Origin of the sequence: Serratia sp. CY76391 (genome assembly GCF_052166695.1) — a bacterium.
GTDB classification, from domain to species: Bacteria; Pseudomonadota; Gammaproteobacteria; order Enterobacterales; family Enterobacteriaceae; genus Serratia; species Serratia nematodiphila.
In genome coordinates, this window is record NZ_JBJNOJ010000016.1 from 1 (window position 1) to 56995 (window position 56995).

General features: G+C 52.8%; 54 protein-coding genes and 2 pseudogenes (1 of these 56 cut by a window edge). 23 read left to right on the plus strand and 33 right to left on the minus strand.

Features of this window, described 5'->3' with window-relative positions; genetic code table 11:
* Window positions 1-739: pseudogene (locus ACJ8PN_RS23475) on the minus strand (IS3 family transposase); the annotation flags it as partial.
* 997 nt (window positions 740-1736) lie between these two features.
* Here ACJ8PN_RS23475 and ACJ8PN_RS23480 point away from each other — a divergent pair.
* From ACJ8PN_RS23480 to ACJ8PN_RS23490, 3 genes and pseudogenes are all read left to right on the plus strand, one after another.
* Window positions 1737-2183: a hypothetical protein gene (locus ACJ8PN_RS23480; protein ID WP_420277275.1), complete on the plus strand. Its 447-nt coding sequence runs from the start codon at window positions 1737-1739 to the stop codon at window positions 2181-2183.
* Entirely contained in the window at window positions 2176-2484 is a 309-nt protein-coding gene (locus tag ACJ8PN_RS23485) for a hypothetical protein (protein WP_442535247.1), read from the plus strand. The genes ACJ8PN_RS23480 and ACJ8PN_RS23485 overlap by 8 nt, the downstream gene beginning before the upstream one ends.
* 135 nt (window positions 2485-2619) lie before the next feature.
* Window positions 2620-3415: pseudogene (locus tag ACJ8PN_RS23490) on the plus strand (IS3 family transposase); the annotation flags it as partial.
* Here the strand turns inward: ACJ8PN_RS23490 and ACJ8PN_RS23495 are convergent.
* From ACJ8PN_RS23495 to ACJ8PN_RS23535, 9 genes are all read right to left on the minus strand, one after another.
* Window positions 3404-3757 (minus strand): alpha/beta hydrolase-fold protein, encoded by a 354-nt coding sequence (locus tag ACJ8PN_RS23495; RefSeq protein WP_442535288.1) that lies wholly within the window; start codon window positions 3755-3757, stop codon window positions 3404-3406. The pseudogene ACJ8PN_RS23490 and the gene ACJ8PN_RS23495 overlap by 12 nt on opposite strands.
* Window positions 3758-3782: 25 nt before the next feature.
* Window positions 3783-4124: a DUF5983 family protein gene (locus tag ACJ8PN_RS23500; RefSeq protein WP_420277273.1), complete on the minus strand. Its 342-nt coding sequence runs from the start codon at window positions 4122-4124 to the stop codon at window positions 3783-3785.
* A gap of 27 nt (window positions 4125-4151) precedes the next feature.
* Window positions 4152-4643: a DUF5983 family protein gene (locus ACJ8PN_RS23505; RefSeq protein WP_420277272.1), complete on the minus strand. Its 492-nt coding sequence runs from the start codon at window positions 4641-4643 to the stop codon at window positions 4152-4154.
* The gene (locus ACJ8PN_RS23510) at window positions 4643-5017 is read right to left on the minus strand and encodes a TA system toxin CbtA family protein (RefSeq protein ID WP_420277484.1); all 375 of its coding nucleotides are present in this window, start codon (window positions 5015-5017) and stop codon (window positions 4643-4645) included. Before ACJ8PN_RS23510 ends, ACJ8PN_RS23505 begins: the two co-directional genes overlap by 1 nt.
* Window positions 5018-5293: 276 nt before the next feature.
* Window positions 5294-5461, minus strand: a complete 168-nt coding sequence (locus tag ACJ8PN_RS23515) for a TA system toxin CbtA family protein (RefSeq protein ID WP_420277271.1) — start codon at window positions 5459-5461, stop codon at window positions 5294-5296.
* Between the two features lie 41 nt (window positions 5462-5502).
* Window positions 5503-5859 (minus strand): type IV toxin-antitoxin system YeeU family antitoxin, encoded by a 357-nt coding sequence (locus tag ACJ8PN_RS23520; RefSeq protein ID WP_420277270.1) that lies wholly within the window; start codon window positions 5857-5859, stop codon window positions 5503-5505.
* Between the two features lie 50 nt (window positions 5860-5909).
* Window positions 5910-6122 carry an antitoxin of the YeeV-YeeU toxin-antitoxin system gene (locus ACJ8PN_RS23525; RefSeq protein ID WP_420277269.1) on the minus strand — a complete coding sequence of 71 codons (213 nt, stop codon included), beginning with the start codon at window positions 6120-6122 and terminating at the stop codon, window positions 5910-5912.
* Window positions 6123-6675: 553 nt separating this feature from the next.
* Entirely contained in the window at window positions 6676-7770 is a 1095-nt protein-coding gene (locus ACJ8PN_RS23530; protein WP_420277268.1) for a YncE family protein, read from the minus strand.
* Between the two features lie 468 nt (window positions 7771-8238).
* Window positions 8239-8439, minus strand: a complete 201-nt coding sequence (locus ACJ8PN_RS23535; protein WP_420277267.1) for a hypothetical protein — start codon at window positions 8437-8439, stop codon at window positions 8239-8241.
* 846 nt (window positions 8440-9285) lie between these two features.
* On the opposite strand from ACJ8PN_RS23535, the gene ACJ8PN_RS23540 reads away from it, so the two are divergent.
* The 17 genes from ACJ8PN_RS23540 to ACJ8PN_RS23620 all read left to right on the plus strand — a co-directional run bounded on the left by ACJ8PN_RS23540 (window position 9286) and on the right by ACJ8PN_RS23620 (window position 33515).
* A complete protein-coding gene (locus ACJ8PN_RS23540; protein ID WP_420277266.1) occupies window positions 9286-9735 on the plus strand; it encodes a phage tail protein in 450 nt (149 codons plus the stop codon).
* A 130-nt stretch (window positions 9736-9865) separates the two neighbouring features.
* Complete coding sequence (locus tag ACJ8PN_RS23545; RefSeq protein WP_442535248.1) at window positions 9866-10966, plus strand: phage tail sheath family protein; 1101 nt, start codon at window positions 9866-9868, stop codon at window positions 10964-10966.
* 17 nt (window positions 10967-10983) lie between these two features.
* Window positions 10984-12057 carry a phage tail sheath family protein gene (locus ACJ8PN_RS23550; protein WP_420277264.1) on the plus strand — a complete coding sequence of 358 codons (1074 nt, stop codon included), beginning with the start codon at window positions 10984-10986 and terminating at the stop codon, window positions 12055-12057.
* Window positions 12058-12101: 44 nt separating this feature from the next.
* Window positions 12102-13349 carry a phage tail sheath family protein gene (locus ACJ8PN_RS23555; RefSeq protein ID WP_420277263.1) on the plus strand — a complete coding sequence of 416 codons (1248 nt, stop codon included), beginning with the start codon at window positions 12102-12104 and terminating at the stop codon, window positions 13347-13349.
* Window positions 13346-13798 carry a phage tail protein gene (locus ACJ8PN_RS23560; RefSeq protein ID WP_442535249.1) on the plus strand — a complete coding sequence of 151 codons (453 nt, stop codon included), beginning with the start codon at window positions 13346-13348 and terminating at the stop codon, window positions 13796-13798. Before ACJ8PN_RS23555 ends, ACJ8PN_RS23560 begins: the two co-directional genes overlap by 4 nt.
* A complete protein-coding gene (locus tag ACJ8PN_RS23565) occupies window positions 13795-13962 on the plus strand; it encodes a DUF5908 family protein (RefSeq protein WP_420277261.1) in 168 nt (55 codons plus the stop codon). The genes ACJ8PN_RS23560 and ACJ8PN_RS23565 overlap by 4 nt, the downstream gene beginning before the upstream one ends.
* Window positions 13959-14648 (plus strand): CIS tube protein, encoded by a 690-nt coding sequence (locus tag ACJ8PN_RS23570; RefSeq protein WP_420277260.1) that lies wholly within the window; start codon window positions 13959-13961, stop codon window positions 14646-14648. The genes ACJ8PN_RS23565 and ACJ8PN_RS23570 overlap by 4 nt, the downstream gene beginning before the upstream one ends.
* Window positions 14645-16237: a phage baseplate assembly protein V gene (locus tag ACJ8PN_RS23575; RefSeq protein ID WP_420277259.1), complete on the plus strand. Its 1593-nt coding sequence runs from the start codon at window positions 14645-14647 to the stop codon at window positions 16235-16237. Before ACJ8PN_RS23570 ends, ACJ8PN_RS23575 begins: the two co-directional genes overlap by 4 nt.
* 470 nt (window positions 16238-16707) lie before the next feature.
* Complete coding sequence (locus ACJ8PN_RS23580) at window positions 16708-17049, plus strand: GPW/gp25 family protein (RefSeq protein WP_442535250.1); 342 nt, start codon at window positions 16708-16710, stop codon at window positions 17047-17049.
* 11 nt (window positions 17050-17060) lie between these two features.
* Window positions 17061-17465: a hypothetical protein gene (locus ACJ8PN_RS23585; protein WP_442535289.1), complete on the plus strand. Its 405-nt coding sequence runs from the start codon at window positions 17061-17063 to the stop codon at window positions 17463-17465.
* Between the two features lie 76 nt (window positions 17466-17541).
* A complete protein-coding gene (locus tag ACJ8PN_RS23590; protein WP_420277256.1) occupies window positions 17542-19332 on the plus strand; it encodes a hypothetical protein in 1791 nt (596 codons plus the stop codon).
* A complete protein-coding gene (locus ACJ8PN_RS23595) occupies window positions 19325-22258 on the plus strand; it encodes a hypothetical protein (RefSeq protein ID WP_442535251.1) in 2934 nt (977 codons plus the stop codon). The genes ACJ8PN_RS23590 and ACJ8PN_RS23595 overlap by 8 nt, the downstream gene beginning before the upstream one ends.
* Window positions 22251-23090, plus strand: a complete 840-nt coding sequence (locus ACJ8PN_RS23600; RefSeq protein WP_420277254.1) for a tail fiber protein — start codon at window positions 22251-22253, stop codon at window positions 23088-23090. The genes ACJ8PN_RS23595 and ACJ8PN_RS23600 overlap by 8 nt, the downstream gene beginning before the upstream one ends.
* 21 nt (window positions 23091-23111) lie before the next feature.
* The gene (locus ACJ8PN_RS23605) at window positions 23112-24644 is read left to right on the plus strand and encodes a contractile injection system tape measure protein (protein WP_442535252.1); all 1533 of its coding nucleotides are present in this window, start codon (window positions 23112-23114) and stop codon (window positions 24642-24644) included.
* 29 nt (window positions 24645-24673) lie between these two features.
* A complete protein-coding gene (locus ACJ8PN_RS23610; protein WP_420277252.1) occupies window positions 24674-26755 on the plus strand; it encodes an ATP-binding protein in 2082 nt (693 codons plus the stop codon).
* A 68-nt stretch (window positions 26756-26823) separates the two neighbouring features.
* Window positions 26824-27456, plus strand: coding sequence for a DUF4255 domain-containing protein (locus ACJ8PN_RS23615; RefSeq protein WP_420277251.1), 633 nt, complete (start codon window positions 26824-26826; stop codon window positions 27454-27456).
* Window positions 27457-27854: 398 nt separating this feature from the next.
* A complete protein-coding gene (locus ACJ8PN_RS23620; protein ID WP_442535253.1) occupies window positions 27855-33515 on the plus strand; it encodes a hypothetical protein in 5661 nt (1886 codons plus the stop codon).
* Window positions 33516-33765: 250 nt separating this feature from the next.
* On the opposite strand, the gene ACJ8PN_RS23625 is transcribed toward ACJ8PN_RS23620, so the two are convergent.
* Window positions 33766-34846, minus strand: a protein-coding gene (locus ACJ8PN_RS23625) for an IS3 family transposase (RefSeq protein ID WP_442535290.1) whose coding sequence is annotated in 2 segments (ribosomal slippage) — window positions 33766-34624 and window positions 34623-34846 — 1083 coding nt in all. Because the reading frame shifts where the segments join, the coding sequence is not laid out codon by codon here.
* 1162 nt (window positions 34847-36008) lie between these two features.
* On the opposite strand from ACJ8PN_RS23625, the gene ACJ8PN_RS23630 reads away from it, so the two are divergent.
* Window positions 36009-36410, plus strand: coding sequence for a hypothetical protein (locus ACJ8PN_RS23630; protein WP_442535254.1), 402 nt, complete (start codon window positions 36009-36011; stop codon window positions 36408-36410).
* 40 nt (window positions 36411-36450) lie between these two features.
* On the opposite strand, the gene ACJ8PN_RS23635 is transcribed toward ACJ8PN_RS23630, so the two are convergent.
* The 5 genes from ACJ8PN_RS23635 to ACJ8PN_RS23655 all read right to left on the minus strand — a co-directional run bounded on the left by ACJ8PN_RS23635 (window position 36451) and on the right by ACJ8PN_RS23655 (window position 41249).
* Window positions 36451-37962 carry a conjugal transfer protein TraG N-terminal domain-containing protein gene (locus ACJ8PN_RS23635; protein ID WP_442535255.1) on the minus strand — a complete coding sequence of 504 codons (1512 nt, stop codon included), beginning with the start codon at window positions 37960-37962 and terminating at the stop codon, window positions 36451-36453.
* A complete protein-coding gene (locus ACJ8PN_RS23640; protein ID WP_442535256.1) occupies window positions 37959-38330 on the minus strand; it encodes a hypothetical protein in 372 nt (123 codons plus the stop codon). Before ACJ8PN_RS23640 ends, ACJ8PN_RS23635 begins: the two co-directional genes overlap by 4 nt.
* A 16-nt stretch (window positions 38331-38346) precedes the next feature.
* Window positions 38347-39825: an integrating conjugative element protein gene (locus ACJ8PN_RS23645; protein ID WP_442535291.1), complete on the minus strand. Its 1479-nt coding sequence runs from the start codon at window positions 39823-39825 to the stop codon at window positions 38347-38349.
* Window positions 39826-39835: 10 nt separating this feature from the next.
* Window positions 39836-40771, minus strand: a complete 936-nt coding sequence (locus ACJ8PN_RS23650; RefSeq protein ID WP_254922369.1) for a TIGR03756 family integrating conjugative element protein — start codon at window positions 40769-40771, stop codon at window positions 39836-39838.
* A 73-nt stretch (window positions 40772-40844) separates the two neighbouring features.
* Window positions 40845-41249, minus strand: a complete 405-nt coding sequence (locus ACJ8PN_RS23655; RefSeq protein WP_442535257.1) for a TIGR03757 family integrating conjugative element protein — start codon at window positions 41247-41249, stop codon at window positions 40845-40847.
* A 196-nt stretch (window positions 41250-41445) separates the two neighbouring features.
* Here ACJ8PN_RS23655 and ACJ8PN_RS23660 point away from each other — a divergent pair, with 196 nt between their 5' ends.
* On the plus strand, window positions 41446-42252 hold the full coding sequence (locus tag ACJ8PN_RS23660) for a DUF4225 domain-containing protein (protein ID WP_072628399.1): 807 nt from the start codon (window positions 41446-41448) through the stop codon (window positions 42250-42252).
* On the opposite strand, the gene ACJ8PN_RS23665 is transcribed toward ACJ8PN_RS23660, so the two are convergent.
* From ACJ8PN_RS23665 to ACJ8PN_RS23715, 11 genes are all read right to left on the minus strand, one after another.
* Entirely contained in the window at window positions 42246-42557 is a 312-nt protein-coding gene (locus ACJ8PN_RS23665) for a hypothetical protein (RefSeq protein ID WP_240290032.1), read from the minus strand. The two genes, ACJ8PN_RS23660 and ACJ8PN_RS23665, sit on opposite strands and share 7 nt — an antisense overlap.
* A gap of 148 nt (window positions 42558-42705) precedes the next feature.
* Complete coding sequence (locus ACJ8PN_RS23670) at window positions 42706-43110, minus strand: acetyltransferase (RefSeq protein ID WP_089181310.1); 405 nt, start codon at window positions 43108-43110, stop codon at window positions 42706-42708.
* Entirely contained in the window at window positions 43107-45962 is a 2856-nt protein-coding gene (locus ACJ8PN_RS23675; RefSeq protein WP_442535258.1) for a conjugative transfer ATPase, read from the minus strand. The genes ACJ8PN_RS23670 and ACJ8PN_RS23675 overlap by 4 nt, the downstream gene beginning before the upstream one ends.
* The gene (locus tag ACJ8PN_RS23680; RefSeq protein WP_442535259.1) at window positions 45962-46387 is read right to left on the minus strand and encodes a TIGR03751 family conjugal transfer lipoprotein; all 426 of its coding nucleotides are present in this window, start codon (window positions 46385-46387) and stop codon (window positions 45962-45964) included. Before ACJ8PN_RS23680 ends, ACJ8PN_RS23675 begins: the two co-directional genes overlap by 1 nt.
* 149 nt (window positions 46388-46536) lie before the next feature.
* A complete protein-coding gene (locus ACJ8PN_RS23685; RefSeq protein WP_442535260.1) occupies window positions 46537-48039 on the minus strand; it encodes a TIGR03752 family integrating conjugative element protein in 1503 nt (500 codons plus the stop codon).
* Window positions 48032-48940, minus strand: coding sequence for a TIGR03749 family integrating conjugative element protein (locus ACJ8PN_RS23690; protein WP_442535261.1), 909 nt, complete (start codon window positions 48938-48940; stop codon window positions 48032-48034). The genes ACJ8PN_RS23685 and ACJ8PN_RS23690 overlap by 8 nt, the downstream gene beginning before the upstream one ends.
* Entirely contained in the window at window positions 48937-49608 is a 672-nt protein-coding gene (locus ACJ8PN_RS23695; protein WP_442535262.1) for a PFL_4703 family integrating conjugative element protein, read from the minus strand. The genes ACJ8PN_RS23690 and ACJ8PN_RS23695 overlap by 4 nt, the downstream gene beginning before the upstream one ends.
* Window positions 49605-49970, minus strand: a complete 366-nt coding sequence (locus tag ACJ8PN_RS23700; RefSeq protein WP_012146873.1) for a TIGR03750 family conjugal transfer protein — start codon at window positions 49968-49970, stop codon at window positions 49605-49607. Before ACJ8PN_RS23700 ends, ACJ8PN_RS23695 begins: the two co-directional genes overlap by 4 nt.
* 11 nt (window positions 49971-49981) lie before the next feature.
* Entirely contained in the window at window positions 49982-50347 is a 366-nt protein-coding gene (locus ACJ8PN_RS23705) for a TIGR03745 family integrating conjugative element membrane protein (RefSeq protein ID WP_442535263.1), read from the minus strand.
* Between the two features lie 63 nt (window positions 50348-50410).
* Complete coding sequence (locus tag ACJ8PN_RS23710; protein ID WP_197823126.1) at window positions 50411-50653, minus strand: TIGR03758 family integrating conjugative element protein; 243 nt, start codon at window positions 50651-50653, stop codon at window positions 50411-50413.
* Complete coding sequence (locus tag ACJ8PN_RS23715; protein WP_442535264.1) at window positions 50653-50982, minus strand: integrative conjugative element protein, RAQPRD family; 330 nt, start codon at window positions 50980-50982, stop codon at window positions 50653-50655. Before ACJ8PN_RS23715 ends, ACJ8PN_RS23710 begins: the two co-directional genes overlap by 1 nt.
* A 151-nt stretch (window positions 50983-51133) precedes the next feature.
* Here ACJ8PN_RS23715 and ACJ8PN_RS23720 point away from each other — a divergent pair, with 151 nt between their 5' ends.
* Complete coding sequence (locus tag ACJ8PN_RS23720; RefSeq protein ID WP_442535265.1) at window positions 51134-51688, plus strand: hypothetical protein; 555 nt, start codon at window positions 51134-51136, stop codon at window positions 51686-51688.
* Between the two features lie 88 nt (window positions 51689-51776).
* Here ACJ8PN_RS23720 and ACJ8PN_RS23725 read toward each other — a convergent pair whose 3' ends face one another.
* The 6 genes in view from ACJ8PN_RS23725 to ACJ8PN_RS23750 are tightly spaced (at most 2 nt apart) and all read right to left on the minus strand, a layout consistent with a single transcriptional unit that may run on beyond the window.
* Window positions 51777-52535, minus strand: a complete 759-nt coding sequence (locus tag ACJ8PN_RS23725; protein ID WP_442535266.1) for a TIGR03747 family integrating conjugative element membrane protein — start codon at window positions 52533-52535, stop codon at window positions 51777-51779.
* The gene (gene traD, locus ACJ8PN_RS23730; protein ID WP_442535267.1) at window positions 52516-54630 is read right to left on the minus strand and encodes a type IV conjugative transfer system coupling protein TraD; all 2115 of its coding nucleotides are present in this window, start codon (window positions 54628-54630) and stop codon (window positions 52516-52518) included. Before traD ends, ACJ8PN_RS23725 begins: the two co-directional genes overlap by 20 nt.
* Entirely contained in the window at window positions 54623-55249 is a 627-nt protein-coding gene (locus ACJ8PN_RS23735) for a restriction endonuclease (protein WP_442535268.1), read from the minus strand. The genes traD and ACJ8PN_RS23735 overlap by 8 nt, the downstream gene beginning before the upstream one ends.
* On the minus strand, window positions 55246-55770 hold the full coding sequence (locus ACJ8PN_RS23740) for an integrating conjugative element protein (protein ID WP_442535269.1): 525 nt from the start codon (window positions 55768-55770) through the stop codon (window positions 55246-55248). The genes ACJ8PN_RS23735 and ACJ8PN_RS23740 overlap by 4 nt, the downstream gene beginning before the upstream one ends.
* A gap of 2 nt (window positions 55771-55772) precedes the next feature.
* Window positions 55773-56465 carry a transglycosylase SLT domain-containing protein gene (locus tag ACJ8PN_RS23745; RefSeq protein ID WP_442535270.1) on the minus strand — a complete coding sequence of 231 codons (693 nt, stop codon included), beginning with the start codon at window positions 56463-56465 and terminating at the stop codon, window positions 55773-55775.
* Window positions 56444-56995, minus strand: the 3' portion of a protein-coding gene (locus ACJ8PN_RS23750; protein WP_442535271.1) for a TIGR03759 family integrating conjugative element protein. 159 nt of this gene lie beyond the right edge of the window; the window shows 552 of its 711 coding nt (coding positions 160-711); its start codon lies off the right edge, out of view — the gene reads right to left on this strand; its stop codon occupies window positions 56444-56446. The genes ACJ8PN_RS23745 and ACJ8PN_RS23750 overlap by 22 nt, the downstream gene beginning before the upstream one ends.

Here is a 56995-nt window from a genome sequence, read left to right on the forward strand (position 1 = left end):
GCAAAGAGGTCGATAACCACCGCCAGATACAACCATCCCTGCCAGGTCCGGATATAAGTGATGTCGGTGACCCAGACCTGATTGGCCCGAACAACGGTAAACTGCCGCTGTACGCGATTGGGCGCTATCAGTGACGGTCGTCCTCGGGTTCCGCGTGGCACTTTATAACCATGTATAGCCTGAATCTTGTTTTTCCTCATGATTTTGGCAACCCGGTTTCTGCTGCACACTTCGCCAATTTCGCGAAGATCGCCATGAACCCTGCGATAACCGTAAACTCCACCACTCAGCGCATAGGAGTCGCGGATGAGTTCCAGCAGTCGCTGGTTATCCTTTTCTCCGGCGGATACAGGGTTATGGGGCCAGACATAAAATCCGGCACGGGCAACCTTAAGGACCCGACACATCGTAACAATCGACCAGATTTCACGGTGATCGTTGATAAAGCGATACTTCAGTCGGGCTCCCTTGCAAAGTACCGCGCTGCCTTTTTCAGAATATCCCGCTCTTCCTCAGCGCGTTTAAGCTGTGCTTTCAGCCTGAGAATTTCTGTTCTGGCATCAAGTAAATCCTGTGCCTGCTGTCCACTGTTGTCAGGCTTAACAGCCCGGAGCCATTTATAAAGGCTGTGCGCCGACACGCCGAGCCGTTCAGATACTTCAGCGATGGAATAGCCCCGCTCGGTGATCTGGCGGACGGCCTCTTCCTTAAATTCAGGGGTAAAACGTGGTGTGCCCATAGACTCCTCCTATGCTCAAACTATAGGGCAGATTTGTCTACGGGCTCGGGGGCACTCCAGTCTTTTATTTCACCCATGAAATACCTCAATTAGTAAATGGGGATGGGATGACCGCCTAACAACTTAAAGCCACCATACAATTGCAGGGAGGTATTTCCTGTCAATTGACGCTAACTGCGGGTGATTATGCATCCAGCGTTTAACATGAGCTCTCGACTACAATCCGCTCATTCCTTTCACCCTTGACAGTCACCCTCTATCGTTAACAAGCTATAACTGCATGTTCTTCGACAGGCACGGCGCGGCTTGGTTTTCTCAGCAACTTCCAGGTCGTGCCACCCAATGGCAGCCAAGGCCATAATTATTGTCCGCTCCGCAGGCGTTCACCTCACAGGTTTTGGTTGCCACCCAATGGCTGCTCATTTCAGACAGAGGGTGCGGGGGTTATCTTCCATCATCTTTACCGACGTGCGGATACCCACGCATTGAAATGAGCGGCCACCCAAATAATGGTGACCTTCAGCTTAACCAGCTAACGGGCGTTGGCACACATATCGTGGGCTGAAGGTCGCCACTCAAGAATGGCAGCATCTGGGTTAACGTAACTCTTCTCGGGGTTCGGATATAAGGGCGATCAGGTGCTGCCAACCCATCGATGGTGACGTCTGGATAATTTGCAGGGTTCTTATTCGTCGTGCCCGTCCCGGTCCTGCAGCCTGGACGTTGCCGCCCCTATTGACACCGCTCAACTTCCTTTTTTACTTTTCGGCTGCTTGCATAAGCATGATAAGCATGGCGTGGCGTTATTCACGAGATTGGTGACGCTGCGCCACCCAATGGCAGGGCTTGTCAGTAACGACCTCAGCGCTCAAAAACATACTGACTTTGCCCTGCCACCAAACAATGGCGACGTTCGGTCAATTCGCAAGGCAAATGCGCCGAGTCGTTAACCTCTTGCGCACCGAGCGTTGCCACCCAATGAATAGTGGATAATGACGTGATTCATGAAAAAGTACTTTTCTCGTACCCTACCTTGATACGGGAGGGAATGATCGCAAATGGGCAATATTTACCTGATGCAATGATGTATGGCATTGTTCTCAATAAATGCCATACAATCGTAATTACTGCTGGCTTTATCACCGCTATTGACAAATTGGGCTTATATTGGAATGAGATTGATATCAAGTTAAATGATGTGTCAATACTTTCTCCCAGTAATCAGCAAAAAGGCAGTGCCAACATTCTACTTGCTCATCCCGCATCGAAAACTCAACAGATAGCCATTGTGTCATTTCGCCTGCGAGAAATTAGACTAACGAGCTCAGATTTATATACGGTAGTGGTTTCACTACACGGCAGTGATTCTGACGGCAACAAGGGCAATTTGCTGGACACGAAAGAATGTGGGTTCTTTGTTGTCGGAGAAGATGATAATGGGTGAGGTATTCCAACTAGTACAGAAAACAACCGCAATTGCAAATTCCCCTCTCCCCCATCATACTACCAAGCAAGGCGGTGGCGGTGGAGGCGATAACATGATTGGAAGAATTCAGAAACTCGAAGATGACGTACAAAGCATGAAAACTGACCTTGCCGTCATAAAGTCAAATTATGCAACAAAAGCAGATGTAAGCGATGCTAAAACGAGCATAATTCTTTGGGTTATCGGTGCTGTGGTTTTCTGCTGTGGTTTTCGCGCAACTAATCCCTGTGATTCCAGAAATCATAAAAATCTTCACTGAGTAAGCATTTAACCCGGCCATTAGTGAACTGCACCCCAAAATCCTGAGCCATACAGAAACAGAATTTCGGCATGACCTACACTCCCTGAACGGAGGTGGTGCCGATGACAAAATAACGATTCACCGAAGAGCAGATTGAAGCCGGCCGAACTGGGTACGTCGGTGCCTGAGATCTGCCGTAAGTTGGACATTTCTGATGCCACGTTCTATACGTAGCGCAAGAAATACAGTGGTATTTCGCCCTCTGAGTTGAAGCACATGCGCCAGCTGGAAGAGGAAAACCTGCGGCTGAAGAAACTGGTGGTCGATCTGAGCCTCGACAAGGCGATGCTGCAGGACATGCTGGCAAAAAAGACCTGACGCTGGCACGGCTGCGCGAATGGGGCCGGGACCTGCAGGCACGTTATGGGGCCAGCGAAAGGCAGGTCTGTTTTGCGCTGCGGGTTAGTCGCAGCTCGTTTCGCTATCGCTCCGTGGCGGCCGATGACAGTGCGCTGCGCCTGCGTATCCGTGAGATCACAGAAACCCGCGTGCATTACGGATACCGGCGGGTTCACATCTTACTCAGGCGGGAAGGCTGTCAGGATAACCATAAACGTATTTACCGTCTTTACCGTGAACAGGGACTGTCCCTACGTCTCAAAAGACCGCATCGCAACAAATCAGCAGCGCCACCAGCCACAGCCTCAGGGCTGTATCCGAACCATGTCTGGGAATCTGTGTTGGGCAGAATCTGTGCTCAACGGAAGTCGTTGAAATGCTGAATAGCATCACCCTCAGTCGCTCGCTTCCCCGGTTGCTGAAAATGGATAATGGCTCTGAATTTGCGGGGGAAATGCTGGATAAGTGGGTGTATGAGCGTGGGATCCGTATTGATTTTTCCCGGCCGGGAACACCAACAGATAATGCCACAGTGGAGTCATTCAACGGAGTGCCCCCACAGCGTTTGTTGCTGCGGATCGATCGCTATTTTGGCGGCGATCGCCGGTTTGATCTGCGTTTCAATCAACTGCAAAAATGCATCAGCGCCTCCTCCGGCCCGCAGCGGTTTCTTCATGCTTGCCGGCAGAGGGAGCGTATAGTCGTAGGCGCGGCCGGCGGCATCGATGCGCAGGTCGTTGTCATAGCCGATCATGACCAGCACCGGCGGCCGCTTCGCCGCCGCCAGTTTTGCCAGCAGGGCAGCCTTCAGCTCCATCAGCACCGCATTGCCGTCGAGGAAATAAATCGTTGGATAGCCTTCAGGTACAGGGGCCTGGCGCGGCTGGGCGATGCGGTGGTTGAGGCTGGATTACCAGTCAAAAGTGCAGTAGGTCGCCATCCGCATCCAGGTACAGGATGTGGATGCCATAGCGTTGCATCAGCGTGATGACCAGACGGCGACAGGCTCCTGAGAGCCCAGTCGCTTTCAGATGCAGCTCCGGGTGGTACCGGGCATTGAGCCGGAGCAGATAGCCGTAGCCGGTATCGTGTATCCAGTCGCAGTGACCGCATTCAGTGGCGGGTGATGATGCTTGCGCCAGTATCAGGCTGTCCTCCAGGGTAATATGCGCGGTACTGCAGCATATGCCCGGCAGGCATACCGAAGGGGCCTGCGGCGCCAGTTCCCCCGACGAGCTGGTGGCAGAGGTTAATGTCATGGTTTTGGTTGTCCTGCTGAGTGTGGGTTACCAGTCAAAAATGGCAAAGTCGGGTAGCAGTTCACCAAAGGCATCCAGATGAATAATACCAACGGCGTAGCGACGCATAAGCGTCACCACTAACCGGCGGCAGGCTTTCGACAGGCCGAGGCGTTTGAGGCGTAAGACCGGATACGACCACGCTTCCAGGCGGAGCAGATAGCCGGATCCCGAAAAATGAATCCATTCCGACTCGCCAAAATCCTGCTCCTGATGCGACAGTGAATACAGCAGCGAATTGTCTTCTGCCGTGATGTGCGCGGTACTGCAGCAGATCCCCGGCAATGACGTAAAGGGAGGAAGCGTCGATTCAATGATGACCTTACCCGGTTCATCAGCGATCTGCAGCGTACAGCCGTTGTCACAGACCACATTGATCAGGTCAGCCAGTTCAATCCCGTCGATATCTACGGCGATCCGGCCCATGTTGAGTGCCAGTACGTTGATGCTATCGGCTTTAACCGTCAGGGATAACTTCATTACTGCACCTCGCGATATTTGCCTGTGGTGATGTCGGTCACCACTTTGTACCCGCTGCGGGTCATCAGCCCGGTGGCTTTCCGAGCCCGGAGAATATCGATACTGCTGATAAGCGGTGACTGTGCTTCCGCGCTAAAACCATGGCGATCGGTACGCACTAGGTCATATTTTTCCACGATAAAGTTCACCGCGTCGTACAGTGAGATCCCGGAGTTGATGTGGCCCTCGATCACGCCGTCGTTGCCAAACGGCGTATCGTTGAGCGTCAGGCCGTAGTGTCTATCCAGCAGGTGGCTCAGGAGGCGCTGCCAGATCTCTACCGGTGACGGACGCGGATAAGCCTCCCGCATTGAGGATAGTGGTTGGGTTTGTATTGGTTAATAAGGCAGCGCCAGCCGTTACGACAACGGGGACTGCCGCTTGGTGGTATCGCCTGTACCAGACGACGGTGTGATGGAGGGGAGTTAGCTTCTGGCTGACGACTGTCCGCTGATGATGAGGGTATTGTTGCTGCCTTCCAGACCCACCGCGTTTTGGGCATTCCGGATATCTGCTGGCGTGAGCCGTGGCGAGACGGGCAGGAGTGATTTTCCCCGATTATCAATACGCTCCAGGTCGCAGTATTCAGCAACCTCGTTCAGGGCATCAATTCATTCCTGAATGGCATCGTCATCGCCAAACGGCGTGTCGTTGAGGGTAATGCCGTAGTGACGATCCAGCAGATATGTCAGGAGGCGCTGCCACACGTAAATCGGTGATTTATGGGTTAACCGCTCAATCTCTGCGGCCCGTTTTGCGGAGACAGGATAAATTCTCATCGTTGGGTTCTCTTTGTGGGTGAGTGGTACTACGGTAAGGTTTATGCGGTTGTTGCTGGCGTCGGGTAAATCGCTATATAGAAGTACCCACAACTGCCGAGGGTATCCGCGTCACAGGTCAGCCCTTTTGCATACAACGTGACGCCGTACGGGCGACGTGGGTCAAGTTCACCGAGGGTCAGCTTCAGCTCAAGCAGCTTAAGCAACAAAGGAAATGCCCGGTCAAGGTGACGTAAATCCTCGTCACTGAAGGTGCCGGTGATGCTGGCGCGTTCAGCCAGGTAATGCAGGTGGTTCCCCTCCTGGACCAGGCGTGCGCCAAAACACGGGGTGATGTTGCGCTGCAGGCCCCAGCGCGACGCGTCCATATTGTCATTTGTGGCAGGGATATCAGGCATGGTTAAACCTCGCTAAAAAGTGGATTGAGAATGGGTTAACGGTGACGGGGTCAGCCGAAGCGCTGACCGGATCCGGTGAAGGTGTATTGACCGGTACGGATGAGCTGGTCTGTTACGACATCAGAGCTCCGCCATTCGTAATCGCTTTCCAGCCAGCCATATAACCAGCGGGCCAGCTCCCGGATAGCGTCGGTTACCGCGTCTTCACTGTCTGCGGTCATGCACTGCCCGGAGGGGCTGTGACGTTCGACGGTGATGGTCATACCGCTTTCATGGCAGTACCGTCCATAAGGAAATATACCGGCTGCCCGTTGAAGATATTAAACGGGAAAAAGAGGTCATTAATGCGTTAATGGGTCTGGCGGAGAGGTCGGGGATTGACGGTGCCTCCGTCAGAGCCTTTATTCAGGTGCAAATAGACGTCGCGAAAGCGGTGCAGTATCGCTTTCGCGCCGACTGGCTTTCGGCGCCGGAACCCCACTGGCACACCAGAACGCTTGAGGTAGTCAGGAAAGAAATATCCTCCCTTAATGTTAACATGATGCCTCTTCTCTCTGAGGTCGTTTCAAACGCCAGACTGGATATGACCGCGTTCACCGGGAGCATATCCGCCCCCCACGTCACGGCGGGTGATGCAGAAAAGATTGTGGCAGCGATAAGACGTATCCATAAACGGCACTCTGGCTGAGCCTGAATGCGTTATGTGCAGTGCCCGTCAACTGGTTCAGCAGGTGATGGACACTGCGCGGGGGTATGTTCCGTGGTCATGACAGCGACGCTGTCTTTTCAGGGACATCTACACCACCTGACAACGAGTCATTTTTCATCTGGCGCATAAACAATGTACAGACAAGGGGTGCTGTTTTGAAAGACCGATGCGACGATGCAATTCATGACAGGGCTGTAATCTATCTGATAAATCTGGTCGCCAAGCTGAGTATCAATAGGAAGCGGGATTTCGTTCTGAAGAGTGTTAGATGTTAAATTAACCACCTGAATAGCTCTATCCCGGGCCAGATACATCAGTTGTTTTTTTTGATTAATGATGGGAGAGAATGCATAAGCACCATGCTCCAGGTCAAACTGGCCAAGAGGGTTGTGAGATTGTGAGTCGAATAATTGTATTGTACTGACGTGTTCTGATGATTCTGGTTTGGAAAAGTCTATGAGGACATACAAAGTATCCCTAGAGTCGTCAATGGCCAACCCCATAATTTGCATAATCCAGTCAGGCTTTGGTATCAGTGGAATGGAATCAATAAAACTGTCAGTTGTGTCATCATAGCAGAGGATAGCGCCAGATGTTGTTTGCATCTGATCGGCAATATATAATCTCCTGTATTTACTTATGGCTGCATTAACATTTTGAATATTGTTTACTCTGTCATCGACATAAATCGTTTTTTTATACTCTTTGCTTTTTGCATTGATCACCACATAACCACTTCGGAACCTGTTTATGCTTGCACCAAAATAAACCTCTTCATTATTATAGTCATACATTGATGTACAGAACGACGTTTTAAGTTTTACGTCATCAGGTAGCTGAATTTCTGTTTCACTGGAAAATCCACGGCCACTCAGAGAGGAATAAGTAATATAGCCATTAAAGTCTGAATCGCCAATGTCATAATAGGGATAGGAGCCATTAAAAGAGATGCTGAACTCACCCTGACAGCATATTGTATTAATCGTTCGGTTTTCAGTGTATTGGTGATGAACTATTTTGTTAACTTTATCTCCGGATAACAAGTCAATAATGGCCACATCTGTATAAAAGGGAGTGGATGTGTTATCAGTGTCGGCACCTGGAATGTAAAAAGCATTTTGTAGTACAGATACAGAGCCGCCTTTAATTCCTTCAGAATAGAACTGCGCAGGTAAATTTATAGGGCCGTTTATTTTTGACATGAAAAACCTCGTGTAAATTTAATAAAAATTAACGCACTATCCATATTTTTACTTTATAAGTATCAAAACGGGAGAGAGAGGAGTCAACCATACCGAGGATTTTTAAAATAGGTTGTTGACCCAGGTCATTCTCTTTCGTACGTGGCAGCACGCCATGGTTACATAGGCGTAATCTTCATACCTGTAACCTGCTGCTCCCCATACCTGTGCTGACAGAGCATGGCTGGGGTGATATTACCAGACAATGTCAGTCGAACGTGGCCAACGGTGACCTCACAGTGCTGACCTGTATCTTGCGGTGGTATTTGTGCTGAGATTGCCGGGGCAACAGCTAGTGCAGATCTGGAATATTCAGTTGTCATGACCGGAATGACGTTGTCATTGATAATGGTATGTGAGCCGAGAGCCTCAATGACAGGGTCGCCAATCAGGTGTCGATAGTGCTGAACAGCAAGGTTGCCATTAATGCTATTTTTGCGGGCAAGTGTTCATTATCGACATTCTTACATCTTTTTCGCCCAGTTCACGATCGGCAAAGATGCCCTTTTCATCCGGGGAACTGACGCTGCTGCTGCAACTGCAACTGGCGGCTGCCGTGGAGCCGGGTAACGCAAACAGCAGGGCGAAAGCGATGCGGGTGACTTCAGTGAACGGTGAACATGGTGCCATGACAATCTCCCTTTATTCAGTGCCAGTATCCGGTATGTGTCCTGACGGGAGGCCGCTGGCGTCAACCCTGTCTGTTTACGGTTTGTTGATATGTCTGGACAGTGATCTTTCCCCGTTGTTAAGCCTTCCGCCAAGCATAACGCTGATCGGTTGTCCGTGAGGATTCTGAAGGGGGCTGAGAATGGTGGAATTAAGCGTGGGGACAGGGAATCACGAGACGAGTGTAACAACCGGAAAGCGGCAACGTGCCAACCGTGAACAGCGGCAGTTGCAGACGCTGCAGGATATCGGGATTGACGGCGTCGCTGACTTTTCCGAGACTCATCTACACCACCTGACAACGAGTCTCATGTTTCTTCTAGCGCATAAACAATGTACAGACAAGGGGCGCTAATCACCGATGCGACGATGGCCGGGTGCAGACAGTCCCAAGATCTGGTATCCAATATTTTTATGCGGTTTCACGAACTGAAAAATAATCATGATTACGCAGGGGTATGATGGATGTATCGCAATGCGCTGTGGGAGAAATCCGTAATGATAGAATCACAGCACCTTGACAAGTGCTATCTCCCTTGTCCATACATTTTGATAAATAGTCATCCTGGTATGGAGTACACAATGAAAACTGGTGCTAAAGGCCTTAATCTGATGAAGCATGTTGATTTTGTGTGGGCGGGGCTCCCATCCCGTCAACTGAAAGTGCAATCGATTGATAGCTGACGTCAATCAGGTATGGTGGCGTGTTTTTACAGAAGAATCATGAATTGTTTTTTATTCTCCTGTGAAAAATTGTTTGTTGTTTTTTTAGTCGGTGTTTTTTGTAACCTGAGAAGGAATGATATCATGGCTATTACCGCAGACGAAATCGCAGTGCAGTATCCAATCCCAACCTATAGGTTTGTTGTCACTCTGGGTGATGATAAAGTTCCTTTTACCAGTGCCTCTGGACTGGATATTAATTATGACACTATCGAATACCGGGATGGGGCAGGTAACTGGTTCAAAATGCCTGGCCAGCGACAGGCCACCAGTATTACTCTCAGTAAAGGAGTTTTCCCCGGTGAAAATGCACTTTACGCTTGGATTAACTCCATTCAGCTTAATCAGGTCGATAAAAAAGATATTATCATTAGCCTGACTAATGATGCGGGAACGGAAGTGCTTATGAGTTGGAATATTAGTAATGCTTTTCCCACGTCACTCTCGTCACCTTCTTTCGATGCCTCAAGCAATGAGATTGCCGTACAGCAGATCACCCTGATGGCTGACCGTGTGAGTATTCAGGTAGCCTGAGTACTGACTCACCCTGAATCACAAGCTTCACTTATCAGCCATATGCAGACTGGTGTAAATCAGGGGCGGTAGCGTGGGCGATTTCCCCAATGTGAATGCATGACATGTCCCGACAAAGGGTAATCCTGAGATGACAGTAAATGTAAACTATCCTGGCGTTTATATATCAGAATCAGATAGAAGTGGTGTATTTGTCTCTCAGGGTAACATTATAATACCGTTGTTTATTAGTTTCGGTTCGAGGTATCCCTCAAATAAAGGTATTCTTTGTTTTGATAATCGTCAGGAGTTAGATAACTATGGTGTGCATTATGGGTATGCGTACTATAACTCTCTGTCTGCATGGTTTGATGCAGGCGGAGGAAAATGTTATCTGGCTCAGACTGGGGACATTGAAACGGCCGTGCAAAAATACGATGAGATTAATCTCATTGTCTCTGCGGGTTTTGCAGGGTATCAAAGTTATAATCATGATATGGACAGCCAAGCTGCTGTGATTACTGCTGTCGATAATCTGGCAGCTTCCGGTAAACCTGTATTTGCGTTACTTGATGGTCCTCAGCGGGTAATAACGTCCTCTGATTCTGCTGAAGTCATTATGAAGGATTTTAGCGCAACCCCTCATGCTGCTGTTTTTTATCCATGGTGTCGCTCTGATTCTGTAGAGTTTCTTGCACCGAGTATCGTTGTTGCGCTTGCGATAGTGAAAAATGACAGTATCCGTGGCGTCTGGAAAGCGCCGTGTAATATTGCTATCAACGGCATTACCTCGATTTATTCTGTCACTGATGAGCTGCAGGGGAAATTTAATCAGGGCAAAGTGCTGAATATGCTCCGGACGTTCCCCGACACGGGTACCGTGCTGTGGGGTGCACGTACCTTAGAAGACAGTGATAACTGGCGCTATATCCCGGTACGTCGGTTATTTAATATGGTGGATACAGATATCAAAAAACTGCTCCGCAAACTGATATCCGAGCCAAACAGTCAGCCTACCTGGCAGCGGGCAAAATCGATCGTGGATAATTATCTTCACCGTTTGTGGCAGCAGGGGGCTCTGGTGGGGAATACGCCGGAGTACGCATGGTTTACCGCCATTGGTAAGGACACCACCATGACGGATGATGATATTTATCAAGGGAAATTGGTTATCAAAATCGGCCTGGCCGCAGTGCGTCCTGCTGAATTTATTATTCTGCAGGTCAGTCAGGATATCTCTCAGTACATATAGGGTTCGAGGAAAATATAATGTCTAATGTTACCACGACGTTTCCGGGTGTTTATATTGACGAAGACGCATCTCCTGCAGTTTCCGTCAGTCAGGGCGCGACAGCAGTTCCACTGTTTATTGGTAAATTTTCTGCATCGGATGACAACTATAAAAAAATAATTACCCGGGTCAGTAGCTGGCTGGATTTTTGCCAAAAATTTACAGTTGATATTGCACTACAACTTTACTTTCAGAACGGTGGTGGTGCTTGCTATATTTATCCCCTTGAGGATGCAACGGATACTGCTTGCACCTCTGGGTTGCCCGATATGATTGATAAAGTCGGTGATATCACCCTGTTTGTCGTATCTGAAAATGATGTTACATACAAGTCAACGGTCTATGGAATCCTGACCCCTTCACTGACGGTGAATAAAGGCTATTTTCTGCTGGCTGACTCCCATGATGGTACGCCGCCTGCTGGCCTGGGGGATAATGCGCATATTGCAGTGTATTACCCTCCACTTATTCCGGTTTCCAGTGCCTCTTCAACTGTCAGTGCGTCCGCGGTGATGGCGGGGGTATATTGTCGCACGGACCGTGAACGCGGCGTGTGGAAAGCCCCGGCTAACGTGGAACTGGCTGGGGTGAGTGATGTCAGTTTTCGCGTCACCGATGATACTCAGAGCCAGATGAATCAGCTCGGCGTCAATGCGATCCGCTATTTCAGCGATCGGGGCGTTATCGCGTGGGGAGGCCGTACTCTGAAGCCTGATGATGATAACTGGCGCTATATTCCGGTACGTCGCCTGTTTGATACCGCTGAGCGTGATATCAAAAAAGCCATGCGAGCCATGGTATTTGAACCTAACAACGCATTGACTTGGAAAAGGGTAAAAATCGCTATCGAAAATTATCTGCATGGTATCTGGCTACTGGGGGGGTTGGCTGGTAACAAAGCAGAAGAGGCCTACAGTGTGCAAATCGGCAAAGACCGCACCATGACCACGGATGATATCAATCAGGGAAAAATGATTGTGCAGGTGGGTATGGCTGCGGTGCGTCCTGCTGAATTCATCATCCTTCAGTTTACCCAGGACATGTCTCAGTAAAGAGATCTCTTTTCCGACCGTTGATAAGTGATAAGGATACTGTGATGGCGATGGTTCTTCCTGGAGTGTCGTACCATGACTCTCTGTTAACGCAAGCGACAGATGACGATCCTGTGACGATGCCTCTGTTTATTGGTTATACCCTTCCTGGTATGACTGCTCCGATGATGCAGCCCTTTAGTGTAGGCTCCTTGACGCAGGTTAGCACTTATTTTGGACCATGTGGGACGCTGGCTTATTCCCTGCGCCACTTCTTTGAAAACGGTGGGCTGCAGTGTTATGTGTTGTCTCTGGGGCCCGGGAAGGTAGAATCCGTCGAGCGTCTGAAGGATTTAATTGCCGCATTACAGACGACACGAATTCTGGACATTATTTTAGCGGATGAGCAGACAGGGCTGGTATTAGTACCGGAACTGAGCGAGTTAAATGATGTTATCGTTTCCTCCTTTCCTGAGGACAATTTTGGCACGGGCGTGGTTGATACCGCCTCGCTTTGGTATCAGGGATGGGAAGCGGTCCTGACCTTGTGTCGTCAGGATCAGCAACGCTTTGCGTTACTGGAATTACCGGAGGATCCGGCGCAGGCCGTGGCGCTCACCAAACAGTCTTTTTCTGCGGATCTTTGTCAATGTGGGGCCGCTTGGTGGCCGCGGCTGGAAACGTGCTACAGGGATGAGACGTTGGCGTATGTGCTGTTGTCCCCTCTCCCGGCAGTCGCGGCGGCCATTCAGCGCTCAGCCTGCGATAAAGGTGTCTGGAAGGCTCCGGCCAATATCACTCTGAACAGTACGCTCCGACCTACCCAAAGTATCTTAACGTCTCAGGTGTTACTGGGTAGCCGGGGTGTTTCCTGCAACCTGATCCGCAGTTTTGTCGGGAAAGGCGTTTGCTTATGGGGATGTCGGACCTTAGTGGATGGGGACAACACTGACTGGCGTTATATCCAAACCCGTTTACTGGTCAACAGTGTGGAACGTTACTTGAGCAAACTGGCCCGTGCGTATCTGTTTGAGCCGAATAATTCCCAAACGTGGATGAAGTTAAAGGGACAGGTCTGGACGTGGTTGCGCCAGCAATGGCTGGCTGGGGCTTTTTTTGGCACCGTGGAGGATGATGCTTTTTCGCTCAGTATCGGGTTGAATGAAACTATGTCGGAAGATGATATTCTCTGCGGGAAGATTATCCTGCAGGTAAGTCTGGCTTTGCTGGCACCCGCGGAATTTATTGATATCAGCCTGGCGCTGGATCTGCGTAATGGCACTGCCAGCACGCAAACCGGAGTTCAGTCATGATGAATACGCCTGCTGTCTCTCATCGTTTTATCGTCAATTTTTTGTTTAACGACATTCCTAATCCGTTTGACATCGCGTTCCAGCGCGTATCGGGCCTGTCACGCACGCTGGAGGTGAGTCAGTATCGGGAGGGCGGCGAAAACGCACGTAATCTCTGGCTAGCCGAGCAGGTAAACCACGGCAGTCTGGTGCTGGAGCGGGGAGTGATAAATGCCTCTCCCCTGACTATGCAGTTTGATCGCGTTTTACGCCGGGAAAGTACGCAGTGGGCGAATGTGGTTATCATGCTGCTGAATGACCTGGCATTGCCGGTCACCACCTGGACGCTTAGTCATGCACTGCCGGTGCGCTGGCAGATGGGCGATTTGGATGCCAACAGTAACACTGTGTTAATTAACACTCTTGAGCTGCGCTATCAGGATATGCGCGTGCTGGGGATAAAGCTATGACCGTTGAGATTCGTGAGTTGATCATACAGGTTGAGGTCACGGAGAGTGCGCCGATCGGGGGCACCTGGCCGTTGGCAGAACACCGTGAGTGGGACGCACAACGTTGGGTGGAAATTATTAAACAACAGGTGCTGGAACAACTACTGGAAAGGGGGCGTCAGTGAGCTTGCTTACATGTGGTTTGTCAAAGCTGACCATTAATGCATGGAAGGATCGTGAAGGGAAAATCCCTGCGGGCAGCATGAGCGCGATGTACAATCCAGAGAATATTCAGCTGGATTATCAAACTCGTTTTAGCACAGAAGACACCATTAATCAGGTGCCACAAAGCAACCGTTATATCATTTCCGAGCCAGTCGGTCTCAATCTCACTCTGTTGTTCGATAGCATGATGCCGGGTAATACCACTCCGATAGAAACGCAGTTGATGATGCTGAAATCACTCTGCGCTGTGGATTCTGCAACAGGAACGCCTTATTTTTTGCGCATCACCTGGGGAAAAATGCGCTGGGAAAATAAAGGCTGGTTTGCAGGTCGTGCCCGTGATTTGTCGGTGACTTACACATTGTTTGATCGTGATGCCACGCCGTTACGGGCGACCGTCAGTCTGAGTCTTGTGGCTGATGAAAGTTTTGTTATTCAGCAATCCATAAAAGCACAGAATACTCCCGATTGCGCACTTGTCAGCGTGCCTGATATGGCCTCGTTGCCGCTGTTATCGCTCAGTGCAAGCGAGACGCTGTCCAGCAGTGTCGATTACCTGTCTCTTGCCAGGGAAAATGATATGGATAACCTGGATAATTTTCAGTCCGGGGACCTCTTGCGGGCGACGAAAGGGGGGGGTTCATGAGCCACATCACTCTGGACATTAACGGGCAGAGGAGTGCTCTGGGGCTCCGTCGTTTGCGGGTTCATCAGCAGATAAATGATATTCCTTTTGCCAACTTGGAGCTGAGTATTCCTACCGACAATAATGGTACGACGGATAGCGCGATACAACAAGAAGTCAGCCGTGTCACCCTGGGCGCCCGTGTGGTAATTGCACTGGATGAAAAGCCGTTGTTCAGCGGTTATCTGGTGCAAAAGAAAATGCAGTTAAAGGGGAAATACTGGTCCGTGAAGATGGAAGCTCGTCATTCGTTGCAGAAACTGACATTTTTGCCCCATAGTCGGGTATTTCGCCAACAGGATGACAGCTCCATACTGAAGGGGAAGTTACAGTCCGTGGGGGTGAAACTGACGCAAAACGCGGTTGAGAATATGTGCAGTAAGCATGATCAACTGATCCAGTTTCGTCTTAGTGACTGGCAGTTTATCCGCAGTCGGCTACTGTCCACTAATTGCTGGCTGTTGCCCGATGCTGCCAGTGACCATGTGGTGATAAGCGCGCTGTCAGCCTCTGCCATGACTCCCCGGAAACTTTCCCGCGGTAATGGCGATTATACGCTGTATGAAGTCAACCTGAATTTTGATAACCGCTTTACACTGGATAGCCTGTCACTGCAGGGATGGGATATTGCCGCACAGGGACTTACCGCTGTACAAAAAAGTCAGGCCGGTACTTTTTGTCCCTGGAGGTCTGAAGGGAATGTCGGACAACCCCCATCCCGGGCACAAGACTATGCCCTTGCATTCAGCATGATGCCCGAAGCCACTCTGCAAACCCTCTCGATGTCGTGGCTTAATCACCAACAACTGACCGGTGTGCAGGGGTATATTGTGCTGGCAGGGACCCGGGATTTCGCACTGGGGGATACCGTTCAATTGAGCCAGTTTGGGACGGGGCTAGACGGCACCGCCATCCTGACTGGGGTCATTCAGCAGTTTGATACTGAGAATGGCTGGCGCAGTGAGTTAGTGACAGGCATGCCGGCATCGATGCTGGAGCCTGTTCCGCCAGTCCGCTCACTGCATATTGCCAAGGTGGCGGATTTTACCGCTGATCCTCAGCACCTGGATCGGATAGCCATTGATTTGCCTGCACTGAATCTGCCCGATTCGCAGATTTTTGCCCGACTGAGCAAGCCCTGGGCCAGTAAAGCGAGTGGATTTTGTTTTTACCCTGAACCCGGTGATGAAGTGGTGGTGGGTTTTATCGACAGCGATCCGCGTTATCCGATGATCCTGGGAGCGATGCATAACCCTAAAAATACCGCCCCGTTCCCACCTGATGAAAAGAACAGTCAGAAAGGGTTGGTCGTGAGCAATGCTGGCAAGACCCAGGCCCTCATGATCGATTCTGACGATAACACGCTGACGCTGCAGGCCGATGATAATACGATCACCTTAACCGGAGAGGGAAACATTGCCGTGAAGACGCAGAATACCCTGAAATTGACGGCCGGTATGCTGGACCTGCAGGCTGACAGTGATCTGTCGATCACCGGTAAAGAGAAGGTGGAGATCACCAGTGCAAACATTAACATGAAAAAAGATTAACGATACAGAGAGTATGAGATGAACGGCTCGCAGGGAAAACTTCCCGGAGCGGGCGGTAACAAAGGCGAAGCAGCACAGAATGACCCGACTGGTGAAAGATAGTGCCGCGATATATTGCCCTGAGATGTGCCGACACGGTTGTTCAGTTGGGACGGACGCAGTGAGCCATCGCCGCTTATGACCGTCATGACAATAAGTATCAGGTCGTATATGGCTGATATCGATAAACATTAACGCTTAAAAAGGGTGAATACAGAAAGGTTGCTATGGTGACTGAATGGTGACAAAGACGGTCAGCGCGTGGCCTGACAAACCGGAAAATTCGCCCGGGTGTCGTCAATGTTAGTACCACAGAAGCTTTGCAAACGGGGATGTGTTCATACAACGGTATGAGTAATGACATATTGACAGAGACGTTGGGGCAATGCTGGTCATTTCCGCCCCAGTTTTCCCCCGCTACCGGCGTGGCTATGGCCTCAGGGATTGAGGCAGTAATGCAGAGCCTGCGCGTGCTGTTTATGACAGAGCCGGGTGAACGGATTATGCGTGAGAGCTGGGGAGGGGGCATGCATGATTTTATTTTTGAGAATATAACCGATGAACTGCTGACTGGTATTCATAACCGTATAGAAGAAAGCATTTTGCGCTATGAACCCCGTGCGGTACTCAAGGATGTCATTATCCGGTCGGCGAAGGGAGATACCAGTCGTTTGCAGGTTCAGATCACCGTTTATCTTTCGGGCACGAATCTGGTCGAGACGGTGGAAGGCCTGCTGAACATCAATGACGGTCAGACGCTGAGGTTGCTGTGAATAAAATAGTGGTGATTGACGGTGATATGCTGAAATTTCCCCCCCGGTTTGGGGACTGTATCGTGACACCTGTTGGGCCTTGCCTCATCGGGGGGAGTGGGGAAGCCTGTATTACGAATAAAAAAATCTGCGTGCTCGGCGATGAGAAAAAAGTATCTATTGCAGCTACTTATACCCGGCCCCCATACACAACACCCGGGACGGGAAATATTACAATAACCGCGTTGGCCGCCGATCAACAGACTGGGTTTGCCACGGCCATAACTGCCATCATTGTTGTAGGCAGACAGTTTGTCGCGTGTTTTACCCCTACTTCTGCGGCGATAGACCCACAAGGCGTTCCGGATTCGGCGCTGAGTCCTGTTTCGGGGGCGGGGAGCTTTGTTAATAGCCAGTCTTTTGTCACGGCCGGGTGAATCAGTTGAATGCTGATACCGCGAAAGCGGGCCCTGGGAGCCTTCATTTATTATCACATAACCAATGGATGACATCATGTCTGACCTGGAACAACTGAAACAAAGACTAGACTCCGGGCTGGAAGAAAATGCATTCCTGTTGGATCCACGGACAGTGTCTGATTTGCTTCAGGCGGTAGCGGGATATACCGGGAACGTACCGTTCTCTGGTCATGCAGGGGCAGTCTGGCAAACCTTCTGGATGGCAGGGAAGGCACCGGATTTGTTGGGCAAGATTTATCTCACCCCTGAGCTTGCAGATAAAACACTGCCGGTACAACAGGCTTTCCTGCTGGCTTTTCTGCATTTGCTTGAGACCCCCAGGGTCTTGCTGAACACACTACCGGCACGGCATCGTGAGCTTTATTACCGGGATTTATTGGGATTCTCTCCCCGCTCCCCCAAGTCGGACAGTGTGGCGGTGAGTTTTACGCTACAGAAAAATGCTCTTCCTTACTGGTTACCTGTCGGCAGTCTTCTGGATGGCGGTCAGGATAGCGCCGGGAACAGCATCAGCTATCAGACTGATGACAGTCTGTTGATAACTGGACAACAGCTGGGCGTGCTGTTCTGGACCAGGAAGGATGGGGGGACGTGGAAACGGTGTACGGCCATTGACACGGATAAAGGGATCTTACTCCCTGCTGAAGGTTTTCGTCTCTTTGGTAAAACGGAAAGTGAAACGGATGAAACTGACGCGCAAACCCCAGGGCTATGGCTGGGGTTCTGCGGGACGTCTGCGAAGGACACCCTGTCAGTTTACTGGTCTGTGCGTGCATCATTTGCACTTGATTTGACCTGGTGGTACTGGAACGAGAGCGCACAATGGGCCTCACTGGAGGCGGTGGTGCAGGACGACACGATGGGCTTATCCGTCAGCAACCTGTGGCGGGCACGGCTACCGGATGATATTCAGCAGGGAGGCGGTGGACTGCAGTTGGATGCAGGTTATTACTGGATAAAGGGCACTCTACCTGAAGGAAGTCTACCTCCTTCAGAATCGATGCCGCGACTGCAGGCCGTTCTGGCCAATGCGATGACCGCGACGCTGGATCAGGAACAGGATATTGATGATCGGCATTTTACCCAGGCATTGCCGGCCAACACTATCACCCAACTTGTAACGCCCGTTTCCGCCATCAGTAATATTAGCCAGCCGCTTCCCTCTGTGGGGGGGCAACCCCGGGAGCCAGAACCTGCAATGTTGCAACGTGCTGCGACGCGGATTGGCCACCGACATCGTGCTATCACATGGAGCAATATGCGTAGCCTGCTGATGGAGCAATACCCGCAGATTTTTGATGTTCGTTTTCCTGACGTGGACACACTGAGCCATCTGCCGGCACCTGAGGAGCAGATGCTGATGGTTATCCCTGATAGCCGTTATTGCGATAATGATGATGCGTTGCGTCCCGCATTAAGTGAGGGAAGGTTGACAGGGATGGCACAATGGTTGACGCAGTACACCTCTCTATGGGCAAAGCCGGCGCTCAGCAATCCAAAATATACTGATGTTAGGGCATGTTATCAGGTGACATTCGTGGCAGGCATCAACCCTGACTATGGCTATCGCCAGCTTGCGGCGCAATTGCAGCAAGAATATATGCCCTGGGCGTGCGATCTGCAGCAGGCGGTGACGCCAGGAAATAAGGTGGATTATTACCAGCTGTTAGCCACGTTACAACTGTCACCCCTGGTTCAGTCCGTGAATGCGCTGGTACTGATTCACCAAACGGAAGCGGGAACATCTGAGGAAACACAGAATACCGTTACTGCTAAATACGACGAGGTGCTTATTTTGTGCCCGGAGGGAGAGACGTATGTCTAAAGATAACGCCTTGTTTCCCGAAGTTAAAGATGCGATTTCGTTTGATGCACTCTGGCAACAAGCCTGCGAGAAGATTATTGCTCTCAGTGGCGATATCTGGACTGATACCGGCGATCACGATCCGGGGATCACTTTACTACAGTCTGCCACCTGGAATTGTTCCGACCTGTGTTACCGTCTGTCGTTGCCCTTAAATGACCTGCTGACTCAGAATGATCAGGATACGTTATTCCCGACCGAGTTTGGTCCTGATTTCGTGCTGACTTGTAATACAGTGACGGCCGAGGATTATCGCCGTGCCTTGCTAGATTTGCACAGCAGTGACATAAAAGGGGATATTGCTCTAAACACCCCGGAACAGGATTTTTTATTCAGCGATGTCTGCCTGATTCAGGCGCCTGAAGAGCGTCGTTTCCATTGGTGGTATAACGCGGACAAACGTGAGTACAGTTTCAGTGAACCCACGGATGCCGGGGAGAAGAAGGAGCTGATCCTGCGTGGAGATCTCTGGCTATCGGTTGTCCCGACCCGTTATACCCAGTCTTTGTCACAAGAAAACAGGACAAAGGTGGATAAATGCCTGAACGGATTTCTCACGGGACATCGTAATCTCGGCGAAGCGGTTTCGTGTATTACTTGGCTACAACCGGTGACCTTTCCCCTTCGGATGACACTTGAACTGTCCGGAGACATTAACGACATTAATCAGATAGTGGCTCACATCTATCAGGTGACTGAAGCGTTTCTTCGACCAACCGTCAGACGTTATACGACCGAACAGCGGCGTGGGCTCGGTGATCCCGATGACGCCATCTTTGAGGGGCCGAGGTTGCAACACGGTTGGCAACAAATCGCACCATCACAGATTTTACCTACGGGATACGTCCTGGATCTCAGCCCCCTTGTTCCGCTTATACTGGCGATCCCCGGTGTGACCAGCCTGACAACCTTAGGCGTCGATTCTGGCGATGAACACATTACGGTCGTTTCGGGGAGCAGTTGGTGCTGGCAGATTGCGGATGGTTATTACCCCCTTTTGTGGGGGGATGATCCCCTGCCGCTATTGGCGAGTCACAACAGCCCGTTAAGCCTGGTGATGGCTGGAGGCATTAATAGCCCGTTGGACAGTGATGCGATGAAGGGCTATCTGACACAGGAAGCGCTGATTGTGACAGCCCCTACGGTGTTACCTGCCGGACGTTTTCGTGATCAGACTCCCTATGTTCCCGTCGGGCAGCGCCTGCCTGAGTGCTATTTATTACAGCAGCCGGATGCCATGATTGATGCGTCTACACGCGGCCTGCATCAATTTTTGCTGCCCGTAGACCAGTTGTTAGCCGACGGCACGGCAGAACTGGCGTTATTGCCGAAATTACTGGCATTCACACATCGAGGTGATGACATTCGGGGTACCCGTTGGCCCTATACAGACACAGAGGTTCAGCAAGCGGTCCATGCATCCTATGCGGCGGCATTGAAGGCGATTGAGCAACGGGATGTGGCTATCTTTTCGGGCCCGGAACATCCGCCTGAACGAGGCAATTACGCCCGCGAACTGGATTTTCTCCAGTATCTGTTGGGCTATTTTGGTACCCAGCGGGCGTCCATCGCATTGACGTCAGATGAGGCTGATTTCCTCGAGACTCAACGTGGTTATCTGGCACAGCAACCCAGCTTAGGCTATGACCGTATTAATATCCGTATTGACCAGGTGTCAGCACTGCAAAAACGTATTGCTGCGCGCATCGGTCTTGATCGTACCTGCTTTGCTGAAAAACCGGACCTTGGACAACTTCCGTTTTATCTGATTGAGCATCGTCAACTGCTCCCTCAGACACCGGACAGCATCTTTGATAGCGAGCAGACCCCGACGGCGTTTAAGATCGATGGCTCTGACATTACCCTGACGCAGGAGCAAAGTGCCGGTAAGGTTGTCCTGGGGCAGCTCATAGACTTGATTGCGATTGAGGGAGAGAGCCGACTTTATGTGAGTCGGTTGCTGGTTATCAATACCCTGGAGGATAGCTTTACCGTCAGTACGGAGAACAGTCAGCAACTGCTCAACAATCTGTCAGGGCTTCAGAGCGCTTGGGATAGTCACAATCTACGCTGGCAGAACAGCAATGTCTGGCTGCATGATATGGATTACCGGCTGAATTATGCCGCTGAGCAACCGCAGGATAAACAGCAGCGTTTAATTGTGAGCAATGCCCAAAGTCCGTATCCCTCGATGGTCAGTGTTGGTGATGTCATAGTTTTACGCCCTGCAGGCCTTCAGTATTCCATGCCGGGGGGAAACCTCTACCGTTCCGCCCCTGTCGGTGCCGACTGGCAGCTTGAGGCGACCATAAAGGCCGTTGATCCGATAGCGGGTACGTTGCTCATTGAAAAAGCGGCTGACAGTCCAGAGGATTTTCCGACTGTAGAGACGGCTTTTCGTTACCAGTGGGCTTTTAGTCAGTCAAACTATGCGACCACCGACAGGTTTTCCTTTGTAGTCAGTGCCGTATTCAATCGCAATCTGACAGAGGAGCAGAATATTGTGCCTGACAAGCTGGTTGCCTGGGTACAGGCAACTATGATGGAGGAGTTTCCGGCCCACGTATCGCTGATTAGCCACTGGCTTGATGCATCAACTTTTGACAATTTTGGGGCGACATATAAACGCTGGCAGAACAACGGGGTACCTCTGGGGGATGACGCCTTTGCGATTCTGCAGATGCTGACCTTAGGACATTTGCCGGTACCTCAACTGGACATTGGCCTGATGCGAATTGCCACAGAGACACAGCGTACTGAGGTCGTCGGCAGTGACGGCACGCAGTGGAATACCGATGCCATACTTAGAGACGAGCTGTTTTATGTCCCGCAGGACGTGCCGACGGTTCCTGAACATAACCACTCATCCGGAGAGAAACATGACTGATAAAACCACTGTGAAAAAAACAAAAAATGCGGTGAATAACCCGGTGAAGTTAAGTAAAAAAGTGAAGGCGAAAAGTGACGGCGGTCTACTGAGTCCGGATGTGCCTCAAGCTTCTGTGCTGAAAGAGCGCTTTAAAGCGGGCAGTATTCCGCTGCAGACCGATTTTGCTGACTTGATTGATTTGGCTAATATTGGCCGTCAGGCTGTGGGTGGCGCAGACGGGCAGTCGGGGCCAGCGGAGGGGTTTACACTCTCTGAACCGGGGCTTCTGGAATTAAAACTCAAAGATAAAGGGGGGATGAGTGTTGATACGGAGGGGGTAAGTGTAAAACCCGGGAATGGTATTACCGTTGATGCTGATGGCGTCAGTATTGACCCACAAACCGTTCTGCCCCGGGGGATTATTACTATGTTTAGCGGCAGTGTTGCCCCGGCAGGATGGGCATTATGTGATGGAAGTCAGGGGACACCAGATTTACGTGATCGATTTATTGTCGGAAGGGGGATTAAATTTAGCGATACGGGGGGAGGGACAACAGTAACAGGGGGGGCTACAGTGACAGGAAGTGTGATTGTTGATAATACCAGGCTGACGCTAGAACAGATACCCAGTCATTCACATGGTTATAACGAGGTGGTTTATACTGGTTATCACTATTATGTGGGTGACTCAAAAGAGGGAATGATTTATGACTGCCACGTGTCACAAACAACTAATTCAGGTGGAAGTCAGGGGCATAGTCATGGTGCAACGTTAACCACCAATTCACACACGCATTCCATCGACCCCACCCCACCTTATTACGCGCTGGCTTTTATTATGAAATTATAACAGTGAGGCATGTGGTTGTGTATGACATCTCTTTTTATTCAGTCTGTCAAAATCAAAATAAAAATGGGTGACCGATTTTGCGGGGAGAAAATCCTGCATTCAGTTTTTCTCAGACCCGATAATTTAAAGTCCATCTTTAGTCAGGTTATGCTGAATAAAAAGGGGGCGACATCACTACAGTTAGCGACGTTGGAACTTAATCTCGGTGTTATTCCGGAAGTACAATTTGACATTCAGTTTAATCAGCGGCTGTCGCAGGTATTTGCACAGTGTCTTGTCAGCGAGGAAGCTTCTGTCGGTGGGGCGCAAAGAATAAACCTCCAAACTCCCCACCCCGGGCTTCAGGAATGGATTAACGAATACCATCCTGATGAAAAAGCATTGTTTCAACAAGCCAGGGACTGTGTACAACCGGGAACACGTAATACCTTATTAAAGGATAGCCCGGCGAGTCTGCTGCAGCGGTTGCTGAGGCAATTGCTTGAGGGGGCGTGGAAATATCCAAAGGTGATGCCGGCATGTTGGTACAATCGGGTGACAGCCGGTCGGCTGTCGACAGGCGCCCTATTGTATTTGCTCAATAGCCAGGAGGGGCAGGACTGGCTGAGTCAGCATACCCCCGCAGTCAGCCTGATGACGGACTGGGCGGCGGCGGTCCAGGGAGAAATTCCATCGGAACTGGTCGTACTGTTACTGACCGGTTCCCTGCCTTCCGACAGCGCATTGCCCAGGCAGCTTGCCTGTCCTCCGGGGGTTGTGGCACGTTGGCTGTTACCATTATGGAACCAGCCAGCCGTGCGCCAGGCTATCCGCCGGCAAAAAGGAGGGCACTGTGTGCAGCAGATTGATGCCTGTCTGGGGCTTTGCGTACCTCGGCGGAATCATGCTTTCATGCCGGAGGATACTGGGATGTATGCGGTCTCTCAGGCTGCGCTATCGAGAGATAGCAACATCCTGGGCGAGGCAATATCTACCACTTCTCGTCGCAGGCAGTCAGGGCGTGATGCTCTCGGATCTCTGGATGAGTCTGTGTTGTCGGGGAAGGGGGTCACAAATGCCGGAGTGCTCCTTCTGTGGCCGCTTTTGCCGCAATGGTTTTCTCAGTTGGGCTTGTGGAGGGATGCGGCTTTTATCAGTGACGCTGCGCGGTGGCAGGCCGTGTTTTATCTTGATCGCCTGGTGTGGGGGGAGTCGAACCCGACGGCAGATAGGTTAATATTGAATCAGGTGTTATGTGGCGTTTCTCTCTTAACCCCCGAACCTCTGGCAGAGGCACTGGGAGTATTACAGCAGCCTCTCATTGACGACTGGCTGACGGTTATTGGTCAGCAGCTTGCTGGCTGGCAAACATTGAGCCCGACGGATATCCGGCAGTTGTTTTTACAGCGGCCAGGTGAACTCAATATGGAGGGGACATTCCCCCAAGTTATTGTACATTCAGAACCCTATGATTTCTTACTCAAAGACTGGCCATGGCCGATGACGCTGGCGTCTTTTCCCTGGACGGAACAGCCGCTGACCATTGTATGGCCGCTCACGGGTATGACTGGGTAACCGACCTCCCATTCTGGTAGAGTATCAATATGATGAGTTCTTCAGCCTTTCAGGCTTCGAATGATTGTCCGTTAATGCTGTTGTTCAGCGAGCTGGAACGTATCGACCTGATACTGCAGCGTTATTATTATCGTCTCAATCAAAACCATGACGAGATGTTTAACGCATTTCTGCTAAGCGAAGAGGACGTTGAGGCTCGAATACAACACCCCACGGGCAGGCCCCACTGGGCGGACGTGACTCAGAAAGTATACCGGCACGGTGTCGGTCAGCCCCGGATAACTGACGGCTTAACGGTGCTTATCCAGCGCTTCGAACTCACTGACTTCGAACGGGACACCGTGTTACTGGGGTTACTGCCCCATTTTGATAGCCGGTATCACGAACTGTTTTCGATGATTCAGGGGGAGATGCTGGGGAAACAGCCCAGTTTTGCACTGGCATTAACGCTATTTTGCCATTCAGACAAGGAGCGATGGGCACAGCAGGCCAGTTTTCTGCATTGGGCACCGTTAATCTGCAGTCATTTGTTAGTGATTGAGGAGAATAAACAAAACCAGGGATGGAGCCAGACTCGCTTTATGACTGACAGTAGCCTGTATCATTTTTTACTCGGACATGACTATCTGGCGCCGGCGTTAACGTCGTGGGCTGAGTGGGCCTCCCTCCCGGCGTTGCCTTTTTATTCTGCCAGCGTAAAACACGCGCTGGCAGGGGTATTACAGACCGATGATACGAAGTCTCATCCGGTCGTGATCCTGAAGGGCATGCTGCGGAGTGGTAGAGCTCATACGGTGTCGGGTATTTTTGCCTCTGAAAAGCGACAGACATTGCTGGTCGATATCGACCGGTGTGCCGTGGGGGATGACAATACGCTGTTCATGCACTTCACCTGCCTGTTACGAGAAATCCGAATGCGCGGAGCCGGGATGGTGGTGCGTCATCTGCACACATGGATGGAGAAAAAACCTGCTCTGCTGGAGCGGTTATCTGAGCAACTGAATCAGCCGGGATTAAGGGTGGTATTGCTGGTCGAACCATCTGCCCCGCCTTTATGGCTGAAAAATACGCCAACATTGCAGACAGAGATGCCTGAGTTGACGCTGGAAGAAAAAATGCAGTTGCTGATGGCGTGCCTGCCAGAGCGATGTGCCGCGGACATTGATCTGATAAGTTTAAGTCAGCGCTATACCTTCAATCCGGAAAGCCTGCCGCTGATAATGCAGGAGGCCGGACTGTATCAACAGCAACGTGATCCTGCGGATATCCTGCAACAGTGTGATATTCGCAAGGCACTCAATATTCGCACCCGGCAAAACTTCGGTTCGTTAGCGCAGCGAATTACACCGAAGCGTATTTTAAACGATCTGCTGGTCTCCGATAACCTCCGGGAACAGTTACAGGAGATTATGATAGCCATCAGATACCGGGAAAAGGTGCTGACCGGTGGTTTTAAAGAGAAGGTTGGCTACGGCACAGGGATAAGTGCACTGTTCTACGGCGACTCGGGAACGGGTAAAACGATGGCCGCTGAAGTGCTGGCCGGTTCACTGGGGGTGGATTTAATCAAAGTCGATCTCTCCACAGTTATCAACAAATACATTGGTGAAACCGAGAAAAACATCTCCCGTATCTTTGACCTTGCTGAGCAGGATGCCGGTGTTTTATTTTTTGATGAGGCGGATGCATTATTTGGCAAGCGCAGTGAAACGAAAGATGCTCACGACCGGCATGCCAATATAGAAGTGTCTTATCTGTTACAACGGCTGGAGAGTTTTCCTGGTCTGGTCGTTTTATCCACCAATAACCGGAGTCACCTGGATAGTGCCTTTAATCGCCGCTTTACCTTTATGACCCGCTTTACGTATCCGGATGAGGCGCTACGGCACAAGATGTGGCAGCAAATATGGCCAGAGCACATAAAGGTTTCACCTGACGTTGATTTTAAAAAGCTGGCACAGCGAGCAAACGTCACGGGGGCAAGTATCAGAAATATTGCCATGCTGGCCTCCCTCCTGGCAGAGGGGAATGCACATCAGGAAGTCACTCCTGGTGATATCGATGTGGCTTTAACTCGTGAGTTAGCGAAGTCTGGTCGGGTGGTGATGTAGCTGTGAAGCATCAGGTTCAATGATGTATCACAGAGAATGGTTATTTACTGTTAATGTGGAGGGAGAGCATGTCTGGCTACCAAACGCTGGTAGGTGTGAATAAAGCGATTGAAACTATGTTGCGTGAATATCTGAGTCCGGACGTGGCCATTCGTTTTGATTTACCCGATATGAATGCTGCGCAGTCTGATGCTGCAGTCAGCGTGTTTCTTTATGATATCCACGAAGACCTGCAGTTGCGTACTGCAGAGTCCCGTGGGTTTAATGCAAGCACGGGGCGGTTATTACCCGGTTGGGTCAACGTGAAGTGTAATTACCTGATTACTTACTGGGAATCCACCGGACCCGCTACGGACCCCGGCAATCCTGACAGCCAGCCTGACAACCAGGCAATACAGGTGATGTCCCAGGTTCTGACGGCGTTGATTAACAATCGCCAGTTAGCCAGTATCCCGGGGGCTTACACTCAGGTGGTTCCCCCCAGAGAAAACCTGAACAGTCTGGGGAATTTTTGGCAATCGCTGGGTAATCGTCCGCGGCTTTCGCTCAATTATTGTATTACCGTGCCAGTGAGTCTGAATGATGAAGCAGCTGTGCCGGTGGTTACGTCTCCGTCTGCCACGCTTGAGCAAAAAACGCAGGGATCACCGCAGACCATGACGACGACTCGGCGGGTACGACAGAGGAAGGGGAAATCCTGATTCCTGCCTGTTACGCATGAGTTTTTTTCCGCACGATGGGTCACCTGGACATAAGGGAGAGTCGGGAGAGTGCACAGGGCGCCACGCAACCGGATGCGTGCTTGATATTCTTCATTACAGTCTCTGTCTGGTCTACATGCTGGTAACTAGCAGGAGTTCGGCACGATGATTGCGCCGTGCCTTTTCTGGTCAAGGGGCTATCGAATTCTTGGCATAGTTCGCTTTCCACAGGAGCAGTACTAATGCCAACTGCCTGAAAATTTCAGGGAGGATGAGTTCACCGGATGCTTACCTCATACAAAGCATAGTCCCGCGTGTTCGCTTGTGACCAGAATATACCATATCATCGCGCGTTCTCAGCGCACAATCTTAAATTATCATTTCCTGAGGATAGTGTTATGCCCTACTCCCATGAGTTAAATGCAAACCGGATAAAGTCAACAGAAACCGAAAGGGATACTGATGAGGTTTCTCAGTGGGGGGAACTGGATGACGCTGGCGTTTCTTCCTCTGGTGAAGAGCGCGTCAGTGACCGTTTTTTCTCTTTTCTTCGGGATGTGCATCTGGAGGAAGCACGGGAGTTCAGGCGTGCGGGGTATAACCGGCAGGATCCTGAGGTTGAGCAGACGCTGGTGACACAACTGCGTCATGAACTGGAGCAGGCTCGCACCCGCATATGTGTGGTCCATACATCTGTCGGTACCCCATTGGGTAGCGCATGGCTGCAGGAGCAGCTCCGCCAAATTGGGGGGTTTACTGACATTCTTTCAGTTGACCGCATGAAGGCCTGGGTTGAGCATGTCCTGTCGGGAAAAAGTCGGGAGGGGTTGGGATGGAACAAAAGCAACGCTCAGTCTCTGGTTCGGCGCCTTGAGTCCGCCCTGCAGACGCTGATGCGTGTTGTCCGTATCCTGCGTGAAGTGGATGACTATAGTACGCCTGAAAAACGGTGTGAAATGCTCACCATGGAGTTTATGGAAATCTTTTCTTCCGGCCCTGGTGACGAAAAGATGGTCATTGGTGCCCTGGAGCAGATGCTCGCAGATGAGACAGGGCGCACCGAGTGGGGCGCCCTGATGCAGGCCAGAAAAACGGCGTGGGAGGAGGGGGGGCGTGGTGAGATAAGGGAGACTATAAAGCAGGAGGCCAAAAAAGCCCGGGAGAAAGAAAGCTCAGAAGAGTTGCCGAGGGAGGCTCAGCAGTTCTTTGGTGATGTTGCCCGTTACTTTGAGGCCCTGTCCGGTCATGTTAAAGCGGAGTGGGGGAACGTAAACTCAAGCACTGCCCCCCTGCGTTTGCCGGACGTGACGCGCGATAAGGGTACTGCGCCATCGTCAACCTCGTTCCTGCAGAAAGTGGGCAATGCAGTGGCGGAGGGAAGAGCGACTGTCAGAGTATTAGCAGCGGAACTGGAAAAGTTCCGGTTCCGGGGGAAAGGATACCTGTCGGGAGATTTTACGCTCATGGACAGGGTACAGGCTAGTTTTCAACCTGAGCGCTATGCCGCAGGCACTGTCAAGAAACGAGAACAGGTTGTTACCGATTCGATTATCCGCAGTATTTTATGGCAGTGGCAACAGCCTGCGATAAAAATTGAATATGCCTGCGCGGCACTATTGTCCAAAATAAAAGAACTAAAAAAAATCGACTCAATGTTTTCATCCGACGAGGCTGGTCATGGTGGTGGACACGAACAGGAGGACCGCGACATTCCGGCGATTCAGACAGGTGAGGAAGACATGGCAACCCGAGCCTTGCAATGGGTGCGGGAGGGGATCGCACAGGTGGATACCGAAAACCAGCGGTCAGCAAAACTACAGGTACTCACTCAGTTGCTGGACGATGATATTGGGCATGCCCGCAAGTTGGTAGGGCGTCTCGGGAATACCCTAGAAAGTATTAATAATAGGCTCATTGGTCTGCGCTATAGTGTTCTGAAAATGCGTCCTGATTTTTCCTCCCTTCAGGATGTGGGGGATTTGCTGCCGGATATTGCCGGTGAATTGACCAGGTGCGTGATGGTCCTGGAGAATGCCCTTCGGGCTCTCGACAATCCCGGACGTGATTTTGCCCGGGCAGGGAGTCTGGTAAAGGAGGCGTTGTTACGAGCGACTAGCGTTAATAAATCGATATCGGCAGAGTCAGCAAGGCGTACCGGACTGGTCCTGAACGGGCATTCGCGGGGCGAGCGTCTTGCCAGACACTGGGCCATGCTTGCCAGAGAGCAACATCAGGGGAATGGGGCTCCGCCTGATGCTGCTGAGGTGCATGTCTTACTGAAAAAGTATGGTCTGTCAGAGGGCGTGGTTTCCCATGGAGACCCGGAGGGCTATCTCTTTGCCACCCGACTTGCCGCGGAGTTTGAAAATGCTCGCAATGATGAATTACGGTTACCGATGAGCCCGGAGCAGTATACAGCGCTGGAGAAGGGGCTTGTTGAATATATTGTGAAATGGGGCCAAAAAAAGGTTGCGTCAGGGGCCACGCGTCTTGTGTTTGAGCTGTCCTTTGATGCGGCGGCATTCAGTTTTAAACCGGTTCAGATGGCATTCAGGGTGGTTAAGGCCTCAATAAAAATACCTTATAAAGTGAGTCAGGTGAGTCATCATATCATGCCCGGCCAGGACAAACCTTATAAAGCGATTTATGGCATGCTGGGTAAAAAATTAAAGCAGCTTGGCTTTAGTGTCCTTATGTCCCCCGTGCCTGGCGTGCTCAGAGCGGGGATGGGGGGGGCGATGACAGTCGGGGGGATGGCATATAATCAATATCTGGAGCGCCGTGAGAATACGTTCAGTGCGATTTATGGCAGGGTGGCGGAAGGTAAAAAAAGTGAGCAAATAAAAATGATCTCGCCGTCCGGGATGCTGATGGACTCTCTGATTGATGTTCCGCTCAGGGCGGGGGTTAACGTGGTGAGTCAGGCCATGAAACCGGGGGGAAGTCAATTGCGTGATATCCCGGATAATCGACTCGTTGCCCCGGAAGTCGTTTTACCGCAGCAGGAACTCTCCGGTGAATTTGAACCGGACTATGTTTCCGATGAGGGCCTGGAGGATGTGAGCGCTGATGCTGCAGACTCCCGTGTAAACGATACACCCGTGAGAGCAAGGCGAGATTTGTCAACACATGGAAACGCTGGCAATAAAAGAGTGTTCAGTACGGTGATGGAGGTCAGTAATGCCTGTGGGAATGCGCCTCATGATAAGAAAGCGGCCGAATCCTGCTTGAAGATAATCAACAGTTATTTGCCCGATAATAAGAAAATAGCCAGCGTCGAAGCCCCTTCATCTGTAAACATCATGTTAGTGTTAGAGGAGATTGACAGGAAGCATCGTGAAGCCTGTGAGATAGTTCAGCAATATGGCAATCTCAGTGATATTTATAACCGAAAAGGAAGAACACGTGAAGAACAATTTTTAGACACCATAATAATGGCGGTGAAAATATATCGTGGAAACTCAGATGCTTCGTTAACCCCCGGAAGGACACAATGGATTCAGGAATACGAAAATATCATGCGGGGTCCGGGGGAGAATGCGTGGCGGTTGATGCATATTGAATCAGTAATATCTTATATGCGGCGTTCATTTGACTTGCAGACGACACGGGAACAGAGTGGTATTAGATTACTTGGCGCACTGATGGAGAAAAAAAATGACATGTTTTACATCAGTAATGATGACTTTATCCGTCCATTAGCGTTCAAAACTCGCAAGGAATTAAATAATGATGACACAAAGTATTATTCTCAGTTTGATAATTATGAGCGTCGGGATATGGCTGATGACGCAAAGAGTCTATTCAGAAGTGCTGTGGCGAAGTTGAATCTGTCTCAGAGAGAGCTTTTCGATGAGAGTGTTGAGGATGTTAGGGTATTCTCCTTATACCGGGATGCATCAACCTTTGATATCCCAAATACTCATGTGGGGGCGTTTGGTGTTAAATATGGTACGCCCAGGGAGTGGGGGGTAGGGACCTTAGGGGTACCGGATAAAGTTCCGGGCAGCGCTACTGTTATTAAGCTAAAAAAAGGAAAAGGGGCGATTGTTATTTCAAATGTTTTTCTTGACGAGCATTTTGCCAGAATTAGTGATGAAGAGTATAGCAAGCTTCCTCCTGCGTCTCCTGACCCTGATCATCCCATAAGATGGGAGGTTAGAAATGAACTTAAGCAGGTGCCTGATGATGTGTTTAGTCACATCCGTCAGCCTGCCAGGCAACAAATGTGTAGGGTTCTGACAGGAATAGATGAAGAGCAAATGCAGCGAGCGGAGGTCTGGGGGGGCGACAAGGCGAGTTATTCTTATGGGGAGTCGGGTCAGGCACCAGCACTGAAGGGAAAAAGTCTTCGTGAGGCTATTTTTCAGACTGCATTGATGGAAAAAAATGAGGTGGGGAAATATCTGCGTACTGCAATGCATTCAGATTCGTGGGGGGAGATACTTGCGTATATGATTGTCCCGTACTATGAAATAGTCTATAAATCGCTAAACGACAGCCACTATAAAATAAACCAGGCGGATTTTGCGCTGGAGACTTTCTCCGCTCTTGCAACAACTTTGACCGCGTTAAAGGGGTTTATTGCAATGGCCAAGGGGGCGAAAATTATGAAGACTCTTCGTTCAACGACAAAGGGACTCGCGCTTGCAAGAACGCTAAGCCTTGAGTTAGGTCGATTAACCGTACAGACGGGTAAGATTGCGGGAAAGGCAACCATTGACCTTATTAATCCTCTGCCGATAGACGCGAGTTTTATCAAAAAAACGGCTTTAAAAGGAGCTCGTCGCATAATATCAGTCAGAAAAAGCGGGGGAGTGGAAAGTCCTTTAAATAAAATCCCAAAGGTATCAGAAAGTGTAAATACTGAAGCTATGAAAAATATTTCATCAGGTCGGCATGTGGACCCATCTCTTAGTTCCTCTATAGAGAGTACCACTGGAGCTCACCGAAAGCCCGGTAAAATGATCTATCCTCTTGGCAATGATGGGCCGGTAAGCAGTCATTTACCCCTGAAAAATAGCGACCGTTTTATCCGACCTTTTGGTACAGACAGTTATATCAAAATGAGGGGCAATAATATCGTGATTGTTCGTGCACATGGTGCGCCGGGAAACACTGCACATTTTAAGGCTGAATATGTCGCTACAGTTATTCGGGACTTTGTTGCCTCCAAAGGTTTCAAAATGGAGCATATCAGTCAAATCGCACTGGAGTCCTGTTATAGTGGCACACTGAAACCTGTGTCTCAGGCTCAGGCATTAGCCAATAATTTGCAGAAGAAGGTTATAGGGTATAGCGATGTATTCACCAATAGCCGCGTAGGTTCTACGGACGAAGCAGTATTCACACCGCACACAAATCCTGCTGCAAGAGCAATGTCTCGCGCTGGTAACACAGCTGTTTATTATGGTTCTGAAACCGTGCTCTCGGTCAGGAAGAGAATTAAGAATACCAGGGAGAGTGCGATACCTCAATCAGAGTTCAAACCATCAAATAGTGATGGGGTCGGGCTCCCTAAGCCCTCTGTTAAGATGGAATACAATCTCGCCACAGATATTCCTGCTGATGATTATCTTCATGAATTAAAAAACACTCCTTTTATCAGAAGTAAAATATCAAATCCTAAGGGGCAATGTGCGTCACTGATGGTACCGGTAAGTCAGTTTATGAAGGCTAAGGAGTTTGATAATATTCGTTTTCGTGGGATGTATCTTTGGAGTAATGCGATGGATTTAACGCCAATGAATCATTTTGTGGTTGTTGGAAATAAAAATGGTATAGACTATGTGTTTGATGTTTCTGCTCATCACTTTCAAAATAGAGGAATGGAAACACTTAACGCCCCATTAATTCTGTCCCATGATGACTGGGTGAAAAAATATGAGTCAGCAACGACGAGGAAGTTGATTTATTATTCTGACTTCCGCAGTAGTGGGGAGGCGTCCCATATCTATCATACTTTTCCAGTATCATTGGCTTCTCAGTCTATGGAGGGGAAAATCATCATAAATTCTCCGACCTGGTATAAAACATTTAAGGCTTCTCAGTCGCACTGAGCGTCGATGAATGATAAGCATTGTTATGATTCTATATATAGGCGATCACTATGCAGGATATTAAATATCAATTGACTTTAAATTAAAAAATGCGTGCCTTGGTTCTCTCTATTGCTGACTGCAAAAAAATTTTCAGTACACTTAACATATGTGCTTCTGTTGTATAAACAGGATAAGTGAGTTGATCTTGTTAGGTAACGTTTCGGGGAACACATCTCAGAGGGCAGGACACATTGTAAGTACACCTGTCTTAGTTCCTCGCACTTTTTGAGATTTCCGGGTTTTCAGCCATCAGCCGGTATTCTTCCGCCGTCAGATTATTCAGGGATTCATGAGGTCGCTCGCTGTTGTATTCTTTCAGCCAGTGCTCCATGATTTCCCGTGCTTCATTCAGTGTCCTGAACAAATAAAAATCCAGGATTTCTGTCCGGTACGTCCGGTTAAACCGTTCGATAAAGGCATTCTGCGTTGGTTTTCCCGGTTTGATAAATTCCAGCATCACTCCATGCTCTTCAGCCCACTGTGCCAGCGTCAGTGAGACCAGTTCTGGTCCGTTGTCCATCCGCAGTTTCAGTGGATAACCCCGGTTTGCCACTATTCTGTCCAGCACCCTGACCATCCGCTGTGCCGGGATATTCAGATCGATTTCTATTGCAAGGGCCTCGCGGTTAAAGTCATCAACCACATTGAAGGTCCGGAAGCGTCTGCCGCAGACCAGCGCATCATGCATAAAATCGATGGACCAGCTCTGGTTAAGCGCTTTCGGCGTAGCCAGTGGCGTCGGGTTACGCGCGGGTAAACGCTGTTTTCCCATGCGACGAAAATTCAGTTTCAGCAGGCAGTAAATCCGGTGAACGCGTTTATGGTTCCAGGTGTTACCCTGCCTGCGCAGCAGCTGGAATAGCTTCTTAAAACCGTATCGCGGGTAGCGCTCTGCCAGCTCAGTCAGCACCTGGATCACCGGTTCATCGCGCCGGGTATCGGGCTGGTAAAAATAGACCGTCCTGCTCAGCGATAACGTCCTGCTGGCCTGGCGAAGGCTCATGGTAAATTGCGCAGTCAGGTAACCGACGAGCTCACGCTTTATCGCTGGTTTTAAAGCTTTTTTCGATAACGTCTTTCAGTGCCCGGCATTCAAGGCTGAGATCAGCAAACATCTGTTTGAGGCGACGGTTTTCATCCTCCAGGTCTTTCATCTTTTTGATATCAGAGGCTTCCATACCGCCAAACTTCGCTTTCCAGTTGTAATAGCTGGTTTCAGAGATACCGGCTTCACGGCAGACATCCTTAACGGTACGTCCGGCTTCGACAGACTTCAGAACGGCAATGATCTGGTGATAGGGGGAGGTTACTTTTTGTCGTCATCGTCCCACTTTATGTAATCTGCAATCCATGCGCTTAGTGCTGCTAAAAAGAAAACCCCACGCAACATATCATCCACATGTATACAAGAACATCCCAAACCATAACTATGTCTTTATGTGTGGGACGGCAGCCCAGCCCCATTTCCGAATGCATCCCTGCTTCTGGAGCTGCCGTTTTTGGGTGGCAGTAACCGTGAGCGTAATGGAGAGGCCTAATCCCCACTCACGGCACTGCCATTGTTTGGGGGCAGGGCAAAGTCAGTATGTTTTTGAGTACTGAGGTCGTTACTGACAAGCCCTGCCATTGGGTTGCGCAGCGTTACCAATCCCGTGAATAACGCCGCGCCATGCTTATGCAAGCAACAGGAAAATAAAAAAGGGAGTTGAGCCGTGTCAATAGGGGAGGCAGCACCAAGAACACAGTAAAACACTCGACTGGTTACTGTTGCCCATAGGGTTGTTAATCAAGGTGCTGCCATTGATAGGGGCGTCAACGTCTGGGCTGCAGAACCAGGTCGGGCACGACGAATAAGAACCCTACAGTTTGTGCAGACGTCACCATTGTTGGATGACGACACTCCGCCCCATCACTTTTGCGCCTGTTCGGCGGCATGTTGCGGAGTTCGTCATTGGGTGGCGCGCCATCTGCTACTGGGAGGTAAGCGATGGCGCGCCGTGCTCGGAACGTTCGAGCAACTACACGTTAAAAAAGGGAGTATTTGATTGTCAACGGAAGGGTTGCGACACACTGCATGTTTTCACTGAATCTTCGGGTTGCCAAAGGGTTCATCATGCGTGTGCCGCCATTGAGTGGCAACCAAAGCCCCTAAAGTGAACACCTGCGGAGTGGACAGTATTGTTGGCCTTGGTCACCATTGGTTGCGCAGTACAGCCTCCTGGGCGACGAGGTCGCACCGAGCCCGTCAAGGAACATGCAATTATAACTTGTTAACGATAGACGGTGGCTATGCGGTAGTCGCCGTACTGATGCTTATCGGCTATGTTTTATCTCGGTGGAATCAGAAAGGCAAGGAGGTGTATCAGCCACCTGCTACGTCAGGCAAAATAGCCATTGGTTGCTATTTTAGGCTATAATGGTTAAACAGATAAGCAGGCGTATGGAGGCATTATGAGTCAAACCAGAGATCAGCAAGCCTACCAGCGAGGTGTCTGGGCTGCCTGCAAATGGGCTCGTCTGAAAGATGCAATTATGAGATGGGATCAGCATTGCGTGTCTAAGGTACGAAAGTACAGGTTTGCAGACTGGATAGGCCATGTTCCGATTGCTATCGCACTTATAGGTTCAGTCACAGCAATACTGTTCGGGGGGCTAATCGTCGCCAGCTGCATGTTTTTTATTTGGGCGATCGTGTTCATTCTGCAACAAGTTGATCAAGCAGACTCTCATGAGAATGACATCAATTATTTTGATTCAAACGCTGACACTGACGCTTTGACAGAATACAGAGATGGCGATCAAGGTTATGGATTATATTGCGGATCTTGCCGAATAGATCTAGATGATGATTGATAAGGGATGAGCTAGCATCCCTTATCAAGGTGAATATAGGTTAAAATCTCACTGATCTTTTCAATGTATCAACAGCTTGCCCACCTGTATCATGAGCTTTCTTCGAGCCTGCATTTACCGCATTACCAATCGCTTGCCCGACACTCACTCCAGCCCATGACAACGCACCAAGCCACACAGCTGGTAACACTACAAACATTGACCCCATAACCAGATTCATTATCAGGTCATCGGCACTATTCTGGAACCCGGCCACATTCCAGCGACTGTGCGAGTCCGAACTATACAATGCCTCCAGTAACCAGCTGTCCAGCCAGCGCGCCAGTTCCCACCAGAACGTCAGGAAATTGAGTGCAAACACCACGAACGTCACCGTAATCACCGTCTTGTACTCGTAGGTAGCGAACGCCAGGATAAGCGGCACCATGATGTAGACGGCCATCAGCAGCACCGCCTGCACCATCGGCAGTGCCTGACGCATCGCATCAAATGCCGGGTACGCTGCCAGGCTCCCCAGCGAGGTTCCGCCCAGCGACGCGAGCCGGTTAACCGAGTTGTCTAGGGTAAAGTCTGCATTGCCGCCGTAACCGGCATAAGCGCGACCGCCCTGGGAGACCGTCAGGTTATCCGGACTGACCAGGCGGCGCACCACCGCCTCTTTATAGTCCGCATCCGGTTGCCCCATCATCTTCAGCGCGGCAGACATCCGCAGCATGACGCCCGGATCAACCTGTTTCACCACGCGGGCTTCCAGCCCCGTTTCGCCGGCTGACCACCACTCGCTGCAGGTTGGATATCCCCCTCGTCCAGTGTTTGGCCGGCCGCTGTCCCGCCCCTCATTCCAGGGAAAACTGGTACGCGGAGTTTTGGACTGCAGGTTGTTGTAGTACCCGCCGTTCAGGAAGGTTTTCGACCCCAGCCACTCGATGTCACGCAGGGTGGCTTTGTCCGTCGTCTGGCCCTGGTCGCGGTTCTGCCAGGTATACAGCGCCAGTGCGTAGCAGTCGTTGGTGAAGTCCTGCAGCTCCTTCGCCAACGCCGGGTTGTTGACCCGACTGTGTTGGACTTCAAAACGGACCTGCCGCAGATCAGGTCTGCACGGAATGGTGGCCACGGCCGCCGACGTGATCCCCTTCGACAGTTTATGCACCACCAACCACCACACCGGCACCTTCGCCGTCTGGCCGTTCATACTCGACATGATGTTGGCGTAGCCCGTTTCATCCGGCTTTTTCGGTGTCCAGGCACCACAGGTCACCGCCCGGCTGCTGTCGTATTTGATGGTGTCGAGGCTGACATTCATCAGCGGCAGACAGCAGGCCAGCATCACAAAGAATGCCCCGTAGAGCAGGTTTTCGATGCGTGGCAGAGACAGCATCCCTTTGTTGCCCTCATCCTCCCCTTCCTCGCGTACCTTCAGCCAGATGGCCGCCACCTTGAACAACAGCGGCAGCACAAACAGCCCCGTGCTGACCAGCAGCTCCCACAGGCCATTGTTAATCAGCCAGCCAAGCAACGTCAGGAAATACTCCAGATAGCTGTTGGTCATCATAATGACAGCCCTCCGCCAAAGAGACTGTATTCACAGGCCAGGGCAAATACCACGCAGGCGATGGCCATGCGCTTGAGGGGTTGCCGGTATGCCGGTTTGCAACCCGGCGTGTGCCAGATTTTCCATAACCCCCAGGCCAGCGCGGCGTAAAGCGCCAGGCGCCAGCTCAGCCAGCCATAACGGGTGCTGTGCACCCAGTCACGCAGCGCGGCACTCTCTCCCGGGTGATTGACACCCCAGTGAGCCATGCCCAGCGCGACTATCATCGCCATCACCAGCATGCCCAACATCTGCAGAACACGCTTTGCCCGCAGACCAAACCGGCGCCCCCTGGCGGGCGTCACCGCTTTCTTCTCTGTTCCGGTCATTGATTCATCCTCACGATTACTGGTCGCTTTCCGGCACGGCCAGCTGGTTGAACCTGGTATCCGGGCTGTCAACCGACTGACGCTGCGGGTTGGATTCCGCCCGGTTGTTCTCCCTGTCGATGATGGTCAGTACCGCGTTACGCGCAATCTCACGCTTCATCTCCATCTCGTTCTTGAGCGCCGTGATCTCACGATCCAGCGCCTCGATACGCCGATCACCCTCTTCCATCGCGACTTTCTGCGCAGAGGCGTTCGGCTCAGACATCCCGGTGGTGATCATGCGCCGCATGATAAAGGCCGTTTCGATGGTATCCGCCATCGCCAGTTCACTGGCCAGGCGCCCAACCAGGGCGGCATTATCCGGATCGCGCTGCAGTGCCTTGATAACGCCGGCGGTCACCGCCAGGCTACCCGTCTTGAGTTTGGCCAGGTTGCCCGCGGTGGGTTTCTCTGCCCCATTGACCAGTCTGGCCAACTGCTCGTTATTCGCTTTCGTCGCCTCTTCTAGCATCGGCGCAAAACCCGTACCGGCGACGGTACTGCCTGGCTGTTCGGTCCCTTCGCCACTGGTGCATTGCGCTGCGTCCTTGCAGGTGCGCAGGGAGGAATCCCCCAACACCTTGACCACAGCGGCGGCCGCCTCTTCGCTGCTGGCATATTTGGTACAGGCACCGCCGGTACAGCTGCTGCCGGATACGCTGGAGGTACTGGTGACCGGCAGCGCATTCATCATGTTGTAGCCGGCGGCCGCCAGGTCGTGCGTGGGCTTGATCGCCGGCTGACCGGTGCCGCCGCGCTTCTGTCCACCGATCCAAGTCTGGCCGGATTGCCCGGTTACTTTCTCCGTGGCATTCATCGACCGCACTGCATCGGCATCCCCGTTATTGATCAGGCTTTTGGCCTCCTCCATCGCCGCCGCCTGGCTCCAGCCGCCGGAGTCCGCCATATCCATCATCCGTTTGGAGAGGTTCTGGCAATTGAGCTGGGCTTTGTCGAATGCCACATTGGCCTGCAATACCCCGTTGGTCAGCATTTCATATAAGCCCGGGTTAGCACGCTGGATAGCCATCGCCGGCAGACTGGCTACCGCACCGGTAGCGCCTTGAATAACATTACCCATCAGGCTCTTGAACCCGTCAGTCACTCCATTGAGCTGGTTACCGATGGTGCTCTTCAGGTCGAAGTTGCCGCACATCAAATCCGAGCTCCAGCCCAGGTTCATCCCCAGGCGCTGCATATTGCCACGCGTCGCCGGCTGCGATATCACCGAGCCTCCGCCCAGGGAATAGAACAGCTTGTCAGAGACCGCGCCGCTGGCGTTCTTCCCGTAACCGATATTGCTGTCATTCACCTGGGGCAGTGAAATGCCAAACAAGGCACTGTCATTGTCGTCGGCGTACGCATTCGCACCGCTCAGTGCCAGGCAGCCCGCAATCAGCAGGGGGGTCACACGGTGGCGATCCTGCAAGGTGCATTTATTCATTGGGTTTTTCATCATTTATGCCTCAGAAATCCGTGCTGTAGAGGAAACGCTGCCCGCGGCGCTGGCAGCAGCTGTAGGGTTGCCACAGGGCAAAGGCAGCGTTCGCATCCGCAGCCGGCGGATGGTCGCCATCCGGGAACACGGCGCAGGACTGGCTGAGCTGCGGCGCCAGGCGCTGCCATTTGTGGTTGCTGGTTCCGGTATTTTCCTGAACGGCCCCTGGAGGCCAGTACCCTTCCGAGCGCTGGCCCATCAGGGGCTGGTAGACGTGCGGCTGACCAGAGCGAGTGATGATGTCCGCCACCCGCTGTGCCACCAGAGCCCCCGCCTTGTCGTCATCGACCTGAGTCACAAATCCCGAACGGGGGTAGACGTTGCCCCACATATTCGCGGCCGCCTGACTGCCGACCTCGCGCTGGCCAGGCACCAATGCTTCGGGATAGAGGGATTCAGGCATGCCAGTACGCCATGCCAGGCTGTCCAGCGTGCTGAGGAAATACGGCACGAAGGGGGTCGCCGCACTGCGGCACGAATAGCCGGCAATGCTGCCGCCAATCAGGGTCGTCGCCGGATGACCAATGGCATCGGCATACTTGAAGTGAAGGTTGGTTTTACGCTGCCCGGGGGTTTTCAGCTCATTGTTGCCACCGCCGGCAGCAACACCGCCCAGCGCGCTGGTGATACTGCTTTCGAGTCCGCCGGCGGCCTGACTGACCATCGACATCTCACGCCACGGGTTGCCTCCAGGAGAGTTGTACGCCGACACCACCACCTCCGGGATGAAGTGGGAAACTTTGACCGAGGTTCTGACGGTGCATCCGCCCCAACTGCAAAATAACCAGTAGCAAATGCCGCTGACGCGCCAGCTGATGCAGGACTGTGACACCGCACTGGCAACAATCTGCGCGCTGTTGAGCGCGGCATTCGCCGCCGGCACGCTAGCCGCAGACAGCATCATGGCCACACCGAAGGATTTAAGGGTCAGCCGGGGTTGTCCGGGAGATGCCAACTGCAAGGGAGATCGTTGCATATCACTGGCCCTCCAATGACTTCACGCGCAACGCGGTGGCCCGGGCGATATCGGCGGTGCCATACACCACATCCCGATCGTCAAACACGACCGCGGGGACTTTTTTGACGCCCAGTTCCCACGCGCGCACCACCGCGCGGTAAACCGTAGCCAGCTCCTCTTCATGCGCCTGCCATTGTGGAGACTGCAGTACGGCTTGCGCCTGCCGCTGCGCTTCATCCGGGTTCGACGACAGTGCGCCAAAGAGCTGCGTCTGCAACTGCTCCGGACCATCAAGATAAATCACGGTCACGGAGGCATCATTATTCGTCGGGGGATGGTGGGAATCGGTATACAGTACCGTGCTGGCAAGCACCGATGCCGGCATCAGCAGAGGGAACAACGTCAGCAACGTGCTGATTTTCATGGCGTGCACTCCTGCGTGGATAGAATCCACACAGGGTGCTATGGAGCGCTCAGAAAGACAGCAAAGAAGTCTTTATTGGATTGCGATAATTTTTCTATGCTAACGCTGAATCTATGCTGCAAGAATTTATGCAATTGAGTAGACCTTGTTATATGATTTTGGTCGACGGTATAACAAATCGCTTATGAGGGTATAAATGGATATTTCACTGCTTACAGGACAACGGACTAACGCTTGGTCAGCTACCATGATTAATCTGGAAGCTCGAAAACTCATTAATACCGCGAATACCGTTGCGTCTCACCATCTTCAGGATGGGCTCACAAAAATCAAGTTCATGGAAGATATTAAATCCTTCATATCACAGCAATTTTATCTTGCTCGCCAGGCAAAATCTGAAGAGGAAGGTATTTCCTATTTAAAGAACTTAAGAGCAGAAAATGAAAATCTTCTCGAGCAAGATCGCTTACTCAGAACAAAGGCCGCCAAACTGTATGCAAAGGTAGAATTTATCAAGGAAAACAACAAAGTCGTGGGTTATGCCATCACGGCAGTTAACGTCGTCCTGGCAGGTCTGGAAGTTGTAGGCGGATTTGCAATAGCAGCGACAGGAACCCCTATCGGCGTCATGGCGGGAGTAATCCTTATCGCTGATGGCTTCAATACGCTTTCGCGAGAATTCGATCAGCAAGTACAAAGTAAACCTGATTCTGAAGGGATCCTCGCTAATGGTGTCATGGCAACAGCTGAGTTTATGGGATTCAGCCGAGATAGTGGTCTCGGTGCTTTTAAAGCAGTAACCCTCACAGCTAACGCTTACAGCATATTCGGATTACTCAGAAGACCTGGAACATGGCGGCTGTTCCACTATCTACCGACTGATTTTTATCGCAAGGTCGAAACCATGAACAGACCTATGTTGACAATGAAAATAGTGGGCTATGGACTTAAGGCTAAAGTTGTATTTGATTTAATGACACCGACAGCAGACTCAGCTCATTGAGTCTGTTTCCTGAAACGCCAGGATTTATATGCCAGGCCAGCCGGAACAGTTAACCAACCGATGGCTAAAACGAATAAACCGGCAAACACACCAGATATTGCGCTGTCAACAGACCCCAGAATCAGCGCTATCAGACACACCAAAACAACCCCAAACGTCACCCAGACATTGATCAAGAACCGCTTCGCCAGGTCTGAAACAATGACATCTACAGTTGAACCATAATTGGCACTATTATTTCTGAGCTTCTGTATATCTTTCGTCGTAAAACCTGACTTCGATAATGCTTCTTCAGTTATCGCCACGTCATCTCCTCCTGTAATCCCGAATAGTATACCGCTATCCGGATAAAAAAAAACCGGCCAGAAGGCCGGTGATCAAGTGAAAACATACTCTCAACAATTGGCTCAGATACCAGATAGTATGAAGTGTTCGTTAACTTCTGCAGTGTTATCAGTTAACCCTAAATCGCTCACACAGCTCGCTCAGGTGGAGAAGCAGGTACACCACATCCGCCGCGTCTGGCACGGTGATATACCAGCGCGGGTGATCGTACTCCTCCGGCTGAGGCCACAACGTACTGCCGGTCACCGTGATCAGCACATCGATGCAACGCCCCAGTCGCCCCTCAAGATGCAGAGCCACACTGGTACGACTCCCGATGCGATGCGGGTGGGCGGTAAGCCGAACTGGCCCTGACAACCGAGCCCGAATAGCCGTACAGAACGTGTCGAGTCCCTGCGCATCTGTTGCGCTCAGGGTAGCCACCCCCTGCGGGGGAAGGGTAAACAACGCCGGTTCTCGAATGACCAGGTCTTGAGAACGCACAACCGGTTCAGGATATTTCAGGGTCATCATGCTACCGCTGCCTCCCCGTTCGCCGCCAGACCACGCAGGCGATCAAGCTTTTGCGCTACCCTTCGCGCCGCCTCGAGCTCGCTGCAGCCAAATTCCTGCATCAGCGCGCGGCGTTCGGCCTTCTCTTCTTTCTCGGTCATCCCCAGCGCCAGATACAGGCTCGGCGGTACCGCACGGAACAGCGCCTCGAGTTTTTTCGACAGCACCACACCTTCGGTATAGCAACCAGACAGCTTGCTGGCCGACAGCAGCACCGCCTTTTGCTCTTCAGTCAGCGCCTTGAAGCGGGCAATGTCGTTGACCTCCTCCGGCGGCATCGTCAGACAGACCCACCACTCCGCCATGTTCAGCATTTTCTCGGCAATATCCGGAAAGTCTTTCAGGTCCTGCGTGGCCAGCCACAGCCAGGCGCCGAGCTTACGCCACATCTTGACGATTTTGGTCATATACGGTGCCAGCAGCGGGTTCACCGTCACAATGTGTGCCTCATCCACCGCGAACACGATATCCCGCTCCGAGTACTGGTCTCGTTCGGCAATGTTGTTGATGGTATTGGTCAGGCTCACCATCGTCAGCGCCATCTGCGCCTCATAGCCTTCGCGTGCCAGGTGCCCCAGGTCAATCAGGGTCACATCCGCCTCTGGCCACAGGCTGCCCTCACGGTTAAACAGCTCTGCTTCAAAACTGCCTGCCTGGGTAAACATCCCGAGCGACTCCGCCATTTCGGCCGCTTTGGCCCGGCGCTGGACGTTACGGATATCACTCCCTTCGTCTTTGGATATGGCGTACAGTGCCTTCTGCAGGTCTGCCGGCAACATCTGCCGTCCTTCGTCATAGGTCTGCCGCGCTGCCATCAGCAACGCCTCACGGATCATCGCGCGGTCGGCGCGTTTCAGTTCATGTTCTTCCTTCGCATCGCCGCCGGTGATCATCATGCGCGCCGAGATTTCCATTTCTCCCAGGTAATCGCGCTTATCTTCATCCTCTTCGTCATCGGCATCGATGTCCGGCAGGTCATTTTCATCCAGGGCCAGCGAGGTTAACGCATCGTCGACGAGTTTATGCGCGTAGGAGAACGGCGGCAGCGAGACGCCACTGCCCGGTTTGATACTCACCTTGTTGACACTGAGCCCCAGGCTTTCGAAATAATCGGCCAGCAGTCCGAACGAGTTCCCCGCTTCGGCAATAAACAGTCGCGGCCGGTGTATTGCCATCAGCTGCGACAGGGTCGCGCACAACGTCGCCGATTTCCCCGCGCCGGTCGGACCAAAATACAGCATGTGCGCATTCTGACTCCGGTCGTGCTTGTTGAGCGGATCAAACGTCAGCGTATCCCCACCGCGGTTGAAGAAGCTCATGCCGGGGTGACCGGTCCCGGTTTCGCGGCCGGTCACCGGTAACAGGCCAGCCAGATGCTGTACCCAGGTCAGGCGGGTGTACCAGTGTTTCTTGTCCGTCTCCGGGTTAAAACACATCGGCAACGCCCGCAGGTAGGTATTGAGCGGCGCCACATCAAATTCCGGACGAACCGGCTGCAGGCCGGCACCAAGCAACACGTTGGTGAGCTCGACACGTTTGTGATTGAGCGTGGTCAGATCGCCGGCACGCAGCAGGAAGGTGATACCGGCACGGTACAGTTTGTGGCGATTGCCCAGGTACTCTTTTACCTGCGCCACGTCCTGGCGCACGCGGCCAGATTCAGTATTCTCACCGACGGCATTTTTGGCCAGTCGATTGAAGTCATTCTCCAGCGTGTCTTGAGGCTGCACCACAATCGTCATGCACACCATCGTCCCCTCCGGGAACAGATCCATCAGCGCATTGATTTTCTTCTCGCCGCGTTTCATTTCACCGGTGATCGTGCCCGGCTCCGGCGGACGGCGCAGTTTCTCGACCGGGATCGCGCAATGCGCCTGGTTATCGAACCACCATACACCGTGGTCAGGATCGGATACTGGCGGGGTGAACAGCAGGGTTTCGGCAAAATCATTCTGCACCGGCATCGCGCCTTCCGGCGTGTCACGGCTGTCAAAATAGGCGGCATCGCGGTACAGCGTCTCTTTATCCACCCACTCTGGGCTGGGGTTAAAATGACGTAGCAACCAGTCATGGACCTGCGCCCCGTTCTGGCGCACGCAGGCAACGCCGGCACCGGCCAGGGCACCGGTCACGCGCTCACAGGTCTGATTCAGCATGGCAATCGGTGGCATCGGGTCATGATTGCTCTTACCAATCCAGCGATAGACCACCATGCGGGTCCGTCGCTGCTGCCCACGCCACGGTTGGTCTGTTATCAGCGTATCTTTGAACAGGCCTTCCGGACGGGCAATCCCGCGCAGATGGCGCTCGGTCTCTTTCAACCAGTCTTCAGTAAACGCACTGCCCTGCGCGTGGGGTTTGACATACTGTCGCAGCCTGTCGATATACGCCTCGACATTGTTCTCGTCCTGGCAGAAGAACTGCACGATCCAGGGATTTTCATCATGTTCGTCAAACGAGTCCTGCAGGGCATCCTCAACCGTGTCACGCATCTGCTCCAGACGATCGTCCGTCCGCCCTTCGGTCGCCACCGGCGTGATGTCAAACACAGCGCCGACAGATACGCCGTCATCGAGCAGGATACACTGCTCACGGTCGAGAAACTCCGCCCAGGGCAGGTAATCAACAATGGACGGATTGGCGTGATACACCTGCTGCTCATCCTTTACCGTCATCTTGCCCTGGCGCCGTAATGGCTCACGGCCGTCGACAGACAGTGGCACACCGTCCTCGGTCACGTTCAGTGCGCCCTGGGCAGCAGCAGCCGACTTTTTACGTGTCTGGCGCTTTTTATCAAACAGGGGAAACCGCATCAGTAAGCCTCCGTCCGTTCACCCGGCATCGCATACTGCACCTGGCTGTAGAAGGGAAACACGGTGCTGTAGCCCGGCACCGGTGCGTTGCCATCCGCCAGGTGCGGGAACACGTACATCACCAGGTCGGGATTCGGCAGGCGCGGGAACTGCTGGCTGATTTCGCTTTCCTGCGTTCGGCTGTAGCTGCGATCGCTCGCGGCTGTTGCCTGGCTTTCGTTCTCGGTGAGCGGCCGGCGCAGACTGTCGCGCGCCGCCACCGCATTGCGCGCCGTTCCGCCGCCATCCTCACCCTGCCACAATTCCAGCATCAAGCTGTCGCCCGGTGGCAGCATTTCCTCTTTCGACGTTGAACAGCCGGTCAGTGCGATAGCGCCAACCATCACCGCGACGGCCATAACTCGATTAAACAGATTTTTCCGCATGATTATCATTCTTTTATAAGCAAACACAGCAGGAGCAGCACAACCAGCCAAAACGCGCTGCAGGACAGCAAAACCATCGCCCAACTCTGTGGGCGACTCATCCTTTCGCATTGACGCCACAGCATGCCTTTTCTCCTCCGAATGACGCGTTAATCCAGCCCGCCGGTGCTGCCGTCTTCGCCAGGCAGGCTGAAGTCGTCGTAACGCACCTTGCGCCCTTTGGTCTCAAAGTCGATCGCCAGCTGGCGGGTAATGTGCACGGCCAGCTTCTGGCCCGGCGGAACGTACACAGCGTCGAACATCATGCCGTAGCGCTCACGCACCCAGTCGGCAGTCTCTTTCATCCCACCTGACAACGCTTTGCCCAGCACGGCCTGGCCGGCATTACCGGTCATGGTCGAGGTGATGCCATTCACATTGTTTTGCGTGGTGTATTGCCCCTGACTGATCCCTTCCCCGGCGGCACTGGCCGCCGACAAAGCGGCGATCGTCGGCAGATAGGTCGAGGCATTGGACTTACGCTCTCCACCGATGCACGGGATACCGTTGTCATCAGAGATCCAGCCGATGCCGGCGGTGGTGCTGACATCCTTCGCATTACTGCCGGCATTATTGTTACTGCCGTTGGCATTCATGTTGGTGTTGGGTTTTGGCAGGGTGCGGACTGTCCCGTCCGCAAACACGAAGGTGATGCTGTTGACCTGGCCGCGCACGCACGACAACGTCCAGTCCCCGCTGGCGGTCCCCGAGACAATCGCACCCTCGACGTCCGGCAACTCGATGCCGTTCGCCGTCAGGTTGTCTTTACCAATCATCAGCTTGAAAGGATAAGGATCGGTCACCGTGCCGTTGATCGGCACCCGGCCCAGCAGCGCCGTCATGGCGCGGCTGCCCACCAGGGTGGAGTTCTCGGGCAGGGTAAACACCGGCTCGGCGTTCTCCTCTGCCCCTTTTTCATTGGTATGCCCTTTAACCTGCTGCTCATAGGCCGCTTTTTGGCGCGTGATCGCATTGTCGGACAGGAATGACGTCGGGAACTGCGGGCCGTCTTTGGCGCTGTTCGGATTGCGCGGGTCGGGTTCTTTCATGTCTTTCGGTCCGACCCACATCAGGCCATCCTGACCAGGAGCGGCACCACCATCCCCGGCGCCCATGCCATCCAGTCCCAGCCCCAGCGGAATATCACTGTCGCTTTTTGCCTTGTCCTTATTCGCAGTCAGCTGCTCGGTCAGCGTCTGGATTTTTCCCATCAGCGTTTGCTGCTCCTGCTGAAGCTGCTGCTGGCGCTGCTGCGCTTGTTTTTGGAAGCCGGCCACGGCCTCATTGACCTGACCGGACACATTGGTATTACGCTTGCGAAGTTCTTCGTTTTCTTTCAGCACCTTATCAATATTTTTCTGCAGCTCGGCCTGCTGGGTTCGGGTAGTACGCAGGGTGCCCACCAGGGTACGCAGCGTGTCCTCCGGGGTATCCCCCTCCACACCCAGCGCCCGCAGCTCTTCCGGCGACATGTTGGCCAGCACGTTATGCGCCTGCTGAGTCTCCTCCTGTGTTTTACCGCCGCTGCAGGCCTTAAGCCCGACGATGATCGCGGTGGCCAACACGCCGAACACAATCACTTTCGGCAACATGTTGGATTTAACATCAGCCATGATTTGCCCCCTTCTTCACCGCTTTTACGGCTTTGCGAACCACTGATGGCTCAGCGACAAACGCGCCATCCGGGCGACCGGACGTGACCAGGTACAGCATGGTGGTGTCTTCCGGCGTGCCAACGGGTCCCAAATAACGGTGCTGGAACGTCGCCGTCACAAACTGCCCCTGCAGTACCCGGGGATCGAGCGTGATTTTGCGGCTGGCGGTGTTTTGCACCTTCAGCGCCACCACATTGCGGCTGCCAATACCCCAGCCGCCCAACGGCGTGATGGTCACCGGCTCTGACGGGTACAGTGTGGTGATACGTTTCGGCAGGTGCGGGTTGATCGGATGAATACCGGGCACCGCTTCAACCGTACGCACCGGGCCGTACAGGCTTTGTGCTGCGTAACGCGTCAGGATGACCGGCAGCGGCGCGTTATATTTGACTTTTTTACGCTTCGTCTGAGTGCCGTTATCCGCCCCGGGCGCCGCGTTGCTTCCCACTGAAGCAGCAGACGCGTCGTTACTGCTGCTGACTGAGGTCACGTCACCGCTGTAGACAATGCGCACCGGTTCGGCCGAACCTTTGTCCGATGCCGTCACATCGAGAAGAATAACCTCCCCATTTTCGACGTCCTGCAGCTGCAGACGAGTTGAAGGGAAAGCGGCATCCGCTTTCAGGTAAACCGCACCGCCACTGCTTTGCACCCGCAGCTTGCCGTTCAGTGCCGGCGGGAAACCGACGCGGACATTTTTATCGGCAAACAACACCCGCTCCTTGCCGACGGCCAGCGGGATTTGCAACGGGATACGCTCCCATTTCATCAGCTCTTCCGCCTGGGTAACCGGCACGGTGAATGTCGCCGTCAGGGGAAGTACACTCAGGGAAAGCGCCAGAACACGTGCTTTCATCATTGGAAGACTCCTTTTTTCTCAGGCGCGGGTTCCGCCGGCGCCGCAGCAAGACGCTGTGGCATGCTGTCGTAACAATCCAGCGCCAGACCAAACTCATTACGCTCAGGATCCCCTTCTGCGCGCACCACTTTGAGCGGGTAACGTGTCAGTGCGCGTTTCACCGGTTCGCCGGCAAAGGACTCATCCGCCACCAGGTCAAGACGCACTACCCAGTTATCACGGCCTTTGACCGTCACCGGGCTCTGGTTAAAGCGGCCGTTGTAGCCGTGCTCAGGGATTTCGAACACCACGCGCGTTCTGCCGGCAAGTTCACCGCTTTCGCTACGCTTTTTGGCGTCCGCTTTCAGAAAGCGCTCACACGACGGCGTCAGGTAAGGTGACAGGCCATTGATTTTTGCCGGGTAATCAACCTCACCGTTCTTTGGCCAGGCATTGAGTTGCTGGAAGATATAAAAACCGAAGCTGTAAACCGTGGACGGTGGCACCTCCCACCAGGCACGGGTAGAACCACTGCGCAGGTCTGGCGGGTTATGGATAGTCAAATTATCTGGCGCCCGCATCCAGCCGATACTGGCCACCAGGAGAAAAACGACCAGCACACCGCAGGCAACACGTAATGTGAGAATGTGCTGATCGCGGTTTTTAACCGCATGTCTGAAACGGCTCATGTGGACCTCTTAACAACGCGGCTGCGACGCAACGACCAGCCCTGTTTGTCGATAATCAGGGTGGGATCCCCCCACCCCATGCGACGTTTACGCGCCTCGAGGCGCTGCCAGATATAATTCTCCGGCTTACCGCGCTTAAGGCGCGTCAGCCGGCTGCCTCCAAACCAGATGACGAGAAGCGGCGTCACCAGCATGCCGGTGGGTATCACGACCCAGCCGGCAAGAGGAAAAAACGGCAACGACACGAGTAGACCCAGTCCCACGCCGGCTAACGCCGCCAGTCCCATCTCCGGGGTCGTAAACCCTCGGAAAACGACGGGCTCGGCATTGAGGCGGTCAGGTAAAAATCGGATAGTCTGCATGGCGGGTAACCTTAGAACAGGATTTCGGAGGACTTGCCAACCAGCCAAATGACGGTGACCAGCAGCACCACACCAACCAGCACGATGGCACCAAACTTGGCCCAGGTCGCTTTGCCATCACGCACTTCAGCAAAGGTGTGAATGGCAGAATTGGCGACAATCAGGAAGGCCACCGCAGCGGCGACCAGACCGATAATAACGATCCCGTCCTGGAAATAGCCTTTGATGGTATCCATCAGGCCACCGCCACCGCCGGAGGACGGAGGCTCAACCGACGGCAGAGCCGCCTGCACAGGCTGGCTGGCGATATACGCCAGGGAAGTGGCCACTGCGGCACGTGCACAGAGTTGACGGAAAAGACGAACTACAGCATTCATAAAACATTCCTTATTGGTATGTGAAAATAACATCGTGAAATACGGCCCAGCTCCTCTCACAGGTCAGCTGGCAAACATCCAGATTGAAATAACTAGCAACAGCACGGTTTTGATGACGAAGTGAACCAGCGCCCCATTGCGTACTTTTTCGTTACTCCAGCCCTGGTAAACATCAACCAGAGCCCAGGCTGCCCAGACAAACAGCACCGCGAGCAACCCGCCGATGCAAATCAGCGACAGGATGTTGATTTCAACGCCGCCGCTAGCTGCCTTGAAGGCTTGTTCCTGCGCCGCATTCATGGCCATCAGGGGCGTTCCCGACGGTAGTTGCCGGCCACCGCACTACCATCACGTGGTTGGGCGCGCGAAGGTTCCAGATAGCGGTCAATGCCGGCATTGATGGTCTTGAGATCGGCGGTAGCGCGGGCATAGTCGAAGAAGAAACGACCGCGCTCCGACGGGTCCGCCTGAACGGAGGCAACACGCGCACGTTCAAGTGCTGCCTGCACCTGGATCAGCATCCGCTGGGCAGAAGCCAGCTCATCTTTTTCAGCAGCAAAGGCAGGCAGTGCGGTCAGCAAAGTCAGCCCCAGCACACAGCTGGCACCGAGACCACGAACAACGGGGATAGGCATACACAAGCACTCCTTGATGATTTAGGGTGCTCTCAGGGTGCGACAGATGGGGAGGGAGGTCAGCGGATAACTCTTTATGGAATTTTGATAATTTTTGAACAAAAGAATTATGTAAACTAGCCGTTCAATGACTATTCATCTAAAGGAAAGAATGAATGTTGAAAACGGAAGTTTTGCATTAGAAATAGGACGTATTATTCTCTACGCTATGATGCCTTTTGCTGGTCTATTCGCCTTAATTATAGTGGCACGAGCAATGGAAATCGTTTATTACAGGAATCACTATAAAAAAACGATAACAAAATCGATAAAGAATAACACTCTAAAAAACGAAGATTTATATCTTTTCCTCAAGAAAAGGGATGTGAATTATAAGCCATTAGATCGAGTGCTACGACAGTTATTTGAAAGTTCTCTAAAAGATGAGTTTGCAAGTGAACATACCCATCGACTCAGGGAACTTATCTTATGGTTCGAAGAGCAAGAAGGATTTACAGAAATCCCCAGAGATGTTCGAGAACACCTTGAATTAATTCAGAAACAAAACCCAGATGCCAGGTATCAAGTCAATCGACTAGCAACAAGTCTAAAGGACCTTTATCGTACGCAGTCCCTAAGGGAAGCCAGATTGCGCTGGTTCAGCTATTTATCTGGGATTATTGGAATAATGGGGGTCATTTATGGTGTCCTACAATCATGGCACTGAGCCCTGACGCGCCGCACGGCGGCTTGTCTGCTGACGGTAGCGCACAAAAGCCAGTTTTGTACGCCGCCGTCCAGCTCGAGTTCTCGCTCTAGAGATACTTTTTGAAAGAGGCTGTCGTTACCGTCACCGCAATGCCGAGCAGGATAGCGGCAGGCAACAACAGCAGATTAGGGTATACCGCTGTTGGCCAGGACAAGTACAGCATGCCGGGGATATACACCACCGGCTTCACCATCCGCTTGGCGTGGTGGTAGACAAAACTCGACTCATAGCCGGCACCGTAGCGACGAATATCACGCCGCCCCAACCCCTCGGTAAGCGCAACCAGGACCACCAGGATAAACAGCGGGATCGACAGCACCAGAATGGTCACACGTACCAGGGTGATCACGGTGACGTACACCGTCGCCATCAGGTACTCTTTAAGCGTGGCTGCCAGCCAACCGCTCCAGCTGTTCAGCTCCCTGGCAACGGCATTCTGGCTGTGTACCTGCGTGTCATACGCCTGCTTAATCCAGCCCAAAAAGCCGCTGTCCACGAAGGTCCATTGATACGCCGTCATAATCCAACGGGTGACGGTCACTGACGGTTTAGACAGCAGCAGACTACGCGTAAATTCAGAGGACAGGTACCCCAACTCGGTGTTCATCACCGCTTCACTGTGCGACGCGCCAAGCTCTGGCCAGAAGAAGGCCATCCCGACATATTCGATCACCAGGCTCACCAAAAGCGAAGCCAGGAACATCCCGATCAGCATCCAGGGCCAGCCCCACAACACATTGTAAAACAGCCCATGCTTACGGGGTTGTACGGGCTGCTGAGGCTGATTATTCACCGCTTGCGACATTCAGCCCCCCTTGGATGGCAACATCAGGCATTACCGTGCTGGCTGACCACCACGACTCGCTGGTACGGTAGTTGCGCTGCATCTCCTCGGCAATCTTCTGCAGGTTGGCCGGCATCAACGCATCATCCCTGTCACCGCTGGGCAGTGGCATCCGAATTTTCCACAGTTGACCGCCTTCCAGCAGCGCGAATGCTTGTCCTTTCGGCAGGTTAATCACATCCGCCGGGGCGAGCAAAGGGGCTTTCACAGTCCCGACGCGATCCTGGGTATTGGAAGTAAAATCCTGTCCCTTCTCCACATCGGCCGTATCGGCATGCCCTGATACCAGGGTTTTAGTGTAGATATCCACTTCCGGCAACTGTGTGGTGAGTAACTGCGCGGTCCGGTTCTCACGCACACGGAGCATGATCAGAGTATTGAAGTTCCCCGTGACCTGAGCCGCCTTGGCACTACTACCGATACGCGCTTCGATATCCGACTCAGTTTGTGTGTAGGCCGTCACCTGCATACCGGCGCCGCCGCCTTTGTTGATAAGCGGGATAAATTCATCCCCCATGAGTTCGTTGAACTCGTCACAGTGCAGGTTGATCGGCAGTTTACCGTCTGCCCGGGTCGGCAACCCGCCGTGCATGCCGTGTTTATAGATATGACCGGCCACCGACACCAGGTCGGCAAACATGCTGTTGCCGACGGCAGAGGCGACCACCCCGTCCGACAAGGCATCCAGCCCCACGTAGACAATACCGCGCTTGCGGATGACCTGCACCCAATCAAAAATGGGTCTCGGGTCGCTCATATCCATATAGTTCGGTGCCAGAAGTTCGGCGGTCTTGCCGGTGGTAAGTTTTTCCAGCAGCGGCAACAGGGACGCCACAATTTTATCGAAGTAAGTACGGTCATAACGGACGGCTGACCGCAAGCCATCGAGAATGGGGTCATACAGCTGCTTGCCGGCCTCGGAACTCAGCGCCATTTCCACCGCCATGATTTTTATCGCGTTCGGCTGGCCCTGCATATTGCGCGGTACATCATCCTCCGTCAGTACCTGCAAGCTGTTGTCGATTTGTTGCTGCAACGCCGGCATACGCGCCTCAATCACTTTCTTCGCGTAGGTCTCATACAGCTCGCTGATGTTGTTCACGTAACGGGTGATCAACTGATAGTCCGGACGTTGCCCTAGCGCGACCAGGGCACGCGCCACAATATTGACGAATCGCCAGGCAAACTCACGGAACGCAGCACTATTGCCCTCCCCGCTCAGTTGCCCGGAAATACGCCCGGCCACTTCCGACACGCGCTCAAAGCGCCCGACGGCGTTATAGCGTGCCGAGATATCCGGCCAGCCCAGGTGGAAGATGAACAGCTCATCCCCACGGCCGGCACGGTGGGCTTCAGCCCAAACACGCCGCAGCAGGTCAGCATCCCCTTTCGGATCAAACACAATGGTGATGTCACCGCGGCGAATATCCTGGGTGATCAGCAGTTCCGCCAGGCGGGTCTTACCGACACGGGTAGTGCCCAACACCAGGCTATGCCCTACGCGTTCGCCCAGTGCCATCGAGACATCGAGCTCATCGGGTTCAATACCATGGATCGCCGGGTTTCCCCCGACCGGTGGCAGCGGGCGCACCGGATTGAGTGGAGAATCCTTGCGCAGCAGCTGGGACAACCACGGCAGGGTGTATTCGATTTTAAGCTCCAGACGGCGCGCCATCTGGTACATGTTTGGCGGCTGAACATATTTCTCAACCTCTGGACGGCGGGTGTCCATCAAGCGCTGGGTGTGCTTTTGCTGCCAACGGAAACCCCGCCCCAGGAACAGCCGCTGCCTGCTCACCGGGATTTGTCGACTTTCCATGACATAGCGCGGTAACCGACGCAGATTGCGGCGATAACGGACAACCCGCAGACCCTGCCGCGCTCGTACCGCGGACAGCACTGCAAACCCGCCGGCAGTAGCATAACTCACCGACGGCGCCAGGGCGACCGACCAGGGAGCAGCAAAACAAATCGCGGCCGCAGCACCGGCAACGATCGCGGTATTCAATTCTACCGCCGGGCGCAGCAGCGCTTCCATGACATGACGATTACTCATGACGACCTTCCTTATCATTCAGGTTGGTGACCGAATTCACAGTTAAAAAAAGCAGCCACTCTGTATTGCCGGCTAGCAACGCAAGCAGCTTTCGGCCACTGACCAGGTGGACGTGGGGATGGTTCTGCAACAACACCCGGCTCAGTTGACCGGTACGGCCGGTATGAATGAAAAAACCATCACAATGGTGATGTCGCAGCAACGCACCAAAACGCTTGATATGGGACGGTGAGATCGTCCGTCCGTAACGTTTAGCCTGGATGAAATAGGTCTTGCCTTCGATAATGACCTGACCGTCCAGGCCGCCGTCGCCGCTGTAGGAGGTATTGCGAATAACGGCATACCCCTGACGCTCAAACGCCAGGAGCAACAGCTCTTCAAATACATAGGGGTTGATTTTGCGCAGATAGGCCAGACGCTGGCCATCACCGCCCAGCAGCGGTAAGCGCGCCAGTACCCGCATGGCCATCGCCTGATATCGGCGGTGGCGCCGACGGCTGGCTGTCTCCCGGCCACGGCAGTTCAGCCCCAGCATGACAGCAACAAACAGCACTATCAGCACAACCGTCAGCACAGGGTTTACCATTAATGCTGCGGCGATGTGTTGCGCCGATATCATGGTGTGACCTGCTGGGACAAACCGGTATCAGTGATGAGAACCGGGTAATTCGACAGCTGCAGCCGGCGCGCCAACTCACTGCCGGAGGCCGGCGCCATCGGCACCCCCGGCGCCAGCTCACGCAGTGCCTGCAGTGCAGGCAGGTTACTGACGTTAACGACGAGCCCCGCAGCATGCCGGGATTTGAGTTGTTCCGCATTCGCCTGCAGCCAGAGACGACTGGCATCGTCATCACCCACAATAAACAGCGCACCAATCCCGGGCAGTTGCAGCGGGCGCGCCGCTACCACACCCGGCGTCAGCTCCGGTGTCGTCACCGGCAATACAGTCACTTCAACTTCATCAGCAGAGGTAGGGGCTTGCGACATCGCCGGCGGTGCTACCGCATCACTCTGCCGATTAATCCCCTCAAAATAAGGTGATGCGTCATCGCCACCGATATCAGCGATAACATTCAGGTTGGCCAATGCCGTGGTGGTCACCAGACTCAGGCCGAACAGCAGAAAAGTCATTTTTTTCATGATTATGGGTTCCGTGGTTCAATCCAGGTCAGCGCCGCCGTTTGTGCCGGTAACACCGTGGCCGTGGGCGTTGTACTGGCCACCCGGACCGGGGCGGAACCCCTGCCGTTCAGGCGTGCCAGCTTGCCGCTCACGATGGATTTATATCGGGCTGCCGGTGCGCCGCCGGCGGGGTGGTGATAACACCCGGCGGCAACCAGCCAGCTTCCGGGATTGCGGTCATAGCATTCCCGCAGGATGGCCGCTGCCGCGTTTAGGTTGGTGTAAGGGTCAAACGCCTCCCAGGTCGACGTGAAGTGATGGCCGTTCCAGCCCAGATTGACCTGGGCAATCCCGACATCGATGCGCTTGCGAGGATGTGTTTTCAAAAAGCGCTGTAGGGCTTCCCAGGCCTGCAGGCGGCTGGCGTAACGATACCCTTTGCCGGCCACGTTGATGGTCCAGGGCCAGGGGCGTTCCACATCAGGAGCGGGGCCGGCCCCGCGAGTCACCGAGATGATGCTTTTCGGCGCCATCGATGTCTCGGCCAGCGCCACCGAGTACAGGGACTCCGGTGGCACCCCGTGGCGCAGCGCCACCTCCCGGTAGCAGGAAGGAACCTGCTGGGTGGCGGCATGTACGACACCACCGCTCACAACAGTAAGGAGGGCAAACAGGGGCAACAGCCCCCGGGTCAGAATGCGGCGAGTGTCCATCCGTTTTCCCCTTGTTGCAGCACCACCGGCATCAGGCCGTTGCCGAATTTCATCCAGCGGCCACCGTCATGATTCAGCGTGATTTGACGTGCGCGCACCTTGTCGACGGGAATGTGATGCGCCCGAGCCCACTCGCGCAGCAGACTGTCATTACCCTTGCTGTCAACCAGGTAAATGTCGACCGGCCGGTTATCTGCCAGCACCGCCGCCAGGCGTGCATCGCACTGCCCGCAGTCCTTCGCTTTCACGAACAGTGCCAGTCGCCCGCCGGTGTCATGTGCGATACCAGCCGCATTCCCCATGTTCACCGGCAACACACCAAGGCGCTGCCAGGCCGCATCCACCTCACGCTGGAAGTTGAGTTCTTTCTCGGTGCGGGCGAACTCCTGCTTTACCCACTGCTCGGCGTACTTTTTACGCTCGGCATCGCTCTGCGCCTCGATGCCAAGGGCAGTTAACGGATCAAGCCCCGGAGACTGCGTCCCGCGAGGACCATCCATCAATTGCTGATAACGCTGGTACTCTTCCCC

What these genes read in the sequence shown, in the direction of transcription:
- ACJ8PN_RS23560 (WP_442535249.1), top strand. Translation starts at nt 13,346, where the DNA reads ATGATGAATACGCCTGCTGTCTCTCATCGTTTTATCGTCAATTTTTTG.
- ACJ8PN_RS23715 (WP_442535264.1), bottom strand. Translation starts at nt 50,982, where the DNA reads ATGCCTATCCCCGTTGTTCGTGGTCTCGGTGCCAGCTGTGTGCTGGGG.
- ACJ8PN_RS23650 (WP_254922369.1), bottom strand. Translation starts at nt 40,771, where the DNA reads ATGATGCTGTCTGCGGCTAGCGTGCCGGCGGCGAATGCCGCGCTCAAC.
- ACJ8PN_RS23500 (WP_420277273.1), bottom strand. Translation starts at nt 4,124, where the DNA reads ATGACATTAACCTCTGCCACCAGCTCGTCGGGGGAACTGGCGCCGCAG.
- ACJ8PN_RS23505 (WP_420277272.1), bottom strand. Translation starts at nt 4,643, where the DNA reads ATGAAGTTATCCCTGACGGTTAAAGCCGATAGCATCAACGTACTGGCA.
- ACJ8PN_RS23700 (WP_012146873.1), bottom strand. Translation starts at nt 49,970, where the DNA reads ATGCAGACTATCCGATTTTTACCTGACCGCCTCAATGCCGAGCCCGTC.
- ACJ8PN_RS23590 (WP_420277256.1), top strand. Translation starts at nt 17,542, where the DNA reads ATGTCTGACCTGGAACAACTGAAACAAAGACTAGACTCCGGGCTGGAA.
- ACJ8PN_RS23520 (WP_420277270.1), bottom strand. Translation starts at nt 5,859, where the DNA reads ATGCCTGATATCCCTGCCACAAATGACAATATGGACGCGTCGCGCTGG.
- ACJ8PN_RS23545 (WP_442535248.1), top strand. Translation starts at nt 9,866, where the DNA reads ATGACAGTAAATGTAAACTATCCTGGCGTTTATATATCAGAATCAGAT.
- ACJ8PN_RS23535 (WP_420277267.1), bottom strand. Translation starts at nt 8,439, where the DNA reads ATGGCACCATGTTCACCGTTCACTGAAGTCACCCGCATCGCTTTCGCC.
- ACJ8PN_RS23605 (WP_442535252.1), top strand. Translation starts at nt 23,112, where the DNA reads ATGACATCTCTTTTTATTCAGTCTGTCAAAATCAAAATAAAAATGGGT.
- ACJ8PN_RS23725 (WP_442535266.1), bottom strand. Translation starts at nt 52,535, where the DNA reads ATGTCGCAAGCGGTGAATAATCAGCCTCAGCAGCCCGTACAACCCCGT.
- ACJ8PN_RS23610 (WP_420277252.1), top strand. Translation starts at nt 24,674, where the DNA reads ATGATGAGTTCTTCAGCCTTTCAGGCTTCGAATGATTGTCCGTTAATG.
- ACJ8PN_RS23745 (WP_442535270.1), bottom strand. Translation starts at nt 56,465, where the DNA reads ATGGACACTCGCCGCATTCTGACCCGGGGGCTGTTGCCCCTGTTTGCC.
- ACJ8PN_RS23575 (WP_420277259.1), top strand. Translation starts at nt 14,645, where the DNA reads ATGAGCCACATCACTCTGGACATTAACGGGCAGAGGAGTGCTCTGGGG.
- ACJ8PN_RS23655 (WP_442535257.1), bottom strand. Translation starts at nt 41,249, where the DNA reads ATGAAAATCAGCACGTTGCTGACGTTGTTCCCTCTGCTGATGCCGGCA.
- ACJ8PN_RS23615 (WP_420277251.1), top strand. Translation starts at nt 26,824, where the DNA reads ATGTCTGGCTACCAAACGCTGGTAGGTGTGAATAAAGCGATTGAAACT.
- ACJ8PN_RS23525 (WP_420277269.1), bottom strand. Translation starts at nt 6,122, where the DNA reads ATGACCATCACCGTCGAACGTCACAGCCCCTCCGGGCAGTGCATGACC.
- ACJ8PN_RS23740 (WP_442535269.1), bottom strand. Translation starts at nt 55,770, where the DNA reads ATGAAAAAAATGACTTTTCTGCTGTTCGGCCTGAGTCTGGTGACCACC.
- ACJ8PN_RS23540 (WP_420277266.1), top strand. Translation starts at nt 9,286, where the DNA reads ATGGCTATTACCGCAGACGAAATCGCAGTGCAGTATCCAATCCCAACC.
- ACJ8PN_RS23685 (WP_442535260.1), bottom strand. Translation starts at nt 48,039, where the DNA reads ATGGCTGATGTTAAATCCAACATGTTGCCGAAAGTGATTGTGTTCGGC.
- ACJ8PN_RS23680 (WP_442535259.1), bottom strand. Translation starts at nt 46,387, where the DNA reads ATGCGGAAAAATCTGTTTAATCGAGTTATGGCCGTCGCGGTGATGGTT.
- ACJ8PN_RS23595 (WP_442535251.1), top strand. Translation starts at nt 19,325, where the DNA reads ATGTCTAAAGATAACGCCTTGTTTCCCGAAGTTAAAGATGCGATTTCG.
- ACJ8PN_RS23600 (WP_420277254.1), top strand. Translation starts at nt 22,251, where the DNA reads ATGACTGATAAAACCACTGTGAAAAAAACAAAAAATGCGGTGAATAAC.
- ACJ8PN_RS23710 (WP_197823126.1), bottom strand. Translation starts at nt 50,653, where the DNA reads ATGGCCATGAATGCGGCGCAGGAACAAGCCTTCAAGGCAGCTAGCGGC.
- ACJ8PN_RS23550 (WP_420277264.1), top strand. Translation starts at nt 10,984, where the DNA reads ATGTCTAATGTTACCACGACGTTTCCGGGTGTTTATATTGACGAAGAC.
- ACJ8PN_RS23485 (WP_442535247.1), top strand. Translation starts at nt 2,176, where the DNA reads ATGGGTGAGGTATTCCAACTAGTACAGAAAACAACCGCAATTGCAAAT.
- ACJ8PN_RS23705 (WP_442535263.1), bottom strand. Translation starts at nt 50,347, where the DNA reads ATGAATGCTGTAGTTCGTCTTTTCCGTCAACTCTGTGCACGTGCCGCA.
- ACJ8PN_RS23690 (WP_442535261.1), bottom strand. Translation starts at nt 48,940, where the DNA reads ATGATGAAAGCACGTGTTCTGGCGCTTTCCCTGAGTGTACTTCCCCTG.
- ACJ8PN_RS23640 (WP_442535256.1), bottom strand. Translation starts at nt 38,330, where the DNA reads ATGACCGGAACAGAGAAGAAAGCGGTGACGCCCGCCAGGGGGCGCCGG.
- ACJ8PN_RS23620 (WP_442535253.1), top strand. Translation starts at nt 27,855, where the DNA reads ATGCCCTACTCCCATGAGTTAAATGCAAACCGGATAAAGTCAACAGAA.
- traD (WP_442535267.1), bottom strand. Translation starts at nt 54,630, where the DNA reads ATGAGTAATCGTCATGTCATGGAAGCGCTGCTGCGCCCGGCGGTAGAA.
- ACJ8PN_RS23630 (WP_442535254.1), top strand. Translation starts at nt 36,009, where the DNA reads ATGAGTCAAACCAGAGATCAGCAAGCCTACCAGCGAGGTGTCTGGGCT.
- ACJ8PN_RS23645 (WP_442535291.1), bottom strand. Translation starts at nt 39,825, where the DNA reads ATGAAAAACCCAATGAATAAATGCACCTTGCAGGATCGCCACCGTGTG.
- ACJ8PN_RS23675 (WP_442535258.1), bottom strand. Translation starts at nt 45,962, where the DNA reads ATGCGGTTTCCCCTGTTTGATAAAAAGCGCCAGACACGTAAAAAGTCG.
- ACJ8PN_RS23515 (WP_420277271.1), bottom strand. Translation starts at nt 5,461, where the DNA reads ATGAGAATTTATCCTGTCTCCGCAAAACGGGCCGCAGAGATTGAGCGG.
- ACJ8PN_RS23580 (WP_442535250.1), top strand. Translation starts at nt 16,708, where the DNA reads ATGGCCTCAGGGATTGAGGCAGTAATGCAGAGCCTGCGCGTGCTGTTT.
- ACJ8PN_RS23720 (WP_442535265.1), top strand. Translation starts at nt 51,134, where the DNA reads ATGAATGTTGAAAACGGAAGTTTTGCATTAGAAATAGGACGTATTATT.
- ACJ8PN_RS23735 (WP_442535268.1), bottom strand. Translation starts at nt 55,249, where the DNA reads ATGATATCGGCGCAACACATCGCCGCAGCATTAATGGTAAACCCTGTG.
- ACJ8PN_RS23670 (WP_089181310.1), bottom strand. Translation starts at nt 43,110, where the DNA reads ATGATGACCCTGAAATATCCTGAACCGGTTGTGCGTTCTCAAGACCTG.
- ACJ8PN_RS23530 (WP_420277268.1), bottom strand. Translation starts at nt 7,770, where the DNA reads ATGTCAAAAATAAACGGCCCTATAAATTTACCTGCGCAGTTCTATTCT.
- ACJ8PN_RS23555 (WP_420277263.1), top strand. Translation starts at nt 12,102, where the DNA reads ATGGCGATGGTTCTTCCTGGAGTGTCGTACCATGACTCTCTGTTAACG.
- ACJ8PN_RS23565 (WP_420277261.1), top strand. Translation starts at nt 13,795, where the DNA reads ATGACCGTTGAGATTCGTGAGTTGATCATACAGGTTGAGGTCACGGAG.
- ACJ8PN_RS23695 (WP_442535262.1), bottom strand. Translation starts at nt 49,608, where the DNA reads ATGAGCCGTTTCAGACATGCGGTTAAAAACCGCGATCAGCACATTCTC.
- ACJ8PN_RS23660 (WP_072628399.1), top strand. Translation starts at nt 41,446, where the DNA reads ATGGATATTTCACTGCTTACAGGACAACGGACTAACGCTTGGTCAGCT.
- ACJ8PN_RS23635 (WP_442535255.1), bottom strand. Translation starts at nt 37,962, where the DNA reads ATGATGACCAACAGCTATCTGGAGTATTTCCTGACGTTGCTTGGCTGG.